This is a genomic window from Sphingobacterium micropteri (assembly GCF_014692515.1).
GTDB lineage: Bacteria > Bacteroidota > Bacteroidia > Sphingobacteriales > Sphingobacteriaceae > Sphingobacterium > Sphingobacterium micropteri.
Map to the genome: position 1 here is coordinate 1 of NZ_JACOIK010000001.1, position 57,671 is coordinate 57,671.

Below are 57,671 nucleotides of genomic sequence, written 5' to 3' on the forward strand. Positions count from 1 at the left end.
AACCAGTTATGCCGCCAGGTGTACTGCTGGGTAGCTACGTGCGGTCAGGATAAGCGCTGAAAGCATCTAAGTGCGAAACCTGCCACGAGATAAGGCTTCCTTACAGGGCCGTGGGAGACTACCACGTCGATAGGCCGCAGGTGTATAGATGGAGACATCACAGCTGAGCGGTACTAATAGCCCGAAGCTTTCCGCGCCGGAAAGTTCGTCTGTCCTCCCGTGTTTTTCTTTTCTTTTCCGATGTATGTCATAAATGTTAACAAAGATATTCAGGTGCCTATATCGGCGGTGTCTACCTCTTCCCATTCCGAACAGAGCAGTCAAGCCCGCCAGAGCCGATGGTACTGCCGTAAAAGGTGGGAGAGTAGGTCGGTGCCGGTTTTTATACAGGGCCCCTGCAGTATAACTGCAGGGGCTTTTTTATTGTTTTTCTTTTCGACCAGCAATTATTCTCTCTTATGAAGATCGTATTACGACAATCGGTGGCCTAACGGGTTCTAAAAAACAATTGATTGGGCGGGGGAGTTCTATCCGTTTGGGCGGATAACACAGTTAATTATGATAATAAATAGAAGAGAAAAGCCCGGAGGTGAGTCCGGGCTTTTCTAATTTCTTGATAAGAAAAGGTATGAGTTATTTTGCCAATTCTTCAGCAATAGCGACGCCAATTTCAGCAGGAGATTCTACTACACGTATACCGCATTCACGCATAATTTTCATTTTGGCAGCAGCCGTATCATCCGCTCCACCTACGATCGCACCGGCATGGCCCATACGACGTCCTGGAGGCGCTGTCTGTCCTGCAATAAAGCCAACTACAGGCTTCGTACCGTGTTCTTTAATCCACCGAGCAGCTTCTGCTTCCATACCGCCGCCGATTTCACCGATCATGATAATACCTGCCGTTTCTGGGTCATTCATCAATAATTCTACAGCTTCTTTGGTGGTTGTTCCGATAATAGGGTCTCCACCAATACCTATAGCCGTTGTAATACCTAAACCTGCTTTTACCGTTTGGTCTACTGCTTCGTATGTCAGTGTTCCCGATTTAGAAACAACACCTACGTTTCCTTTTTTGAAAATAAAGCCCGGCATGATGCCTATTTTAGCTTCTTCAGCCGTGATAATACCCGGACAGTTTGGTCCGATTAATCTAGAATTCTTGTCGCTCAAGTATGATTTTACTTGAATCATATCTTTAGTAGGGATACCCTCTGTGATACAAACAATAACTTCGATACCTGCTTGAGCAGCTTCCATAATGGCGTCAGCAGCAAATGCAGGAGGAACAAAAATGATCGAAACGTTAGCGCCAGTCGCTTCTACTGCATCTTGTACTGTATTGAACACCGGACGATCTAAATGAGATTGTCCTCCTTTACCTGGAGTAACGCCCCCTACTACATTTGTACCGTACTCAATCATTTGAGATGCGTGATAAGTACCTTCATTTCCGGTAAAGCCTTGTACAATTACCTTTGAATCTTTATTTACTAATACACTCATTTTTTCTGTTTTTTTGCAAAGCAAATCTACCATTTTGCGACGACTTCTGAAAATTTAATATACGATTGTCAACCGTACGAAAATTTTTTACAACGGCAATGCATACAATTGTTTACATGGTTACTGAGCTTTATTTATAAGCACTCCCATTTTTGCCTAAACTGCCATAGTACAATGCCAATAGTAACCGAGACATTTAACGAATGTTTAGTGCCGAATTGTGGGATTTCGATGCAGCCGTCGACGATTTGCATGACTTCATCAGATACACCGTGTACCTCATTGCCGAATATTAACGCATATTTCTTTTTAGGTTGTATCTCAAACTGTTGTAAAGATATACTCTCCACAGCTTGTTCTATAGCAAGAATTATATAATCTTCTCTTTTTAGCTGTTCGACGATCGTAAATGTATCACGATGATATGCCCAGTCAATGGATTGTGTAGCACCTAACGCTGTTTTTTCTATTTCGCGGTGTGGGGGGGTACCCGTAATACCACATAAAATAACTTTTTCAATAGCAAATCCGTCCGCAGTACGGAAAGTTGATCCTACATTATGCATGCTTCGTACATTGTCCAATACAACGACAACCGGGATTTTTTCTTGGTTTTTAAAAGAATCGATATCAACCCGATTCAACTCTTCCATGGATAATTTTCGCATAGGCGAAATTAAAGAAATTAAAAAGTAAAAGGCGAAAAAAGAACGTTCGCATAACATTTTTAAAATACATTTTGAATATTGGAAATAGTATGCTATTTTTGCATTCCGAAATTAGTATAAAAAGAAATATAAATATAGCTAGAGAAATGGCAAATCATAAATCAGCGCTTAAAAGAATCAGAGCAAATGCGGCAAAACGCTTAAGAAATCGTTACCAAGCAAAAACTACTCGTAATGCGATTAAAAAATTACGTAATACAACCGATGCTGAAGAGGCTAAAGTGTTGTTGCCGAGAGTTGTTTCTATGCTTGATCGTTTGGCTAAGAAAAATGTTATCCACAAGAACAAAGCTGCTAACAACAAATCTAAATTAACGAAGTTAGTTAGTAAATTAGGTTAATTTTAAGCCTGTTCTTTAATAAGAATAAAAAAGGGATGTATTATTTACATCCCTTTTCTTGTTGACCTTTTGATACAGATTATGCTAAAGGAACTTAGGATCAGGCAAAATACTTAAAATAATCTCGTCCAGTTTAGCCTTGTTGTCTTTGTAGGGAGCTAGATCGTATAATTCCACTTTTCGAAAATCGATCGGATGACTTTCACTTTGCAGGTAAATAAATCCTTTATTTAAAAGCTTTCCGTCCGCTTTTTGAGCAGGATCATAAGGTTCGACGTTCCCTCCTCCAATTTGGGGCTTGTGATATTCCAATACCACCTCGCCTTCTAGTATGTGTTGAATAAGAGAGTCTCCTAATACGAGGAAATCAGCCGTTACCCATTCGTCTCCATGATAGGTTTTTGATGTGGAGCTTGTACAATGAGGGGTAAATAATGTTCCGTCAATAACGACGTTTGTTCCAGGCGTGCACAAGTTCGATGTCGTACGTTCATCCTTGCCATTTCCACCTAGAAATTGCCCTTCAATAGAAATCGGGAAATCTTGGTCTTTTAGCATAGTATTTGGATCCTGTCCGTGAAGCATTGCCCCGCTATTGCGCCAAGCCCAGCCTTCACCACCTTTTACCTGCTCATCAACAAAACGGTATTCTACACGGAGAAGATAATAGCTATAAGGCGTATTGTAGGCAAGGTGACCATATTGTTGATTGAATTCGTCATAACCATCGTAGCGTACTTTAAGCAGACCGTCTTCGACCCGAAAAGTATTGGCGTAGTTCTCGCCTACTTCGTGCAATCGGATTTTTGGCGTCCAGTCATTTATATCATTGCCATTAAAAAGCTGAATTGGTTTAGGAGTTTCCGCTGACACGGTAGTTTTACTTCCCGTAGAGGAGCAAGCCAATATAATGGCACTCGTTGCTAATACCGATAGAAAACTTAATTTGATTTTCATGCGTCTAGTTTAAGGTTATAATAATAAATTTTTGTTTTTGATATATTCGCTGGGTCTCACTCCAATAACCTTATTAAAGGTATTGCTGAAAGTTGGTAAGCTGCTGTAACCCACACGCATCGCTACTTCGTTTACACTCATCTTCTCGTCCAGAAGCAATTTTAGTGCAGTGAGCATACGTAGAATAGTGTAATATTGGATAAAGCTCATGTTTAGTTCCCGTTGAAAAAGACGAGCTAGTGTGCGTTCACTGACCTCAAATTCGTTCGCCAGATTTTTAAAGCTGATATTTTTATCTATCCGTTGTTCCAAATAATTGACAATCATTTTTAGCTTTTCATGTTTCGGATAGGGGAGCGCTAAAGGCAATTCCGTTTGAGATATTTCCGGCAGGATTAATTTAAAAGCCTTAGCAATTGAGTATTTAGGTTCTTCTGTAGGTAATATATTACCTGTCCACCGATTGGTAAACATAATAAACTCAATTAAAAAATCATTGACAGGATAGATGTTTACTTTATCAAAAAAATCGGTGTCCGTATCAAATGGAGGGAAATATAAATTCCGCATCACGACTTCGGGACTACTTGGGTAAATACTGTGTCTTATTCCGCCTGGAATCCATATATAATGACGTGCGGGTAGAAAGTACGATTTTTCATCCGTTTTTAAAAAAACAATTCCTCCTTCTGTATAGAGAAACTGCCCTTTTGTATGGCTGTGTTCGGAAATGAAGCTTTCTCCCATAAGTGCATGGTGGCAATAAATACTATCTTCGAAAGTGTCTACTTCCGTCATGTAATATTTGTCAACATAAAGCGTTCTGTCCATTGTTTTCTGAAGTAAAAGGCATAAATTTCCTATTTTTTGACGACATAACCAAAAAAGTAGGAGACATACGGAAAATTGATTATTATTGTTTATCTTACAGATTGTAGCAGATAACAGCGTATTTTATATGACAGTGGAAAGAATTAAATTAGAAAGGCTAAAAGATAAAGTGATGACCGTACAAGAAGCGGTCGATTTTTTTGAGAACGATATGGTGGTGGGGGCGAGTGGCTTCACAAAAGCGGGAGATAGTAAGGTTGTGTTGGAAGCGTTGGCAGAACGTGCTAAAAAGGAGGATATAAAAATTACGTTGATGACCGGGGCTTCATTAGGACATGATACAGATGGCAAGTTGGCCGCTGCGGGGGCACTAAAAAAGCGAATGCCCTTTCAGGTAGATCGGACGTTGCGAAACAAAATCAATGCAGGTGAAGTATTGTTTATAGATCAACATCTTAGTGAGAGTGCGGAGTTGCTGCACAATAAGAATCTTCCTGCTGTTGATATTGCGGTTATTGAAGTAGCATACATTGATCGGGACGGGAGTCTGGTACTTACTACATCTGTAGGAAATTCTGCCACCTTTGCTGAGTTGGCGGAAAAAATCATTATTGAGATTAATACGGCTATCCCGATGGAGGTTTATGGTCTCCATGATATATATAAGCCTGAGAACTATCCTCATAGAAATGTGATTCCTATTGTTGCGCCTTGGAATAAGATTGGACGTAAGACCATTTCTGTTAATCCAGATAAAATTGTTGGAATCGTTTTTACAGATAAGAAAGACAGTCCGGCAGATATCGCCGAGCCGGATGCAAAAACAACGGCAATAGCTGCCCATATTTTGAATTTCTTTGAGAACGAGGTGCAATTAGGGCATTTAACCGATCGACTGCAGCCATTGCAGGCGGGAATCGGAAAGGTGGCGAACGCGGTATTGATGGGATTTAAAAACAGTAATTTTTATGATTTAACGATGTTTTCCGAAGTACTGCAAGATAGTACATTTGATTTGATAGATGCCGGAAAACTATCTTTTGCTTCTGCCTCGTCTATTACGGTGTCCGAAGAATGTTATGAACGGGTATTCAATAATTTACAACGGTATCGGGATAAAATTGTACTACGACCTCAAAATATTTCTAATACACCGGGTTTGATTCGTCGGTTAGGCGTTATTGCCATCAACACGGCGATTGAATTTGATATTTACGGAAACGTTAACTCCACGCATATCGCGGGTTCCAAAATCATGAATGGTATCGGTGGTTCAGGTGATTTTGCGAGAAATGCGTACCTCAGTATTTTCGTAACGCAAGCAGCTTCCAAGAATAATACAATTTCGCATGTGCTGCCCATGGTATCCCATGTGGATCATACCGAACATGACGTGGATGTTTTGGTAACAGATATCGGACTAGCTGATTTACGTGGGCTTGCGCCGAGAGAACGTGCTCAAAAAATCATTGAAAACTGTGTGCACCCTGATTTTAGAACAGAACTTCAATCCTATTTTGATAGAGCCTGCGACAGAGGGGGGCATACACCCCATTTATTAGAAGAAGCTTTTAGCTGGCATTTAAGGCTTGCGGAGACTGGTACAATGAAGAAACTTACTTAAAAAAACAAAAAGCACATCCCATTCACGCAGGATGTGCTTTTTATTATACCAAACTACTACTGTTTTCTTATCTGTTGCCCGGAAGATAGATTTGGAAACCAACGCTCACACCAAGTCCGCTTTGCCCACCGCCAGAATTGACGTTAGCTTTACTGTAGTTATAACCTGCTGCTACTTCCAATGCAACCGTCTGTGTAATGAAGTGTGCATACCCTACATTTGCTCCTAATGCCAACGAGACATCACTTCCCGGACTACTTCCAGCAATACCGATATCACCTTGTCCAAAGAACCGTCCGCTTGCACTAGCTCCTCCAGGGAAGTAGTAACGTACAAAAGGAGAAATCCCATAGTTATACACATTGTCTTGGTCTTTAATAGCAGTTAAGCCTAAACTGGCCTGAGCACCTATTGCTAAACCGTCAGCTACAAAATAACCCGCACGAGGATTAAGATTGATATTGAATTGGTCACCTTCGAAGCTATAACCAATATTTCCGATGGATCCACCAACCATCCAATTGCCCTGTCTAATCGGTTCTAATCCTACGTTAGCAGATGTTTGTGGTGTCGTCTCTACACGTTGTGCCTGTGCGCTGATTGCGAAGCCTCCTAATACGAGGCATAAAAATGTAAACTTCTTCATATTACGATCTATTACGTTAAAATTATTTTATCTAAGTTAATAACGTTTTGTGACCATAATTGTTTGACGTAATTTAATAAATTATAGAAGCGATGTGAAAATGTAGTAAAAGATCTACTTTTTCTATTAGAAAATTAATTGATAAAGGGAGAGGAAAGTCCTCTTTGTTTGTTATAATAATCTAGTGTTTTCGCGGCTTGAAATGGCCGGTCAGTACTCAATATATCAGCTCCGTTTTCAATATATTCGGCGTAAACCTGTTCGCCTCTTTGCTGCGCTTGGCGGTCCAGGTTTCCGATGGTGCCCAAAATACATAAAATACCATGCTGATGAAGTAGATCGATTAGTTTTTTGTCTGCTTGCGATGTGCCGATAAAAGCCACAAGTCGCGTGTCCGGAATATCCAGATCATTTAAACGTATCAAGTCTTCTACTTTTTTTATAGAAGCTGAAATCATTAAATCTGGTGCCAAGTTATGTACTGTTGCCGCTTGGTTGGCACTGTAAGTAATGATGATCACATATGCTTCGGCTTTTGTTTTTCTAATGGCATCTACCACGAGCTGATAAGGGACATTTCTTTTCACATCCAATGTGAAAAGAACTTGGCCGACACCCCACCGTAACGTTTCCTCCAATGTCGGAATACGATAGTTGGTTATAGTTCCTGCAGGATCTTTGAGGTTTAACTCCTTCAACTCCGCTAATGTATGTCGACTAACTTTTCCCTTTCCTGTTGTAGTACGGTCTACTGTTTCGTCATGCATTAAAACGAGAACAGAATCTTTCGTAAGTGCAATGTCACACTCGATAATGGCCGGCATTTTCGAGGCCACGCGTTGAAAAGTTTCTATGGAATTTTCGGGATAATCTGTATCCGGCCCGCCCCGATGTGCGCTAACCAATGGAACCCTTTTTTCCGAATAGGTAAGGAAACGATATAAGTCCTCCACCCCTTTAAAATTAAATACCTGCGAAGCATTACCGAATCGGATGGTATCCGCTGTGGTGTTATTCCTGAAGCAGCTGCAGAAAAACAATAGAAGCACGAGCGTTAAATAAAAATTATTTATTTTCTGCATAGGTTTCAATGGATTGACATATAGTATCTAAAGAACTGTTTAACTGATCAATTTGGATATGTGCTTGCTTATAAAAAAATTCTCTTTCACCCAATTTTTCTTCAATAAATTGTAGGAGAGCTTCATCTCGTAAACCTTGGAGAGCAGGGCGGGAAGCAATATTGGATTGTTGCAATCTATTATATAAGGCTTTGGGTGTAAGATATAGATAAACGGCAATGCCGTTTTCTAAAATCCATTGCATGTTATCGAAAAAACAAGGACTCCCCCCACCGGTAGAGACTACTGCTCGTTTTCCCTGTTGTTCTTTGAGCATTTGGCTTTCCAATTCGCGAAAGTTTTGTTCGCCATATGCTGTAAAGTATTCCGGTATTGACATGCCGATACGTTCAACAATCAGGTGATCTAAATCAATAAACTGCATGCTCAGATGGTTGGCTAGCTTTTTGCCTAGGGTAGTCTTCCCACTGCCCATAAAACCGATTAAAAATATAGGCTTATCCATTATTTCCCTAAATAATCTTCTTCTAATTCTTCTTTTGATGGGAATGTGATTTTTGACCACTTTTTGATTACCGTGCCATTTTGCAATAACAATACACCCGGGTTAGAGCGAACCATACTTTTAAGTGGAACGGCATCAACATAAAATGTTTCCAATACCAGATCCATTTCATCATGAAGGCCTCTTGCCACTTGTGATGGGCTGGCGGTCAATAATATTGCCCGGAGGTTGTAATCGGTTGCTAGATCACGGATGGTGGTATTGATACGATCCAGTGCGATAATGTCTGCTAAAGACAACTGGTCTGCATATGTACTTACGACCACAAAGTTGTAATAAGGATTGGTGATGATTTCTTCTGTCACATCGTTCCCTTCCATGTCGGATATCACCAAATCTGGAATGGGAATCTGATATCCTTTTTTGATAAGTTTCGACGTAGGTTCGCCAATGATTTCCCAATTGTCATCTTCCCAGATGCCGTTCATATATTCCTTATCGGTCACTTTTTTGACTTCTGCCGTTTGCTTATGTTTTATTTCATAAATATATTCGTATAGATCACCTTTTTCTCCTTCAGGAAGCACCCTTAATGCTGGGATATTGTTCCCTTCTTTATAAGGAAGAAAATCTATAAAAGGAAGGAAGTAGATGGTATAAATGCCAATTCCAAAAGCTAGAAGTACAATCAATGTACTGACAAGACCTATCGTAGTTGAGTTAGAAAAGATAGGTGTAATCCGTGTCCGGTACTTGAAAATGATAAACACGAAGATCAATAAAATAATATCTTTAATAAAAGATTGCCACGGTGTTAAGGGGATGGCATCACCAAAACATCCGCAAGAACTCACCACCTCAAAAAAAGCAGAATAGAATGTTAGGAATAGAAAAAATACGGTTAACAGCAATAATCCCCAAGCTACCTTGTTTTTATAGATTCCCAATAATAAAAATACCCCTAAAACGATTTCTAAGCCACAGATAAGGACAGCTAACCAGGTACTATAGTCATGGAGAAAATCCATGTGGAAAACAAGAAAGTATTCTTGCAGTTTATAGCCGAAGCCAGTCGGATCATTGGCTTTGATTAAGCCTGAAAAAATAAACAGTACACCAACAAAAAGCCTGCTAAATCCTAATGCAATATCAATGGTATTGGTTTTCTTTTTTCGTGTAGGGGTGAAATTCGTTTCCATGAGTCTATTTTTGTTCAGCAAGTCCTAATTTTATAAGTGCAAAAACAGCATAGTTTAGCATATCTTGATAGTTTGCCTGTAGTCCTTCCGATACAAGGGTTTGCCCATTGTTGTCTTCAATTTGTTTGACCCGGTGAATTTTCATAAGGATAAGGTCTGTCAAGGAAGAAATACGCATTTCTCGCCAAGCCTCCCCATAATCATGATTTTTGGCAAACATCAAGTCACGTGTTTCGTTTACCTTTTCGGTGTATTGCTTGTCTACAATGTCATATGGCAAGTTCTCCCCCGCATCTTCTGGTAGCTCCAATTGCATCATCGCAATCACACAATAGTTGACGATACCGATATATTCGCCTAAAATGTCTTCTCCCACTTTTGAAACTTTTTTGACCTCCAATGTCCGTATGCGTTGTGCTTTAATATAAATTTGATCCGTTATAGATGGCGGACGCATAATCCGCCAGGCAGTACCATAATCTTTTGTTTTCTTCAGAAATAAATCCTTGCAATGTCTTATAACGTTATTATACTCGGTATTCGTGTCCGTCATTGTTATCACCTTTTCTACAAATATAATTAGAATATGTTTAAGGGGGAGGTCATAAATAAGTACAATTTGCCATAAACGAAACCATCATGATTTATCCAAGGCACATTTGAGTGATGAATAAATCGAGCTTACGAACTCTGGAATACTTGTTTAACAGACCTTGGCGATAAATCTGATAGCTTCATCGCCTTTAAAAATAACCGAGTGTAACGAGCTCATTTATTCCATGGAAATCTTACAGTCATAAATAATTACATACGGATGAAAAATAATTCCGTTCTTTGAGATAGAAATTAAATAGAGGGACGAAGTTTATACGGATGAAACCGAAATGTAAATAAGCGTGTATGAAGATATTTAAACCAGAAATACGTGACGTTCGTATTATACGTTATGTTCAGCCTTTTCGGGAAGGAGGATCATTGCCAGCATTGGTAGATGCGAATGATGGATTTAGCTATGTCATTAAGTTTCGTGGAGCGGGACAAGGAAGAAAAGCCCTAGTAGCCGAGCTCATCGGAGGGGAACTCTGTCGTTTCTTAGGCCTTCGTATGCCTGAATTGGTATTTGCCGATCTCGACGAATCCTTTGCACGTATGGAACCAGACGAAGAGATACAGGATTTGTTGCGTTTCTCGGTGGGAAAAAACCTGGGTGTACATTTTTTGAACGGAGCGGTCACGTTTGATCCGAATGTGGATGAGATTGCCGAAGACGAGGCATCTAAGATTGTCTGGCTAGACGCGTTACTCATGAATGTAGATCGTACCGTTCGAAACACCAATATGTTGATATGGCATAAAGAACTCTGGCTGATAGACCATGGGGCATCTCTTTATTTCCACCATGCATGGGATAATTGGGAAGAACAATTGGCAAAACCGTTTCTACAAATAAAGGATCATGTGCTACTCCATTTGGCGTCCAAAGTAGAAGAGGTGGACGCACGATATCGGTCTCATTTTACAGAAGAGAATTTGTGGAATATATTACGAGTGGTTCCCGATGAATGGTTGGTAGACGAGCATAGGCAATTGCGTGCCGATGACGCAAGAGAGGTATATGTGTCTTTTTTATTGGGAAGGCTGGCTCATTCGGGAAACTTTATAAAACAGATACAGCATGAGCGAGAGAACACTATATGAGTATGCTGTGGTACGCGTGGTGCCTCGCGTGGAGCGTGACGAATTTATCAATGTTGGCGTAGCGCTCTATTGTCGGAAGCAACGTTATGCCGAGGTCAAGATTTATGTAGACGAGGCTAAATGTAAAATGTTGGACTCGGAGATCGATCTGGCTCTTATTGCAAAGCACCTAGATTCTTTTCAGCGTATTTGTGTTGGGGATAAAGGAGGGGGGAAACTCGCGACTTTAGAACAAGCAGAACGTTTTCGCTGGCTGACGGCAAAACGGAGTACCATGATCCAATGTTCGGTTGTGCATCCGGGCTTATGTGTTTCGGCAGAGCAGACCCATCAAGAACTATTTGAAAAATTAGTGCTATAGAAAGCCTCATTTTTTTATAGGAATCGTAAATTTGAATGAATACTAAATACCGTATATAGAATGGAAGAATTTTATCGACATATATATCAAAAACAAATGGAAGTGCAGGATATGCCGAGCAATGCCCGTATAGCCGATTGGGCGATGCATGTGCTCCATCTGCTATTTCCGGAACGGCAATCTTCCCATTTTCAGGATGTGCAAGATGTGCGCAAAGCTTTTGAAGAGGCGGAAGAAGAATTGTTGGAATTGTTAATGAAAACAAAAGCATGTTCACATTGTGATAACAAACGGATTGCACGCCGATTTTTAGAAGAGCTACCTGCTATTTATGAAGTCATGCTTACGGATGCGCAAGCTATTATGGATGGAGATCCTGCCGCGCGGAGTTTACGGGAAGTAATACGAACATATCCCGGTTTTACAGCCATATGCGTATACCGTCTAGCACATCAATTGTGGAGATCAGATGTGCCGCTTATTCCCCGTATATTGACCGAACATGCACATTCCAAGACAGGGATAGACATCCATCCGGGCGCCCGGATAGGTCGATATTTATATATAGATCATGGAACAGGCCTGGTGATAGGAGAGACTTGCGTCATTGGCGACCACGTCAAATTATACCAAGGCGTTACATTGGGGGCACTGAGTGTAGAAAAAAATATGATTGATACCCAACGGCATCCTATTATCGAAGATCATGTCATTATCTATGCCGGGGCAACGATTTTAGGAGGACAAACCGTCATCGGTCATCACTCCGTTATTGGTGGAAATGTATGGTTGACATCCAGTGTAGCACCATACACCACGGTTTATCATCAGCCTAATTCAAAATTTATTGACTCAAAACCTATCGTATAATGGGAAAACTGATAGATGCCATTGGCAATACACCGCTCGTAGAACTCACATCGTTTCACGATAACTCTAAGGTTAAGATTTTTGTGAAAATGGAAGGGAATAATCCAGCAGGCTCCGTAAAAGATAGAGCTGCCCTAAACATGATCCGGTCTGCGTTGGAAAGAGGAGAAATTACGAAGAACACAAAATTAATAGAAGCCACTTCTGGTAATACCGGTATCGCTTTGGCTATGATAGCAGGTATATATGGTTTGGAATTAGAACTCGTCATGCCTTCTTCATCTACCCGAGAACGGACGTTGACTATGGAAGCTTATGGCGCGAAGGTGACCTTGCTGGAAAATATGGAAGTTTGCCGTGACTATGCAGAAGAAAAAGCAGCTTCGGGAGACTATTTTATTTTAAACCAGTTTGCCAATCCAGACAATTACAAAGCACATATCAAGTCAACAGGTCCGGAAATCTGGCGAGATACAGACGGAAAAATTACCCATTTTGTAAGCGCCATGGGAACAACAGGTACAATTATGGGGTGTTCTATGTTTTTAAAAGAGAAAAATCCCGCGATTCAGATTGTTGGTTGCCAACCCACGGAAGGATCTTCTATACCGGGAATTCGTAGGTGGCCGAAAGCCTATCTTCCAAAGATCTTTGATGCCTCGCGAGTGGATCGAGTTATCGATATTGCCGAATCGGACGCCGTACAGCGTACACGTGAACTGGCCCAAAAAGAAGGTGTTTTTGTCGGAATGAGTACCGGTGGAGCTTTTCACGCAGCCTTAAAAGTTGCTAGCGAAATGGAGGAAGGTATTGTTGTTTTTATCGCTTGTGACCGCGGGGATCGTTATTTAAGTTCCGACTTATTTGGATAAAAAGCGATGTGGACCAGATTAAACTTGGTCCACATCATTTTATTTATTATCCCTACTCCAAATTTCATAGATCGGATCGCCTTTAGAGCTTAAGCCACTATGATGCCAAGCGCCATCTTTCAACGCCCCTTCAAAGCTCAAGTTAGCGCCGACACGCGAATCGTCCCGAGAGAAAAATAGGATATGTTCACTGTATTTACCGTCGGTAAATGTATAATGCCCTCCTCCTGTCCCGGAGAAAGTCTTCGCTCCTGGATCTATAGCCATCCATTGGAAATAGCCATCCACTAAGAGCTTAATGGTTTTGCGGGTGCCGCTTTGGTGTATTTGAGCGAGGTCGTTCCCTTGCTTTCGTCCAGTTATTCGCCATAAACCATCTAAATCTTGTGTTTTCGCAGTTTCTTTTTTCCACGCCTGTCCCGATTGTTCTAGCAATCCGTCTGCATTTGCAGTTAGTGCAAAGCTTTTTGTTTGACCGACAGTCTGCGCATCGGCATCGTTATATTCAATTTGAACGTTTAACGCTCCATCCTGATACGTATAGGGGCCACCAAAGGTCGATATATACGTGTTATCTTTATAGGTGGTTTGAGAAGAATACCCATCAATAAACATCCAAACAATATTGGTGTCGCCTTTTTTTGTCATATATACGCCTCTAAGATTCGGTGTAGTTTGTGCTATTATAAGTGTAGCGATACACATTAAAATAATCGATAAAATTGATTTTCTCATGATTGTCTGTGTTAGTCCAACATAAAAATAACAAATTATAGGAGAACATGTTCACACAAATTATACCTTTGTGGGTTAAGATGATAATGAGGTTACTACACTATAGTTTCTTGCTGACGGTTTTATTCTTTTGGAGTGTTAACGCAGGGGCACAACATTTTGGCGTTCTACATGGTATCGATACCACAATACAACTGCTGGATACGAGCCGACAAGCACGGTGGGGAGCGTATAAGCGTACTACCCAAGAGCCGAAAAGGGAAAAGAAATTTTGGCGTGCAGGTTCGGAATGGCTTATTGCGAATATAGTTCCAGCTACTTTTAATCGGTTTATAACAAAAGACCCTTATTCCTATATCAGCTTTAAAAATTTCATCAATCATCAGCGATTTTCTGCATGGGATTGGGATGATAATCAGTTTACGACGAATCATTTAGACCATCCCTACCACGGACAACTTTATTTTAATGCATTCCGGAGTAATGGTTATAACTTTTATCAGTCCAGTGTCGCGACGTTGGCAGGGAGTTACCTTTGGGAAACCGGAGGAGAAACACAGGCCCCCTCTATTAATGATTTGGTAAATACGACGTACGGTGGAATTATCTTGGGCGAAATGACACATCGGATTGCCCGTAATATTTTGGGAAGAGGAAGTCGGCACCCCCATTCGCACGTCTCGAATGAAATAGGCGCCTTTTTTGTGAACCCGGTGAATGGTTTAAATCGTTTGCTCGATGGTAAATGGGGTAAGGTAGACGAATACAACGCGGTCGATTCTTCCACAATATGGACAGAAGTAAATATCGGTGTGCGCCGGTTCGATGCGCAAGAAGGAGATATTTTGGAAAAAGGAAAAAATGGGTCATACGGTCGGCTTAGGCTATGGTATAGTAACGGTTCGGAAAATATAACGCGTCCGTTTGATCAATTTTATGTAAACCTCGAATTTGGGAAAGGGGATAGTACCTTTATTAATGCGGTGAATGTACATGCGCTCCTCTATGGCCATAAATTCTTTGGAACGAAGCGTGGTGACCACTACGGCGTACTAAGTGCAAATTATGATTTTTATAACAATGATGCCTTTTTTTATGGGGCACAGAGTTTAGGCTATAATTGGAACTCGGAGTTTCGTTATAAAAAGCGAAATCGTCTAAATATGAGTGTAGGAGTGGGGGCAATTTTATTGGCCGGTGTGCCTGATCCTTATTTGTTATATGGTGCGAGCCGGAATTACAATTACGGCTCGGGAGCGGGATATCGTTACCATGCCGAGTTGAGTGTTTTGAACCGCTTGCTTATTACAGGAGATTACAATGGTGGTATCTTTTTTACTATCAGCGGCAACGATTCGTATTATATTCTACATGCCGGAACATTAGAAGCTAATTTGCGTCTCTTCAAAAATTTTTCGTTAAATGTTAGCTCCGGCTATTTCGCATTGGAAGGACATTTTGATGAAGAACAATATCCGGATTTCAATCGAAGTTTTCCTTTTGGACGATTGTCTATTGGGTACAATGTTAGGTTTTAGTATATGCTCAGGAATATTGTAAATGTATTAATTCTTTGCCAAACAAATGTACTTCACCTACCGGATCGAACCCTATGTTTAAATAAAGCTTCTTTGCTTTCGGATTTTCTTTGTCTACTAATAACCCTAACACCTCACCATATCGATGCACGAAAAAATCAATGACATAAAGTAATAAGATTTTGCCAATGCCTTTTCCTTGGGCAGCTGCTGATACCGCGAGCGTGTCAATATAAATTTCTCCCGCCTGTGTTTCATGACCTATGTTTGGTTCCCTTTTAAAATGCGTATGTAAATAGGATAGGATGGGTGCGCGCAATTGTTCTAGCGCATCGCCCGGATATAGACAGATTTGTCCGATGATGTTTTCATCCTCTTCAGCGACGATGATATGTTCATAGCTATATTGATTTTTCGGTTGGGCTATATGATGCGCTAGAAAAGTGATGGCTTTTTGCTGATCACGTTCGCCGATAAAATAATAAATAATTTCTTCCATTGCGGTCAACATAATAGGTGCAATGGCTTTTGCATCCGTAGGACGAGCTTTTCTTATCTGTATCATTTTTCTAAAATAGCAAAGGCTACCCCAAGAAGGCAGCCTTTGTTTGTCGTATTTATTTTTTAAAAACGCTTATTTGCTGTCTTTATCCAATTTTTCGAAATCCACGTAAGAGATCTCTTCTGGTTTTAACGTCACATTTTCTTTGAGGTAATCAAACACCTTAAGTGCTTTTGCCTCTTCAAAAAGACGATTTGCTTGCTCTCTATCTTGTAATAACTGAAGTGCATATTGACCGAGTTGTTCATCGGTAGGTTCATCATTGATGTTATACATCTTGATTTGCGCATAAATGCGTTCTTTTGCCAGGTTAATCACTTCATCATATTTGACTTCAAGATTATTGGCTGTAACGATGCGGTTTTCAATGATTGTCCATTTCAAGTTGCTTACGAAGTCAGCAAATCCTTCTTCAAGCTCTTCGTCCGAAATATTAGGGTTCGTTGCTTTCAACCATTTTTTCAAGAAAGCTTCCGGAAATTTGACATCCACTTTCTCCATGCCATAGGTGTATATGTCGTTACGTAATTTCTGATCAGCATTCTGTTTGAAAAGACCTTCCACTTCTTCTTTTACTTTAGCCTCAAACTCTTCCGCCTTTGTTACATCGCCTGCAGGGAATAATTTATCGAAGAACTCCTGATTTAAATCAGCCTCTTCCAAGCGGTTGATGTTGTTAACCGTCAGCTCAAATTTTGTTACATCCAGATTTTCAGCCTCGTCTTCGGTGATTCCTAAGATACGTGCAATATCAGCAATTTTAAACGCTTTTTTGATGTCGATTTTCGCTGTATCATCTTTTTTCAAACCAACTAATGCTTTCTTCGTTTTCGCATCTTCGATAATATCGGTACGTACAGAAGTTGTTTTTTCAATACCCTCTTCTTTGGTTTGTTTCAAAGTAGCATAGAGTACATCCCCCTCTTCAGAAACCTCTGGATTGGTCATTTTTCCGTAGCTGCGACGAAGATTTTTGACACGCTCTGCTAAAGTAGCATCGTCCGCTTTAATTTCATAAGCCGTGAATGCTGTTTCTTTAGAGAATGGTGTCTCGAATGCTGGCGCGATGCCGATTTCGTATGTAAAGGAGAACGTATCGTTAAAATCCCAGTTGTATTGCGCATCCGCATCACTTTCGACAGGAAGAGGCTGGCCTAATACTTCTAATTTATTTTCACCGATGTATTCGGAAATTTTATCATTGACCAATTTATTGATCTCATCAAATAAAATGGATTTTCCGTAGGTACGTCTAATGTGCCCCGGAGGAACCATACCTGGGCGGAAGCCTGGTAATTTAGCCTTTTTAGCCTGTTCTTTGATAGCTTTATCTACCGAAGGATTGTAGTCTTCGGGCGCTAGTTCAACCTTGATGTTTGCATTGACATCGTCAATTGTTTCGTGTGAAATATTCATACTCTCGTTTCGCTTTTACGCATTTTACAAAAAAAATCCTCCCGAGTTTATTAAGTTCGGGAGGACATCAAGTGCGGAAGAAGGGACTCGAACCCCCACGCCTTGCGGCGCCAGATCCTAAGTCTGGTGCGGCTACCAATTACGCCACTTCCGCAGTTATTAGGACTTTTATTGTGGCACAAAGATAGTAAGCCTGCTTCTATCTTGCAAGATTTTTTTGCATTATTTTATAAAAAATAAAAAAACGTATTTTGCGCTTGCATAAGTTATTTGTATTCATTTACTTTGTTTCTCAAAGTTCTTTGTGTTTGTTGTGTTGGGGCGAGTATAAAGAGTTCATGAAATATATTTACATATGAATCAACAGGATTTAATCAAAGAAATTGGGCATATCCGCTCCATGATGGAAAAATCATCCAAAGTGCTGTCAATTTCCGGGCTTTCGGGCGTATTGATCGGTATTTATGCGTTGCTCGGTGCTGCGGTAGGTTATGTTGTGGTATATGGTTTTGACAGTGGCTTTGATTATCGAGATCATTATGTGACGGAGGCAGCTGTTATCAAAAATCTAATTTTTATTGCACTGGTTGTTTTAATTGCTTCTTTAGCTACAGGCTTGTGGATGGCGCGAAAAAAAGCGAAGATAGCTCGTCAGCTTATTTGGAACCCGTCCAGTAAAGCGATGTTGCTGGCTATGGCTATTCCGTTGATGACAGGTGGTCTTTTTTCTTTGCTATTGTTATTAAAAGGATATTTTAGTCTAATATGCGCTACGCTTCTTATTTTTTATGGTTTGTCTCTAACCTCGGGAAGTGTCTATACCTTTAAAGAAGTACGCTGGTTGGGTTTATTGGAGATTTTGTTAGGATTATTAGCGCTATTGTTTCCAGGATATGGATTATGGTTTTGGGCATTTGGATTTGGTGTATTGCACATCATTTATGGTTTTATTGTACATAAAAGATACGAGTGACAGTGGCTTTGGATTTTTCGCTATATGATAAGGTGTTTGAGAATCGTATACGTCTGCAAATCATGAGTGTACTGATGGCAAATGATTCTTATGATTTCAGTTCGCTCAAGGAAACACTGGAGGTTACCGATGGAAACTTGGCGTCCAATTTAAAAACATTGGAAAAAGAAGGTTATATAAGCGTGGAGAAAAGCTTTGTTGATAGAAAACCCAATACCCGATATAAACGAACGGAAAAAGGGAGGGAAGCTTTCGAGAATCATTTAACAGCGTTAGAAAATTTAATAAAACAGCAGTATAAATAATTTTTTTACCTATAAACTTTGGAAATCAAAGTACTTTAAAAATTAAGAAAATGGAAAATGGAAATTTTTTTGAACGGTTGGCAAATTCTGTCATCTTGAAATTAGGGATTATTCTCTTTTTAGTCCTTTTGTTGCTCATTCCGATGGAGAGCGTAAAAGATTTAATCCGGGAACGCAAAAACAGAGATCAGGCAGTTAGCCAGGAAATAACTAGCAAATGGGGTAATAAACAGGTGGTTTCTGGGCCTATTATTGGAATACCTTATACTTATTCGTATAACGTGAATACAACCGATGAAAAAGGCAATATTAAGGTGGAAAGCCATGTTGAAAAAGATTATGTGTTTCTCGCTTCCAAAACACTGGATGTGCAATCGAAGGTCGAACCTACATATTTGAAACGTGGGATCTATCAAACGGTGGTTTATAATGCAACGGTTGCACTACATGGTGAATTCGATGAAATAGACTTGGCAAAATTGGATTTAAATCCGGAGGATCTAGCCTGGGACAAAGCGAAGGTGTTTATTGGATTAAGTGATTTAAAAGGCGTAAAAGCTGTTCCAAAATTGAACATAGGACAAAAGCAGGTGGAATTTGAAGTAGGTAATACCGATATTACGCTCTTTGAACAGACCATGGTAGCCAATGTAAATTTATTAGATAGATCAACCAAAAGCGAGTTTGAAATAAATTTAGATATCCGAGGTTCGCGAAATCTGACTGTTTTTCCGACAAGCAACGAGACGAGCATAATCGTCTCCGGCACGTGGGATAACCCAAGTTTTAATGGAGGTTTTTTGCCTGAAAACCGCACGATATCAGAAATTGATTTCGAAGCACATTGGCGCATTCCGAGTTTTAGTCGTAAATTTCCACAACAGTGGAAAGGGTCGCGCGGTAGTATGTATTACGTAACGAACTATGAAATCACAGATGCAGATTACCCTGCTGTGTCCATACCAGAACCTGCGGTTTCTTCGAGATCAAACGTACAGATGTCTACAGAGCAAGATATGGTACAAGTTAATTTTTTAGAATCTGTAAATAACTATCAAAAGACAACACGCGTTGCCAAATATGGCATTTTGGTCGTGATTTTAACGTTTACATCGCTGTTTTTTACTGAAGTCATAAAAAAGCAGCGGGTTCATATTGTCCAATATGTATTAATTGGTTGTGCTATGGTGTTGTTTTATTCGCTTCTGTTGGCATTAAGTGAGCATATGGGGTTTAATTGGGGTTACCTGATTGCAGCTGTAGCTACGATTATGCTCATTTCTTCGTTTATCCTTGGCATCACGAAAGAAAAAAAGATTGCATTTGTTTTCAGTGGGATCCTTTCCGCTTTTTACATCTTTATTTTTTCACTGATGCAGTTGCAAGATTATTCCTTGATTGTCGGTACCATAGGTGTGTTTGTAATACTCGCTTTACTGATGAGGTTGTCTACCCGCGTGAATTGGTATCAATTTGAAAAGAAATAACTTCTTTCTCTTCTTTTTCCCCGTGAAAAAGAAGCAAAAACCTCCCCACTTTAAAATTTTGAATGGAGAGATAGTGCGATAATAATATTTCTACAAATTCAAAATTTTACATGTGGGATTAACAGGTTAAGGATGGGACAATACAATTGCATGAACCCCTCCTTAACTTTATTTGTCGCATCCAGATATTTGAGGTATGTAGAAATTCATCCTTAGTACTAACCACGATCTCAAATGTCTGAAGCGACGATTTTTTTGTTTACTTTTTTGAGGAAAAAAAGTAAAAGCCAGTCGCGGCTTGAGCGACACAAAAAATTTTATAAAGAAAACTCGATTTTTAAATCGAAGTTACATTTCCTATCTTGCGATGAAAAAAGAGCAAATCTTATGGATAAAATTTCAATTTTAGCCTGTGCTATGCTGGTGGGGACCTTGTCTTTTGGACAGGAAAATCCAAATATGAGAGTAAAGAGACCGGTAACAACAAATAAAGTATATCATTTGAAGAAAGAAGTGATGACCCCGGAAAAACTATGGGAACTGGGGCGTGTATCAGCAGAAGGGCTATCGGCCGACGGTAAATGGCTGGTGTACGGTGTATCCAATTATACGTTGGGGGAGAATAAATCAGAAAAAAACCTCTATGTCATTCCGATAAAAGGAGGTGAGCCAGTTCAATTTACGCAGGAAGAAGGTGGTGAGTCCGTCGTTCAGATAAAAGAAAACGGCGAAGTCATCTATCTGTTCGAAAGCCAGCTATGGTCAAAACCATTGACCGGAGGCGAAGCGAAACAGCTTACAGACCTAGAGGGCGGTTTGGAAAATGTAAGACTATCACCTGATGGAAAGCATATCCTTTTTAGTCGGGCAGTGCTCGTTCATCCTTATCATAGTAAAGATAAATACAGCGACTTGACTAAATCAGACGTCTATATTTATGATGATTTAGACTACCGGCATTGGGATACTTTTAATGATGGTCGTTTTAATCACCCATTCATAGCCACTTATGATAACGGTAAGATAGGAGAGCCTCTGGACATATTGGGAGGCGAGCCGTTTTACAGTCCACAGGCACCTTTTGGCGGAGCAGACGATTTTACCTGGACGCCAGATGGCAAAGCCGTGCTATATGTATGCAAGAAGAGATTTGGGAAAGAATATGCCTCTAGCACCAATACGGATATATACCGATACGATATAGCCAGCAAAGTAACCACCAATATTACGGAGGGTATGAACGGTTATGATACAAATCCGGTATATAGCCCGAATGGGCAACGGTTAGCTTGGCTGAGTATGAAAACCGACGGCTATGAAGCCGATAAGAATGATATTGTCGTTTTTGATAAAACGACAACGCAACGTGCGAATTTGACAGCCGGTTGGGACGGAACAGTAAATTCCTATATATGGAGCAAAGATGGCAGAAAGATATATTTTACAGCTCCGGTTCGCGGTACGATACAATTGTTTGAAGTAGAGCTGCCGAAAAGCTTTGCTCGGAATACATCGTTCAAAATAACGCAGATCAGTGAAGGTGAGTTTGATATAGAGGGTATAGTAGGAGAGGTTGATGGCGGTCTGATTGTAACCTCAACTACGATGACACGTGCCGCAGAAGTATATCGGTATGACTTTAAAAAGAAAGCATTAGCAGCTATCACGAAGGTGAATGATGGCATTTATAGTCATTTGGCAGAGACAAAAGTGGAAAGGCGTTTTACGAAGGCGACCGATGGAACAGATTTGTTTTCCTGGGTTATCTATCCGCCTGATTTCGATCCTTCGAAGAAATATCCGACATTGCTCTATTGCCAAGGAGGACCACAGTCGGCTTTAACACAAACCTACTCGTATCGGTGGAATTTTCAGCTGATGGCGTCGCAAGGTTATATTGTTATCATGCCCAATAGAAGAGGGATGCCCGGCTGGGGAGTAAAATGGAATGAAGATATATCTAAAGATTGGGGCGGCCAACCCATACGCGATTATCTTTCGGCAATTGACGACTTGGCAAAAGAGCCTTATGTAGATAATGAACGTCTAGGTGTAGTGGGAGCGAGTTATGGTGGATATTCTGTTTTTATGCTGGCAGGCGTTCATGAAGGACGGTTTAAGTCTTTTATTTCACATTGTGGATTGTTTGATATGACTTCTTGGTATGGCACAACAGAAGAATTGTTTTTCGCGAACCACGATTTAGGTGGTCCATATTGGGATAAGAATAATTCGAAGACTTATACCGACTTTAATCCCATAACACATATCGATAAATGGAATACACCTATCTTGATTTTCCAAGGCGGGAAAGATTACCGAGTTCCGATAGGGCAGGGATTAGCTGCTTTCCAAGCCGCCCAATTAAAAAATATCAAAAGCCGACTGGTTTATCTTCCAGAAGAAAACCACTGGGTGCTGTCCGGACATAATGCGTTGGTATGGCAACGGGAATTTTTTGGATGGTTGAAAGAGACATTGTAACTTTAATTATTTCGTATCTCTTTTTCCGAAGATACTTACACGGATATATTTACCAGGCCTTTCCTCTACATCTTTAATTAAATTGTCGAGACTTTCGGAAGCATTATTCAGATTATTATAGAGGTTGTCGTCGTTTAATAATAATCCAATAGAACCTTCACCATTATTAATTTTAGTGGTAATAACTTCGACATTTTTCATTACTTGTGTAGCATTATCGATGGTTGCTTTGATGTCTGTTTTAGAAAGATCATCGGATAAGCTATCCAGATTGGTCAGGATATTGTTGATTTTGGCGTTGTTTTTTTTGAAGTTTCCGGTGATAGATTCGAGGTTTTGCATAATTCTTGCGAATCGGATCTTTTCTGATCCCATCAAGCCTTCCACCTCATTGGTAATTGTCTCCATGTTTCGTAATGAAACGGAAATACTACGTAAACTGCTTTTAAAATCACGCTGAAACTCTTTGTCTAGCGCAGTGTTAACCGCCGAAAGGACCGAATCTAATTTGACGACAAGGTTTTCTACTTTTAATTGGAGGGGCTCTACCTTTTCCAATAAATTGGCCTGCACATCCGATAGAAGTGGATCGCCGCTTTTTGCCAAGGTTGTACTATTACCCAGTTCGAATACGATAGCCTTGCTACCTAACAGGTCGGCGCTTACGATACGGGCAACGGTGTTAGAAGGTATGTCATATTCATTTTTTATTTTAAAATGCGTACGAATTTTGCCATTTTCCAATAATCGCATCCCGGACACTCGTCCAATTTGATAGCCACTAACAACAACGGGTTTCGATATGGTTAAGCCATCCACATTATCATAATCCGTGTAAAACTCGTTTTCTTTGGAAAAAACATCGTTTCCCTTTAAGAAGTTGTAGCCTATAAACAATAAGGCGAGTGCAACCACGGTAATGATACCGACTTTTGTTTCGTTTGAAATCTTCAAAATATGTCTAGCTTGGGTAAATTAAATCCATTATTAGTTTAACAACAAACGAATGTAACAAATGTTTATCGTTCCACCGCCGTTTTGTACGTTTTTATTGCGTCAAATAAGTGTTGCACGATCTCTTTTTGACCCGCGGCTGACAACATGTAATCTTCTTCAGTAGGACTGCTCATAAAACCCAGTTCCGTCAATACAGCAGGCATACCTGCTGTAGCAAGGACCGCTAAAGATTGTTCCTTAACCCCTCTGTCGGGTCTTGCGGATTTTTTAAACTCATCTTGCATATGGGAAGCCAATTTAATGCTTTCCCTTCTATATTGGTTTTTCATCAATTGAAAGACGATCATACTAGAGGGATCTTTAGGATCAAACCCACCGTAGTTTTCCTCGTAGTTGTCTTCCAGTAAGATAGAAGCATTCTCACGGATAGCAACATCCTGTTCCCCCATCCGATTGAATCCCGAAACAAAAGTTTCGGTACCTGTCACATTAGGTCTGCGGACGGTGCTGTTTACCCATCTCCCCCTACTGTTTTTAACGCGCCTGGTGCCGTTAGCAGAATTGCAGTGGATCGAAATAAAAAGATCAGCTTTGTGTTTATTAGCTAGTGCCGGCCGCTCATATAGCGGTAGGAAAATATCTGTCTTTCTGGTGTAGAGAACTTTTACACCGGGCATTTCGCTTTCAATTTTCTTTCCTAGTTTTAAAGCTACTTCCAACGCAATATCTTTTTCGTTAGATTTCCTACCCACCGCACCATTATCTTTTCCACCATGGCCAGCATCAAGTACGATAGTACGTACAGGATGTCCAACACTTTTGGGCTCTTGTTCGGAAGGGAGAGGAGTAATGGATGAGGTAGTAAGCGTCAACGTAAAAATCGTAGTTACAAATAACGTCAGCTTTTTTACATTTAAATTTCTGGTCATGTGTATTATATCCTTATATATCCTCGTTTAAAATATTGTACAAAGGTACTGTAAAATTATTTTTTATTAACGTTTGTCTGTCGTGCTTTCTAAATCTTTTTTGCCTATTTTTGCCGACAGGTAGTTTTAGTACACACAAAAATAACATTCATAATTCACATTGAAGACGTTAACTTGTTTTTTCTGTAGCCTTTTGTTCTTGTTTGTGGCCATTTCGGCTTCTGATGCACAGGTTGCTTCGTCTTCGGAAACTACTTCTTTTAACGTCCAAGATACCACATTAATTGTTGTAGACAGTGTAAAAAATAACCAAGATACGGCAGTTGTGACTGATTCGACTGGTTTGACAGACACCACGAGAAATCATTTAAAAGAAACACAGGGACAAGATACCGTGATGATGGAAGACGACAGCGGTTTGGAAACCATGGTTACAATTGTTGCTAATGATTCCTCCTGGAATGAGGTTAGTAAAAATATTCTTCATCTATATAATGGTGCTAAAGTCAAATATCAGGACTTTGAGTTGGCTGCCGACTATATCCGGTTAGACAGGAATACCAATCAATTGTTTGCGAGTGGCGTAACAAATCATAATGGCAAATATGTCGGTCGCCCCGTGGTTATCTTTCCGGGGGAAAGTCCCAAGTCAGTCGATTCCTTAGTATATGATTATAAAAGTCGGGAGGGAAATACGTATGGTATCATGACGGAGGAAGACGGCGCGTATATCCAGGCAAGGGTCGTCCGCAAGAATCTATACGATGAGCTTTCTTTGCAGACCGGGATGTATAGTACTTGTAACTTGCCCTATCCGCATACCCACTTTGGTATCCAATTTACGAAAGGTCTATTGGCGAAAAACCATATTATCGTGGGGCCTGCATTTCTCGTGGTTGAAAATATCCCCATCAAGTTTGTCGCTATTCCTTTCGGTTTTTTCCCAAAGAATAATAAAAGATCTTCCGGACTTCTATTCCCTTCTTTTGGGGAGGACGCAACACGAGGTTTTTCTATTCGTGATATGGGTTGGTACCTGGCGTTTAATGATTTTTGGGATTCCGAAATTAGAGGGAGTCTATACTCGAAGGGAGCGTGGGAGGCCAGTGTACGTACAAATTATTTGGTGAACTATAAATTTAGCGGTGGCTTTAATATTCGCTACGCCTCTACACCATCTGGGGTGGAGGGGACGGAGAATTACGGCGTCAACCGTGATTTTAACGTCACCTGGAATCACACACAACGACAAGAGGCCAATCCCGGAACTTCATTTTCGGCTTCTGTTAATTTTGGTACCAGTTCTTACTTCCGAAATACAGGGTTTAACCAACAGAATTCAATAGAAGATCTGACGCGAAACAATATGTCATCTTCGATAGCCTATGGTAAAGTGTTTGCGGATGGAAAAGTAAATTTTACCGCTAATTTAAGTCACCGGCAGGATATGGCATCCGGACAGGTAGACTTGGAATTGCCGTCTTTTAGTTTGAACGTGTCCACGTTTAATCCTTTTGATTCTAAAGATCGAGTGGGTGATCAAAAATGGTATCAACGAATTACGGTAGGATATAGTTTGCAGGGACGGAATACCATTTCTACGGCAGATTCCCTGCTTTTTAAGAAAGAGGCATTAAATGACTTTACCAATGGTTTTCAGCATAATATTCCTATCAGTTTGAGCCTAAATGCCTTTAAATATTTTCAATTCAACACATCTGTAAACTATACGGAACGCTGGTATTTGCAGAGTGTCCGTAAGCGACTAATAAATGAGGTCAACGGCTTTTCTGCTACGCGTGATACGGTGGGTGGTTTTGAGCGTGCTTACGACTATTCAATGTCAGCGGGCCTTTCTACGAAGGTTTATGGTATGTATCCTAAAATGGGGAAAGTAGAGGCTATTCGACACGTCATAACACCGTCGGTTAACCTCAACTACCGTCCTGATTTTTCGGATGCTCGCTATGGTTTTTACCGAGATTTCGTAAACGATAATGGCGTGGTGGAACGCTACTCTATCTTTGAAGGCGGCATCTTCGGTGGTCCCGGCTCAGGTAAATCCATGGGTATTGGTTTTTCAGTCGATAACAATATCGAAGCCAAAGTTCGAAATAACAACGATACAACAGGTAATGAAGCATTTCGAAAAGTGAAAATTTTACAAGGCCTGACCTTTAGCGGGAACTATAATTTCATGGCCGATTCCCTAAAACTTTCTAACATTAGTTTCTCGGGGCGTACTTCTCTGTTCAAGGAAAAGATCAATTTAAACTTTAATGGTACTTTTGATCCTTATGCCTTTAACCCAGAGACAGGGCAAAAGATCGATAGGTTTGCTATTCAAGATGGAAGTTTGGCTCGACTTACCAATTTTGGGTTGTCGTTTGACTATAGCCTTAATCCCAATGCAAACAAAAGCCGGAATGATAATCTCGATTCGCTCCGTAATCAAATGCCGAATATGACGGCAGAGCAGGCGGATGCATTGGCACGTATAAGTACCAATCCGAATGCGTTTGTTGACTTTAATATTCCCTGGAATTTAAATGGTTCTTTTAGCATGAACTATAATAAGTCTTGGAATCGCGAAGAAAGACGGATGATGAATAACGTTACAGCTACGGTCAATATAAATGGTGACTTTAATGTTACGCCTAAATGGAAGGTACAGTTTAATACCGGCTATGATCTTCGGCAAAAAGCCCTTTCACTGACACGGTTTAGTATTTATCGTGATTTGCATTGTTGGGATATGTCCGTGGGATGGACCCCTTTTGGACAATATAAGAGTTACAATATAACGATTCGTGCTAAAGCTTCGATATTGCAAGATTTGAAATTGACGAAGCGGGAGAGTCATTATAGTTATCGATAATGGTCTAATGAAAGCAGAAATTATCACCATAGGCGACGAGTTATTAAATGGGCAGGTCGTGGATACCAATTCCGCATGGATTGCCCAACGCTTAGGCGCATTACATATCCCCGTTGTCCATATTACTTCGATATCCGATAAAGCGAACGCGATAAAAGTCGCATTGCAACAGGCAGAAGCACGAGCAGATGTTATCATCATGACAGGTGGATTAGGGCCTACCAGGGATGATATTACGAAAGCGACCGTAGCGGATTATTTTGGCACAACCCTCGTGCGTAATGAGGTTGTCTTGGCACATGTAGAATCGATTTTTCGTCGTAAAGCTAGAAAAATGATGCCTGCAATGAATATCGGGCAGGCTGATGTATTAGCAAATGCATCTGTGCTGTTTAATGATGTTGGCACAGCCCCGGGAATGGCCGTCGAACGTGACGGTAAATATTTCGCTTTTCTGCCGGGTGTACCATTTGAAATGAAATTCTTGATGGAAAACCGTGTATTGCCTATGTTGCGCGATACATATAAAAGCGACGTCTTTGTTTATAACACCTACCTATTGACGGTTGGCATCGGCGAATCCCATTTGGCCGAGCATATTGCCGATATCGAGGATGCCTTGCCTTCCTTTATAACCCTAGCTTATCTTCCCAGAATTGGTATGGTACGCCTGCGTTTTACAGGAGAGGGATCGGATATCGAAACCTTGGCCAGTATAACCGATAGCTTTAAACAACAGGTGGTGGAACGTGTAAAAGATTACGTTGTTTCGATAGACAATTGTTCTTTCGAGGAAGTATTGGTACAAACATGTATCTCCGCTGGTGCGACACTATCGACAGCAGAAAGCTGTACAGGAGGTACTATTTCGGCTCAGATTACAGCAGTTCCAGGTGCTAGTCAAATGTTTCAAGGTGCGGCAGTCGTTTATTCTAATCAAGCGAAGATGGATGTTTTGGGTGTTTCGCCGGATACACTTGTACAATATGGTGCTGTCAGTGAGCCCACTGTCAAGCAAATGGCGGAAGGGGCAAAGCAGGTGTTTGGTACGGATTACGCTATCGCCACAAGTGGCATTGCCGGTCCGGGTGGGGGAACAGAAACAAAACCGGTTGGTACCGTGTGTATAGCCGTTGCAGGGAAATCTGAAACCCGCGCACAAACGTTTCATTTCAAAAACGATCGCGCTATCAATATCGAGCGGACGGTAATCGCAGGATTAACGATGTTTTGGGATATGCTTCGGAAAGAAGGGTAATTCGCCCCGAAGGATCTCTTAGTCATTAAATTATATACAGTTCGAAATGCGAACTCACTTTTGGAAATGGCACTTTCAGTGTCAGTGACCCTATACTCACGTCGTCTTTTACATTGACATCTATCGTAACGCGTATTGGAGGCAGTACTGGTCCGGGAGGAGGGCAGCGATAAGGATTTTCTGTGAATAATGAAATAATATTTTATTTTTGCCCTGTTGTAAAATATTATGTTTTGTTTAATTGAATTTGTTAGATTAAATGTTAATTTAGTAAATCATTCAATGAACTTAGATCGATATGGGTATATATAAAGTGGTTCTTCCAAGAATGGGAGAAAGTGTTTCCGAAGCCACCATTACAAAATGGGTGAAGGCAATCGGAGATTCGGTTGAGGAGGATGATCCAATTGTGGAAATAGCGACAGACAAAGTGGATTCTGACGTTCCCGCTCCGGTGACAGGAAAGTTATCCAAGATTTTTTTTGAAGAAAGCCAAGTAGCTCAAGTAGGCGATGTCATCGCATGGATAGAGGTAGAGGGGGAAGCATCTCCAAATATCGCCGTGCAACATACCGCAGAAGAGCCTCTGGAGGCTACTTCGGCTATAGAGGAAGAAGAAGTTCCGACATCGGATATCCCGGGTACCGAACTACTGACGCAAGAAACGAGTGAAAAGACTGTATTACATTCCGGTTCTCGTTTTTATTCCCCTTTGGTCAAGAATATTGCACAGGAAGAAGGTCTAAGCCAGGCAGAGTTGGATAGCATCCGTGGTACAGGAGCAGAAGGCCGGGTAACCAAGCAGGATATTTTAGATTATCTCGGACACCGTTCCGCGCAAGATCCACGAGTTGAATCAGAAGAAATAGCCGTAAAAACAGCGTCATCGGATCAACATGTAATCACGCCTCCTTCGAAAGAAAAGGAGAATACCCAGAAAATAACAGCACCTGGTGATGAAATTGTAGAAATGGATCGTATGCGTAGGCTCATAGCAGATCACATGGTGCATAGTGTTAAAACATCGCCACATGTTGCTTCCTTTGTGGAAGCCGACGTAACAAATTTGGTCAATTGGAGAAATAAGATAAAGGATAGTTATAAAAAGCGAGAAGGCGAAAATATTACCTTTACGCCTATTTTTATTGAGGCTGTTAGTAAAGCGTTACGCGATTTTCCGATGGTTAATGTATCCGTTGATGGGCACCATATTATCAAGCGGAAGAATATTAATATCGGCATGGCGGCGGCATTACCTTCCGGTAATTTGATTGTTCCCGTTATCAAAAATGCTGACCAGTTGAGTTTAGTGGGATTGAGTAAGGCAGTCAATGATTTAGCACAGCGAAGTAGACAGAATCAATTAAAACCCGATGATACCCAAGGTGGAACTTTTACCTTTACCAATATCGGTGCTTTCGGAAATATCATGGGCGTACCCATTATCAACCAACCGCAAGCAGCTATTTTGGCGGTAGGTACCATTAAGAAAAAGCCGGCTGTTTTAGAAACAGAACATGGCGATGTGATTGCCATTCGTCACATGATGTACTTGTCAATGTCCTACGATCACCGCGTCATTGACGGCGCATTAGGCGGCACTTTTCTGAAACGCGTTGCGGATTATCTGGAAAATTGGGATATAAATCGGGAGATTTAAATAACAAAAAGCGGCGTGTGTCTCACACGCCGCTTTTTGTTATTTAATATTGTTAATAGCCTCTTGTTCGCGTAACTTATCGATGTTATTCTTATCACTGTATTCTTCCGTTTTTTCCTGAAAAGACTCCAATATTTCCCTTATAGAATCAGCATTATCCGCTGTTCGCTGATAGATATCCGGCATTTTGGATTCAATTAGTTTATCCCCCAACTCGATGTTGTCTACTTCAATTTTGCCTATCTTTTCTAAAACAGCCTGCTGACTATTTCGTACGTCTTCCAATTCTCTGACGATCTTCTCCATCAGATCGAATTTTTTCAATTTGTCCATATCACACTTTGTTTTAGTTCCTTATAATAAAACGTATTTGTAGACGATTTGTTTTAATTGTGGATCGTAGCTGTATTTAAGGTCGACAGGCAGCGTTCGTGTGCAAATGAAAAGTTTTGGTAATCCATCATTTTCTTGTCTCTCGAATATGTTCGTCTTTATGTATTACGCTCTTGTTTCTGGAACAGAATCCTAATCGTAGGGCATAATGTTTATCTTTTTGAGGAAAAATAAATTTTTGTTGTACGAAATGAAGTTTTGTTAATGAGTTTTATTTGTACTTCTGGAATGCAGTGCAGTTTGCAGTGAATTACGTTTGTTTGTTGGTGAAAAAAGAAGATTTTGTGGTGAAAAAAGTATTTTATTAAATAAGGTTTGGATATAAAAATCTATTATTTTAGTAGGGTAAATTAAATCACTAAAATGACAGAATCCTTTCAAAGACCGAAGTTTGTTTCCAAACTTCCCAAAACAGAGGTCAGTATATTCTCCCGCATGTCGGCTTTGGCCCAAGAACATGAAGCTATTAACTTATCACAGGGGTTTCCCAATTATCCGACATCCGACAAGTTAATCGCTCTAGTAGACCACTACATGCGTAAAGGGTGTAATCAATATGCCCCCATGCCGGGTATATTGCCGCTTAGGGAAGTTTTGGCGGAAAAAATGAATATACTTTATCAAGTGGATGTGGACGTGGAAAAAGAGATAACCATTACCTCGGGAGGCACGCAGGCAATCTTTACGGCAATCGCTACACTTATCCGTCCGGGCGATGAAGTCATTGTCTTCGAACCGGCTTACGATTCCTATAGACCCAGCGTGGAGCTTTTTGGCGGGAAAGTTGTTCCGGTAACACTAAAATCACCTCAGTTTGCGATTGACTGGAAGGAGGTAGGGAAGTTGATTTCGCCCTGTACAAAGCTTATCATTGTTAATAACCCTACAAATCCCTCAACTAAGATTTGGAAGAAAGCAGATTTTGAAGCGCTGGAAAAATTGGTGTGGGACACTCCGATTACCATATTGAGCGACGAGGTATATGAACATATTGTCTATGACAATCAACCCCACTGGTCTTTATTACAGTTTCCGGCGTTATGGGCGCGCAGTTTTGTGGTGGCTTCGTTCGGGAAATTAGTACACACTACCGGTTGGAAATTAGGTTATGTGGCCGCACCAGCCTATCTAACAGCAGAATTTCGCAAAGTCCATCAATTTAACGTGTTCAGTGCTAACACACCTATGCAGTTTGCGATCGCGGACTATATCCAGGACAAAGATAGTTATCTAGGTTTACGTGCTTTTTTTCAAGAGAAGCGCGACCTGTTGGTAGAAGGGTTGAAAGCAAGCCGATTCCAGAGTCTACCTTGCGAAGGCACATATTTTTTATTGATGGATTATACACCGATTAGCGACTTACCTGAATTGGCTTATGCCACCCAATTGACTACCCAATTTAAAGTCGCTACTGTTCCGGTTTCCGCATTTTACGCTTCCCCCTGTGATCAAAGCCTGCTTCGTATCTGCTTCGCTAAGGATAAGGATACGCTCAATAGAGCATTGGACTTATTAATAAAAATATAAAAGTTTGACTATTGGCTACCCAAACCTATCCATCCGCTGCCGGATAATACGGCGGTAGCGGATATACAGCAATATCGAAGAGGTTAGCAACCCAAGTGAAAGTCCATACCATACACCTTGCACACCAATGTTGAAATAGACACCTAAAAGATATGCCGCAGGGATGCCAACAATCCAGTAAGCAATGAAAGTGATCAACGTAGGAACATTGACATCACCCATTCCGCGGAGAATGCCCAACCCAACGACTTGGGTACCATCAAATAGCTGAAACAATCCGGCGATGATCAAGAGCTGTGCGGAGATGCTGATAACAGCTTGGTCGTCGCTGATTATGCGCGGTAAATATTGGTTGAAGAGCGCAAAAATTACCGCACAGATCAACATGAAAACAATAACAAGGTGATAAGAAACCGTAGCAAACTTCTTGACCCGGGTCATGTTTCTTTTTCCATAACTATGGCCTGTTTTGATCGTTGCAGCCGAGGCGATACCACTGGCCATCATATAGGTCATGGAGGCCAATGTGATGGCAACTTGATGACTAGCCTGTTCTACGGCACCAATCTTTCCGGCGATAAGAGATGCTGCGGCAAAGGAACCGACCTCAAAGACATATTGCAGTGCCATCGGCGCACCAATTTTAAAAATGCTTTTTATCCGGGAAAATTCCGCATGAAAAAATGAAAATGTTTTTGTGTATAAACTGAACCGTTTGGAGCGTAAGACGTAAAACGACATGGCTAACATCATTAAAATGCGGTCAATTAACGTTGCATACCCAACACCCACAATACCCATCGGCTTGATACCAAACATACCTTTTACAAAAATAATCGCTAAAATTATGTTAAGCACATTACCCCAGATCGTGATATTCATGGCTTGCCGGGTAAAACCGAGACCCTCGGCAAACTGTTTAAATGTATTGAATGCCATTAATGGTATAACGGAGAACATCAACACCAATAAATAAGGCTTTGCCGTGTTTACAACCTGGGGATCCTGATCAAGATGTTCCATTGCATACATCGACCCAAAACCAATGAGGCCAAATAGCACAATAGCAGTGGCAATATTTAACCAAAGACTGCTGGAGAGTAATTTTCCACATGCGTCCTTGTCACCTTTGCCGTTGGCTTGCGCGATAAGTGGCGTCAGACCATAGGAAACACCAAGCCCGATCACCATAACCACAATAAACACCGAGTGTACAAGGGAAACCGCCGCCAGTGGAATAGTTCCTGCAAATTTACCTACCACGACGGTGTCTGCCGTTTGCACGAGCGTATGCCCTAATTGCGAAATGATAACAGGCCCCGCAAGTGCAAAAGCACTCCAATAAAAATGTTTGTTTTGTTTATAGTAATGATGTAACATAGTGTTTCGCGTGTGCAAAGATAATCGTTTTTGTTACTAAATAATTACATCAAAATTTGGAAGAAACATAAATTTACGCTTACCTTTATCTTTCGATAAAAAGTTAAGGAGAAGGATATAATGACTTTAGGATTCTTGAATATCGGTACACAGGAGATGGTGCTTATTGTTATCGTCATTTTGCTGTTATTCGGCGGGAAGAAATTACCGGAATTGGCGAGAGGATTAGGACGCGGAATACGCGAATTTAAAGACGCATCTGATGGTATAAAGCGAGAAATTTCGGACCAGATAAATAATTTTGAAAAGGATTTGGATGTTACTGTAGAGGATAAACCTACTACCAAAACTCGATCACAAACAATCTCAGAGGAGATTAATCAACAGGAAGAAGAAGGCGAGGAAAGCATTGGAGTGGAAGAGGAAACAAAAAAAGAGTTTCCGAAGTTTAGTACACCGGAGAATACAGTACAGCACCATCCTGGTGAACAACCATCTTCTGGGGACGAACATTACACCTATGGATATAATGATCACTTTGCCAATGAAGAAAACGGTGCGGACACATCAGAAGGAGCGGGTGCACAGACCAATACGACAGCTTCTGATGAGGAGCAACCTAGAAATGTTTAGATTTATTACCGTATAATACCATTATAAAAGCTGTTGGTAAATTCCTACAGCTTTCTTTTTTACTATACTTAAAATATGGCATACGAAATTATTATTTCGCAAGAACTGGGGATAAATAGCCGTCAGGTATCTACCACTATCAGCTTATTGGACGACGGCGCAACTGTTCCGTTTATTGCTCGTTACCGTAAGGAGATGACTGGCAGTTTGGATGAAGTGCAAATTACCACCATACGTGATCGCGTACAGCAATTGCGCGATTTGGACAAACGTAAGGAAGCGGTCTTAAAATCTATTACAGAGCAAGGAAAATTAACACCCGAGCTGAAACAGCAAATCCAGGAAGCAGAGACAATGGCCATTTTGGAAGATATTTACCTGCCGTTCAAACCGAAGCGTAAAACCCGTGCATCAATCGCGAGAGAAAAAGGCCTACAACCGTTGGCTGATCGATTGCTATTACAAGAGAAAGACGATATATCGATGTTAGCAGCTGATTTTATCGATTCGGAGAAAGGCGTAACATCAGAAGAAGAGGCTTTAGCAGGTGCGCGCGATATTATAGCAGAACAGATTGCGGAAGATGCCGAAGTTCGGTCAAGATCCCGAAAAATATTTTTGGATAAAGGTTTATTTGTCTCGCGTGTTGTTCCTGGAAAAGAGGACGATGCGTTGAAATATAAAGATTATTTTGATTGGTCGGAATCACTTCGAGATGCGCCGTCTCATCGTGTGTTGGCGATGCGCCGTGGCGAGAAGGAAGAAATGCTTTATCTTGATATTGCTGTAGAGCAGGAAACGGTGCTTTCGGTTATCGAAAATAGTTATATAAAAGCCTCCAATGAAGCTTCTGCACAGGTAAAAGCGGCTTTACAGGACAGTTATAAAAGGTTGTTGAAACCGTCGATGGAAACGGAGGTACGTGTGTTGACTCGTCAAAAAGCCGATGAAGAAGCCATCCGTGTGTTTGCAGACAATGTCCGTCAACTGTTGTTGGCGGCACCTTTGGGACAGAAACGGTTATTAGCAATTGATCCGGGATTCCGTACAGGGTGTAAAACGGTCGTTTTGGATGCTCAAGGCGCATTATTGGAGAATACCACCATCTTTCCGCATAATGGTGCGGGAGGCTTAGCGGAAGCCGCAAAAACGGTAGAACTGATGGTAAAACGCTATGATGTGGAAGCGATAGCTGTTGGTAATGGTACAGCTGGACGGGAAACAGAAGATTTTGTCCGCAAGCTAGGATTAAAAGATGTTACCGTCGTCATGGTGAATGAATCGGGTGCTTCCATTTATTCTGCTTCGGAAGTAGCTCGAGAAGAATTTCCGGACTACGATGTGACGGTTCGTGGAGCGATATCTATCGGAAGAAGATTAATGGATCCCTTAGCCGAATTAGTGAAAATTGACCCTAAATCCATAGGAGTAGGGCAATATCAACATGATGTCGATCAAAACAAATTACAGAACTCATTGGACGATACCGTCATTTCCTGTGTAAATGCAGTAGGTGTGGAGTTGAATACAGCATCTAAACAAATTTTGGCGTATGTCTCTGGGCTTGGACCGTCCCTTGCACAACAAATTGTGAACTATCGTGGGACAAACGGACCGTTCAAATCGCGTAAGGAATTGAAAAAGGTGCCTCGTTTGGGCGACAAGGCCTTTGAGCAGGCTGCCGGTTTCCTCCGTATCCGTCATGGCGAACACCCGTTGGATGCTTCTGCAGTGCACCCGGAACGTTATGCGCTTGTGGAGCAGATGGCAAAAGACCTGCAAGCCAGTGTACAGGATTTGCTGACCAATGAAGTATTGCGCAAACAAATTGACTTAAAAAAATATGTTTCCGAGGAAGTCGGGCTTCCGACCCTAAACGACATTATCGCAGAGTTGTCCAAACCGGGACGTGATCCACGTGAACAATTCGAAGAGTTTAAGTTTACGGATGGCGTGAACAGTATAGGTGATCTGCGTATTGGGATGAAACTACCTGGTATTGTCACAAATATCACCAACTTCGGGGCATTTGTGGATATTGGCGTCCATCAAGATGGTTTAGTACATTTAAGCCAACTTGCCAATCGCTTTGTGTCCGATCCGAATGAGGTTGTCAAGGTGCAGCAGCATGTCATGGTAACCGTAACCGAAGTCGATGAAAGACGAAATCGAATTGGCCTGTCGATGAAATCTGACGAAAAACCTGCGCAACCACGTAAACGTCATGATAACCAGCGGAAAGTAAAGACACCAGAAACCGATATGGCAAGTAAATTAGCGGCATTGGCAAGTAAATTTAAAGCATAGAAGAAAGGGCAGACCGCAAGGTCTGCCCTTTCTTTTAATAGCCCGGATTCTGTTCTAGTTCCGGATTGAGATTCCGCTGAGCGGTCGGGATGGGGTAAACAAACTGATCTTCACTATCTACCGTGTCATATTTTTCCAAAGCCAAACCTGTCCGGCAGAAATCAAACCAAGTTTCACCCTCAAAGAGTAGTTCCCGTTCTTTTTCTTCCTGTATAAACTTGACGAAATTATCCACCGAAGTAAAATCACCTTTATTCTTTGCCACACCAGCGCGTGTCAATACTTTTTGAAGGGAAGAGAATGCCGCATCACTTACACTATTGCTGACTCTTGCTTGGGCTTCTGCATGAATGAGTAGAATTTCAGCTAATCGGACAATAGGTAGATTTTGGCTCGGCGGTGTAGCATTCGGAAATTTTCCGATGAAAAAATAAACTTGCTCCATTTCGCCCACTTCTCGTATACCTCTTGCCACTGAAAAATCACGACGTTTGTCTTTGGGTTCAAAGAGCATCGCGATGCTGCTGTCTTTGGCGTGAAAAAGGAGACTGGGGTTATTGTTTGTTACCGATGCTAGCGTATTCGCCGTCTGGTCATCAAATTGTAGTTCGAAAATGGATTCAGCCGTATTTTCCGAAGTCCAGATGCTACCGTAATTGTCCACCAGTTGAAAAGCTTCCGAGTTGATAACTTCTGCGGCCGTTGTGGCAGCCTTGGTATAGTCTCCCGTTAGGGAAGCTTGATAAAGATATACTTTTGCCAATAAGGCTTGTGCAGCGGCTTTAGTTGCTCTGCCTTTGGTGGCTTCGGTTGTTTCATATACCTCAGGAAGTGCTGCTATACTTTCTGTCAGATCTTGTACAAGCTGCTCATAAATAGCGGTAGGCTCAGACTGTGGAATAGCGACATTTTCGTCCTCTGTGGTTGCTGTCAGTTTTAAGGGCACGCGGCCAAAAGCGCGTACTAGGAACAAATAGTTTAATGCGCGGACGAATTTTGCCTCCCCGATAAACTGTGCCCGCTTTTCAGCAGTGATAACGTTTTCAGGCATTTCAGCCACGCGGGTAATAATATTATTGGCGGCATTGATCGTGGAATAGGTGCCTTGCCAGACATTAGCTATCCAAGGGTTATTTGCAGTCACACTGTGGGTCTTGAAGTTTTCATATTCGGGAAAAACCGCCGTATGCGTTACGTGCTCCGCGGAAAATTCCGGCACAATGACCATCGTCTGCCCATACGTATAGGAACTGGTCATGGTGCGGTACATGCCAATTGCGGCGGAATTTGCATTGGTTTCCGAATTAAAATAGGTGTCGTTGGTCACTTGCGCGAGAGGTTCCCTGTCGAGGAAATTATCACAAGATGTAAATCCTGCGAGTAGCGTGATAGCGACAGATAGTTTATATAGCGTGTTCATAAGTATATGCATTTAATAGATTAGAAAGATAAATTGACTCCCGCGGTAAATATGCGTGGCTGCGGATAACTTCCATAGTCATATCCGTAGATAAGCCCCGTATTGGCGCCGCCATGACTGGAACTTACTTCAGGATCAAAGCCACGGTATTTAGTGAACACATACGCGTTTTGTACAGTGACGTAGGCGCGCAGTTTGCTGACTTTTAATCGCTCTACAACAGATTGCGGTAGGGAATAGCCCAGCGTGATATTACGCAGGCGGAAGAAAGAACCGTCCTGGACAAAACGATCAGAAATGGCACCATTATCGAAACTTCCCGGACTTGGACGCGGTACATCGGTTACGTCTCCTGGTTGGCGCCAGCGATCCAGCCAATCGATAAAGGCATTGGAACTGGCATTATATCCTTCTAAGCCCGATGCCAAGGTGTAATTGAACATGTCGTTGCCGTACGTAAATTGGCCCATGACGCTGAAATCGAAGTTTTTATATTGGAAGGTATTGGTAATACCTCCAAAGAAGTCCGGGTGTGGGTTGCCAATAATTTGTCTGTCTTCGTCCTCTGTTGGTGTCGTAGGCAAACCGTCTTGACCCTCATAGTCAATCATACCTGTTTGTGGATTGACTTCAATCATTTTCCAACCGTAGAAAGAGCCGAGCGGCAAGCCGGCCATGGCGATATTGAGGTTGCCCACACCGCCTAAAATACTTTCTACTCCATCAGGCAGGGCCAATACTTTATTTCGGTTGAAGGTCATGTTCAACGAAGTTGTCCATTTAAAATCGCCAATAAGGTTGTGTGTGGTCAATTCGAATTCGAATCCCTTGTTTTCAATATCACCAGAGTTGGTAAACCGGTTGACGTAGCCCGAGTTGGTCAGGATAGGTACACCGATAAGCAGATCGGACGTTTTCTTATGGTAATAATCGGCCAAAAGGGAAATTCTATTGTCGAATAGCCCAACATCCACACCGATGTCGGCCTGTCTCGTAGTTTCCCATTTGAGGTTTTGGTCGCCTAAAACGGAGGGAATAAAACCGGGCATACCTAAATAGTTGTTTCCCCCAGCATAGAGCGAGTAGCTGGCATAATTTCCGATGTTTTGATTACCGGTAATGCCCCAACTGGCGCGAAGTTTCAGATCGCTGATAACTGAAAGATCTTGAATAAAATTTTCTTCTGATAGACGCCATGCCGCAGCAAAAGAAGGAAATGTTGCCCAACGATTATCACGACCGAAACGAGACGATCCATCCGTACGCAAGTTGGCGGTTAGAATGTACTTTCTTTTATAATTGTAGTTGACACGCATAAAACCGGAAGCAATAGCCCATTCTTCTGGATAGCCATCTGCCCCTGTGATGACACCCCCTGCGTTAATATGCTCGATGTCATTAGAAGGGAAATTCGAACGCTGTGCGTGAACGAACTCCAGTCGGGACTCCTGTACGGAGAATCCACCTAAGGCGTTGAATTCATGATCGCCGAATTGCTTGTCGAAGGTCAAGGTTGTCTCGTTGATCCAAAGCTGGTCACGCGTATTGCGACGTGCGCCGATCCCGCCTTGGCTGGCGAAGGAGCGTATGCCATTTGGCGGCATGAAGAAAGTCTCGTCGATAAAGCTAATGTCCGTCCCGAAGCTTGTCTTTAACGTTAATGATGGGATAAATTGATATTCGGCACTTACATTCCCTAACACACGCCAAGTCTGTGCATTGTTGACCGGCAATTGGAGCATAGCGACAGGGTTTTCCCGCGTTAAACTGACTTCGTCATAGGCATAGTTTCCATTGGCGTCGTATACCGGAATGTTAGGCGGCGAAAAGATCCCTGTTTTCGTTGGTCCTTCTTTTGAGTTTTCTTCCTGTATACGGTCATTCTCTGCACGTGTTACGTTGATCGCCGTGGCAAACCGTAGTTTTTCATTATGTTGATGATTGAGGTTTATCCGGCCACTGATCCGATTAAAATCAGAGTTAAGCATGATCCCGCCTTGCCGCATATAGCCCAACGAAGTGTAGTATTGTGTTTTTTCGCCACCCCCACTTGCCGATAGTTCGTAGCTTCTGGTACCTGCTTTCCGGAACATAGCGTCTTGCCAGTCGGTATTGATGTTGGGGTTCGCTAATATTTGATCCGGCATGGTGGATTCGGGATCGTCCTGTTGTCTAAAGTAGTAATAATCCCGCATGTAATCTTGGTATTGTGCGGTATTCATCATGTCGTACTTGCGCTCCGCCGGCATTTCTGAATATCCTTCATACATGTTGAAGTGGAACTGGCTGGTGCCGGCGTCGCCTTTTTTTGTCGTAATCAGCACCACACCATTCGCCGCTCTTGCACCGTAAATGGACGAGGAGGCTGCATCTTTCAATACTTCGATAGACTGGACATCAGAAGGGTTCAATGACGACAGAATATTGATTCCTTGCGTGCCACCTCCAAAATTAAAATTGGAGCCGCCGGTGAAGTTCGTTGTACTATTCACGGGGATACCGTCCACGACATATAGCGGATCGGAACTGGCGTTTATCGAAGTAGTACCACGTACCCTGATATTCAGTCCGCCACCCGGTGACCCGGATTTCTGTGTTACCTGCACGCCGCCCGCTTTTCCTTGGATAGCTTGCGGGATACTGGGCAATACTTCGTTCTCGATTTCATCCGCTCCTATACTGGATACCGAACTGGCCAATGTCGCTCGTTCCATCGTACCATACCCGACGGCGACTACCTGTACGGATTGGATAGTTTTTGATTCCTCGCTTAACAAAACCGATATCTCTTTTCTATTGTTGAGCGGCTCCTCGTATTCCTTATAACCAACAGCACTAAACACCAGAATATCGTCCGCAGTTGCTGGGATGTTGAACCGACCTTGTTCATCCGTAGCGGCTGAAGTTGGTTGTCCTTTGACCGTAACGGTAACACCTGTTATGGAGCCATTTTTGTCACTAACTGTACCTTGGACGGCATTTTGTGAAGCGGCCGTAGAGTCAGTTGAGGTAGTGGGAGGTGTCGGTGAAATCGCGGGAGTTCGTGTTGTGGTAGCGGTATCGGTACCGGTTGTGTCTGTTGCGGTACTAACCATTGTATCAACTGGGGTATCCCTTGCTGCAGATGAATCCGCTTCTGCAGGTTTCAGTATCACATGTATCTCGCTCCGATTATTGATACGCTCTTCGTGTCGGGCGAAATCTGTTTTGTTAAAAATCAGGGATCCATCTGGTTTCATCTCTAGGGTAAATAGACCTTGATCGTCTGTTACGGTGTTGATAGTTTCCCCTTTTACGGAGACGATAACGCCTGCTATGGGTTGGCTATCAGTGTCTTTGACGGATCCCTGTATCGTAATTAGGGAATCTTGGGTACTGGGTAATGTCGTCCGAAATAAGCTGGAATGGTCGATTTTACTTGAATAGGAAAGATGTGTATCGTGTTTGGCAAGAGCCCAGTAGGGGGCAAAGAATAGGAAGGGAATGGCATAAAGGATGTGTTTCATATACGGTATAGAATTACGTTAAAATCATTTTCTTGCTTTTATTTGCTATAGTGTAACAAACAACTAGTTTTAATAGTTTTGCTATTTATAATATTTTTGTTACAATGTGTTACGATAACGTATTGTCGGTAAGAAATAGTATTTGTTTTAGAAAAAAAATGTAATTTGTTGACCATAATTAATTGTGTAAGTATGACAACTTTGACCTACAATGAGTTTATCAATTCGATTGAAAAGGATAACACTATTCCTGATAAATTGAATGTCCATTTACAGTCACTTTGGTACGATGCTAAAGGAGATTGGCAAACAGCACATGACTTGATCGATCATTTGGAGGACCGTACCTCGGCGCATGTACACGCATATCTTCACCGTGTGGAGGGAGATTTGTGGAATGCACGCTATTGGTACAATCGCGCAAAACAACCGGAATACAAAGGTACACTGCAAGAAGAGTGGGAGAGTTTGGTAAGGATGTTCGTTAGAGGTTAATCCTCCTCCCGCTTTTTACGTTCATTCCAAATCCATAGCTTTCGCCAGAATTCGGATAAAGAATTGAACTCTTGCCGATATACTAACCCAACGGCACTGATGTAATCGCTATAGGGCGTGAACAAGAAATTTCGGGTATTAAGTCTATTGTAGGCTCTTAATACAAGATTTCCATCTTGACGTAAGCGGAACGTGACTTCTGCATCGGTGGCTATCTGATCCGAGAAGAGCGTGAGATCGTTGAGTTGATTTTGGCTACGGTCGCTAACACCTCCCGTAAAGACCAATCGGTCGTCGAAAAACCGTAAGGAAGCGGAAGCATCGTTGAAGGACCGGATATTAAGATCCAGAAAATTCATGTTGAGAGACTGGGAGATGATGCTGTTTAGTTGATTGAAAGCGATTTCTGTACCTGCCGATAGGAGCGTGTTGTTGACTTCTCTACCAAATTCCTGTGTCGATGCAGGCGTGAAGCTCCGTCGGACGATGAGACTAATAGCTTGTTGGTTAACATTGTTGATATCGCTCAAATAGCCTTGAAGCTCATCTTTAATATACGGTGTTTGTGGGAAATTAAGATCGAAAGAAACATCTGGCTGTGATAACGTACCTTTTAATATCATATCCGCCTGGGCCAGGATGCGATCGTTGTTTTCTGCTCGCCCCGCAGCATTGTATAAAGGAGCAATTGATGTTCGTTGTTGATAGGTTGCACTCAGATTAACGGTTGCTTCGGCAGGATTACCCGCCCATCGGATAGTTCCGCCTTCTTTGAGATCAAAGAACTTGTTAAAGAAATCTTGTGCGGTAAAATGGAATTTTCCGGAGATAACATGATAATCACCAAACATCTCAAAATCACCCAAACTTGATATACGCAACGAAATATCACCTGTACCAACACCGGTTAAAGAGCCGATGTTGTTTTCTAGATTGATTTCCGCATCAGGTGTCACGGTAATATCCATATTCATGGTTAAACCTTGAAAAAGCCGTTTAGAGATAGGTATCTCCTGTTGAGCAGAATCCGGGTTTACAAAATAGATGAAATCGTTGTCAGTCACTTTCAACGAAGTATTAAAAGGCAGGGTAATTACCGTATTAGGGTTGGGGCGTACATCAATATCCATAACCATAGCACTAGTCGGGCCGTTAAAACGGAAAGCACCTGACGCGTAGGCTGTACCAAAGAACAGTTCATTGTCTTTCCGGGCGGTGTTTAGGATTTGGAAGTTATCTGCTGTCACGTGAATAGCCAAATTCGGGTCGCTAAGTGTATTGAGATTGATTTCTCCGTTTGCTCGCGCTGTCGCATTTCGAGCATCGTTTAACAATAAATTATTTAAAAGAATGGTATTCTCTTGGATGACGGAATGTTGATTAGAGATGCTGTATTTCGTCTGCAGATAATTAACCAAAAAAGACGCTTCCTTGATATGGGCAGTTCCATTGATTTTTGGCTGTCGGATGGTACCACTTATTGTCACATCACCGCTCATGGTACCGTATAAATTGGAAACAAGTGTGCGGAGGAACGGTTGCACCACACCGAGATCTATATCGTTGACTATTCCTTTTAAATGTAATGCATCCTTTTCAGCATTGACGTCATACGAGCCATTGAGCGTAACCCCGTCGCCATCTACATCCAATAACTTAGATTGGAGTTGTATTAGTCCGGTCTGCGGATCAAAATCCGCGTTCACATCTAGACTCCCGATCGGCAGGTTATTGTAAATGATCGGTGTCGTGGAGATATTGGCAGAAAGTGTTGGTGAACCAAAAACCGAATGTATTTGCATTTCTCCGCTAAGATGTCCGAGTAAATCAATGCCCAATGGTCGTGTAATTCCCGAGAGTGAAGCTAGGCTGAAGTCTTTAAAAGCAATATCGAGCTTGTCGTCTTCATTGGAAAGGATCCCGTTTAAGCTGATCTCTTGGCGATCTCGGGAAATGTGAAGGTTATTTAAGTAAAATTTGCCTTTGGAGACCCGCAGATCCGCATCCTGATTGATTTCCCATGACTCCTTATTCAATACAATTTCAGATTGGTCAAACCGAATATTTGCTGGCTGATTATGAGCAAAGTGTATATTTCCGTTTAATTTAAGATAGTTAGGACGATCTGTTTCCGAAAGGGAAATATGGAAATTCAGACTGTCGTTAGCTAATACATTATTGATGGCAATATGGTCGACATATGTGGAGTCCGAAAAACTAAAGCGATCAGCCGTTACATCTAACGAAAAAGCTTGATTATCCGCTTTTTCGGTAAGCACAAGATTCTTGATGTTCATGCCTTTATAGGAAACTACTGGACTAAAAGCCTTAAAATTTGCTGTATAGTTATCCGACGAGAATTTGGCCGTTAAACGTGCTCCATCTTCTAATGCTAAACTGGGATCAAATAATGCTGATATAGGAGCAAAGGATTTGACATTGATATGCAGGTCAAAATTTTGTGGATTGTAGGGTTGGATTTCGAGATTGATGGCAGGCGCATAACGCATAGCCAGCGAGCGAAAATAAGCACCTATACTGGATAAATCTATTTGTCCCGACATCACGCCGTCAACGACATCGGAATTTAGCGTCAACTGTTTAGAATATTCATCTCCTTCCGATTTAAAGTCTAAATAGTTCATCACAAAATCGCCCCTTGTTGTACTGAACTGCAGATGATCGGAAGCAATTTGACCGTTTAAGGAATTCAGGGAGTTTCCATGTAGCTTTGCTTGAATATTGGACTGACTGACGACAATGCTGTCTTTGAGATAGAGATGTAATCCTTTTAAGTCGAGATGTTGGATGGTAGAATTAAATTCGTATCTCGGCATAGTGTCTTGCCAGTTAACCTCTCCTTCAAAGACTAGAGCAGCGTGTTGATCATCAATTTTGCCATTAGCAAATAAAATCTTATCCAGCATCTCGCCTTCAAAATCTATTTGCTGATAGCAATAATTCTTGAAAAAGAGATTCGACAAATGACCATGCGTGCTTAAATGTAGTGATTTTGCATCATTTCCCCTGCCGTCGTATTGAAGGCTAAAACCCGTTGTGCCAATTTCATTGGAGCGCACGAATTTCCCCAAGTCAAAGGAAGCGGTTTCTACTTTCCCCCTATATTGTAACGAAGGTTTTATCGTGATACTACTTTTGGTGGAGAGGGAACCCAGCGCTGTGGTAGCCCTCCCGTCTACATCAAAAAGGTAGTAATATCCGTTAAGTGTGCCTTGATAGGCTAAAGTTTCCAAAAGATGAAGTTGATCTGGCAGGGAAAAGGAAGATTGATTGGATAATGCCGGTACAAGCTCTTCGACATCTTTTGCGGAGGTTTGTAGATTCGCTAATGCAAAATGGAATCGCGTTTGCTCGATTGCCGGTAGCCCGTCAATCGTAAAGTCCCCTTGTAGACTGGTTTGTGTCCCCGTCTTGAGATAAACATCATGAGCCGTTAGATGTTCGACCGTGCCAGAAACGGAAGCTTGGATAACATCCGTTGTGAATCGAACATTTACCATGGTTGGTGCAAAAAACTCTATATCACGCGAATCTACAAAAGCATCGTGAAGTTTGCCTTCCATATTCACTTTTTGGATAAAATCCGAAAAGTCTGTAAAACTATCGTAATAAAAAGCGAGATAATTGCCTATCCTAGAGCGATTGGTATGTAGCACCAAGTCAATAAATTCCATCTTCTTGTTGGATACATAAGATTTCGCACTAAACTCTTGCAGGTACAGTCCGCTTTTTTCTTTGAAGGTGAGCTGTTGTACATCTGCTTGTATGTTCGTGTCATCATAGCGGATCGCTTTAATATCACCCGAAATGTTTGTCAAATCTAGATCACTAAAATCTACACCGCGGTTATGATGATTAAAGCGATGGTCGGTCAGTTTGAAATGATTGTCGTGCAGTGTGACACGTTGCAAATCCAATTGCATTTTAGTTGTTTTCGGTGTTTGTTCTTCTTTCTTTGGTGAAAAATAATCAATTAAGAAACTAACATTGGTGCTGTCCTTATATACTTCGTAGTTAATAAAAGCACTATCTAACGTGACTTGTTGAATTCCGATTTGCTTATTCCATATTTTTACCAGGGAAATGCGGGCGGTTGCACTTTTGGCGGATAGTAAGATGTTCCCATTTCGGTCGTTGATCGAAAAGTGCTGTAACTCTAACGAACTAAAGGGCTTGAAATATACTTTTTCCAAAGAGATATCCGTCTGTAACTCTTTGCTCAGGTAGTTTGCCACCTTTTTCGTGACATAGGTCTGTACAGCAGGATAACGTAATAAGAAAACAGCCAATATCGTTAGCAAGAGGATGCTAAGCAGCGTAATCAGCGTTATTTTAAGTATTTTTTTGATATTTTTGTATTCTATTTAAATATTGTACAATGGCTGTTATCCTCGGTATCGAGTCTTCCTGTGATGAAACTTCTGCCTCTATATGTATAGACGGTGAAATTAAATCAAATATTATTGCTAGTCAAGCAATTCATGCAAAATATGGAGGTGTGGTACCCGAATTAGCATCGCGAGCCCATCAGCTACATATCATTCCGACCGTGGATGAAGCTATTCAACAGGCAAAAATACATAAAAATGATGTGGATGCGGTGGCTTTTACACGAGGACCTGGACTTTTAGGCTCACTTTTGGTCGGTACGTCTTTCGCTAAATCGTTTGCATTGGCTCGTCAAATCCCGCTGATTGAAATTAACCACATGCAAGCACATATCCTAGCACATTTTATAGAGCAACCGAAACCCAGCTTTCCTTTTCTTTGCCTAACCGTATCGGGCGGACATACACAGATTGTATTGGTGAAAGACTATTTTGAAATGGAGTTGCTCGGACAAACGCTTGATGATGCAGCCGGAGAAGCGTTTGACAAAACAGCGAAAATACTGAACCTACCTTATCCGGGAGGGCCATTAATCGATAAATATGCACAGGAAGGAAATCCGGACGCCTATAAATTGCCCGAACCGCAAATTCCGGAATTGAATTTTAGTTTTTCGGGTCTTAAAACGGCTATTTTATATATGGTACAGGCGGAAGAAAAGAAGGATCCCAATTTTTTAATGGAAAATATAGCTGATGTATGTGCTTCGGTGCAAAAGCGTATTGTTTCTATTTTATTGAATAAGCTAAAGAAAGCGGCGAAACAAACTGGCGTGCGGAATATGGCAATCGCAGGAGGGGTTTCTGCTAATTCGGGTCTACGACAGGGGTTGTTGGAAATGGGTAAGCAATACCAGTGGAACGTATTCATTCCCAAATTTGAATACTGTACCGACAACGCGGCGATGATTGCTATTGCGGGGTACCATAAATATCTGCGCAAAGATTTTGTCGGTCAAGATATTACACCTTTAGCGCGGATGCACGTGTAGCGGTACGCAAAATAAATTATGGAATTTTCACTTCGTTGTCATCATGAAAGAAAAGATGTAAACCTTAACACTTTTCGTTATGTGGAACAACAAATTAGATATTTATGAGAAAGAATGGCTAGATGTCGTTTTTTCTTCCCGCAACCAAACTTATGGTGCGTATGATTTACGACGTCAATCTGCTGCGGCCACGAATAAGGCCTTGCTTATGGTTATGTTCGCTGTTGCCTTATTGGTAGGTGGAAAATATGCTTATGACCGGATGCCGGGTACGACCTCAGTGCCAATAATTGAAAACCATACACCCGTTACAATTGAACAATTGGCAATTCCCGAACCGCTAAAAGAAGAGGAAGTCATCCTCCCGGCAGAACAACCTGTCCAAAAGATTGCACAAGACCCACCTGCACAGGATCTGATCCGTTTTGTAGAGCCCGTTATAACTGATCGTAATAGAGCAGTCGAGGATGTTGCTTCGCAAGATGATCTAAAAGATAAGATGACTGCCCGGCTTACGCTTAAAAAAGTGGATGGCGGTTCTTTTGTTGCAAAAGGGGAATTTGGCCCTACGAAAGAACTAGGAAACATCACCGGAACAGCCACAGGTGATCCCGATGGTGGTGCGTTAAATAATGGTGAACCGTTTGTATCGGTAGAGGTTATGCCAGAGCCAATAGGCGGTATGGCTGCATTTGTCAATTGGGTAGGAAAGAACTATGCGTATCCCGATAGGGCGTTGGATCAGGGGATTAAAGGGAGTGTGATCGCGACGTTTGTAGTGGAAACAGATGGCTCTTTAACCGATATTACGATATTGCGGGATATCGGTTTCGGTACAGGTGATGAGGCTATCCGCGTGTTGAAAAAAGCCGTAAAATGGAAACCGGGTGTTCAAAATGGAGTACCTGTTAGAGTCAAATATACACTGCCTATCAAATTGAGTACGTTTTAAAAACTAAAATACCGTTTTGTCTGTCATGCTGAACGGCGTGAAGAATCTTAAAATCCCACCACTTGTAATTTATGGTATTTTTATTGCTAGTACTTTGAGATCGTTTTAATATATCATGAGCGAGGCATCATAGTGCTACTAAAAATGAATAAATATGAGTGTAAAGAAAAAAGACAATTCAAGATGGTTACACATTGCTATCTCTTGGGGAGCTAGTATCGTTATTATTGGTGTTCTGTTTAAAATACTTTATATAGGAGGCTCATTTGCCAACTATATGATTGGTATTGGTTTAGCGGTGGAAGCCTTTCTATTTTTCCTAATGGGGTTCAATCCGCCGCCAAAAGAACCTGCATGGGAGAGAGTTTATCCTGAATTGGACGAGAATTACGCCGGAGAGTTGCCGCAGCGATCGGCTGCACTTAGCCATCAACCGGCAGGGCCGTCGGCGACAGCGGCGTTGGACAAGATGTTTGCGGACGCAAAGATAGAACCTGTGCTGATTGAAAATCTGGGAAGAGGCTTGCGCGATTTTAGTGATAAAGTGTCGGCTATCAACCAAATATCAGATGTCTCGTTTGCAGCAAATGAATTTACCGAGAAATTAAAATATGCAAGCTCGAAATTTGATAATCTCAGTATGGCTTTTGAAAAAGCATCCGCCAATCTCGTAGCGATGTCCAATACGAACATGGATACTGCAGGTTACCACCAACAGGTGCAAAATCTAACAAGCAACTTGAAATCGTTGAATGAGATGTACGAACGGGAATTACGGGATTCGGCATCTCATCTACAATCCATGAACCAATTCTATGAAAGCTTAAGTTATACGATGAAAAACTTCAACGAATCCCTAGATGACTCGAAGGTGTTTAAAGAAGAAGTAAACAAGTTGGCTAAGAATCTAGCAGCCTTGAATACCGTGTACGGCGGTATGTTGACGGCCATGAATCAGCCACGTGTGTAGGAAACCATCATTTTATAACTAAAACGGAAAAGAATGGCTTACGGAAGAGAGACGCCAAGGCAACGCATGATCAATATTTTATATTTGGTATTGCTAGCCTTACTCGCATTAAATGTACCAAACTCCATATTAGATGCTTTTAAGAATATTAATGACAGTCTTGAAGCTTCTAAAACCAATGTCGACAATTCTGTCGAACAGTTGTTTGCCGCATTTGAGAGTACAAAATTAAAAGAAGAACCAGAACGGGCGAAGCCTATCTATGAACAGGCTAAACAAGCTCGCGCTGTTGTAGATGAACTGGATCAATACATTAATGAATTGAAGCAGGAATTTGAGAAGCAAGGTGGTGGGTATGATGAAGATACCGGTGATTTGGTACGACGCGAAAATGCAGATATCGCACCTCACCTTATGATTAACGGCAAAAGAGGGGTGGAATTAAAAGAGAAGATAAACAGTACCCGTGAAAAACTATTGTCGTTATTGAATGAAGATGACCGGAAATCTGTTTCGTTTTCATTGGAAGCACAAGATCCGGAGAAATCCGTAAACGGCAAAAGGAAATGGGAAGATGTTAACTTTGGAAGCGGAACGCCTTTGACAGCTGCAATGACTACGCTGACTAAAATACAAGTCGATGCGCAGAATGCGGAATCCGATGTCGTGAAGCTAATTTTAGGCAAAATGGATCAAGCTGTGGTGAATTTGGATAAATTTGCAGCAGTAGCGGTAGCACCTACATCCTATCTTGTTCAGGGGCAGCCATACACGGCGGAAGTTTTCTTGACCGCTTCAGATTCCAAATCAGAACCATCGATCAGTGTCAATGGAAGTGCGTTAAACGTCGTGGATGGAAAAGGTGTCTATACGGTGCCCACCAACCAAGAAGGTATTTTCACCTGGACGGGAACCATTCAAGTAAAACAAACGGACGGTACGGTTAAGGAATATCGTACACCAGAACAGACTTATCAGGTAGCTAGACCCTCGGCTGTTGTTTCACCGGATAAGATGAATGTATTGTATATCGGCGTAACGAACCCTATTTCTGTATCTGCGCCGGGCACGCCCACAAATAAAATCAATGTAAGCATGAACGGCGGCGGCGGTCGTATTTCGGGCTCCGGTGGGAAATATAACGTCACGGTGAGCTCGCCGGGAACTGCTCGCATATCGGTATCCGCCGAAGTGGCGCCAGGTAAAACGCAGACATTGAGCACAACAGAGTTTCGCGTAAAGAGAATTCCGGATCCAATTGCAAAATTCGGGGGGAAAACAGGGGGTAATATGGCAACTGTGGCGATCAAAGCTCAAAATGCCGTATTCGCAACATTAGATAACTTTGATTTTGATGCCAAATTTAAAGTTACCAAATTCAGTTTGATCATCGCTAAGCCAAGGGCGGATGCCATCGTCCTTTCTACCAATGGAGGAACGTTAAACTCCAGTATGAAAACTGCGTTGAACGGAATCGTTCCGGGTACTAGAGTGATATTCGATAATATTATCGCGGTAGGTCCGGATGGATCTCCAAGGCAATTGAACGCTGTCGCATTAACGGCAAACTAATAGGAATTGCAAATAGCAAAAAATGCCACTCGTTTTTGAGTGGCATTTTTTGTTACACGAAATCTCAACACTTATTCCAACTCCTCTGTTTCCGCTATGGGTTGCTGTTCTTGTGTTGGAGGTTGTTGACTTTCTGTTTCTAGCGTTGTTGTTTCTTCTTCAGCTGTTGTTGTGGTTGTATTTGATGAATTGCCAGTAGATGGCGTATTGTTGTTTTGTCGTTGAACCGGTGGCTGGTAATTTTCAAGTTCTTCGGGATTTACACCTTTTGGTGCAGACCAAAGTTTTTCTTTATAGGCTTCCAATTTATCCTCGATTTGTTGGGCTTCTTGCAGCTGTTGTAAAGCATTTTCCGCATATTGCGCTTCTTGGCGCATGGCGCTAGGTGAGGATTCCCGGATAATCGTACTGGCAAATTTCCGTTGAACGAAGAGGTCATCCATGCTCATGTCATACAGACCTCTATCGGGATCCGAGACGTCCACTTTCACCAATGTGTAACGTAGCTGTGGGAAATATAACCAAAATGCTGGCGTCGAACCTACAGCTTCTGCTAGCTCCGCAGAAGAAGAGATATCCATCAAAGGAGCCACACCAATAATACGTGTTTCCAGACGACCGCGTTGTTTGTCAAAGAAAATGTCTTCCTTGATCCTAAATTTGGTAACACGTTCGGGATTAAATTCATTCAAGGTCATCTGTGCATCAATCTGATTCCCTTCCTCATCAAAAATTGGAACCAATACGCTATCGGCGAACTGTGCGACACCCTGACTGGCCGTCATTTTTGATTTGAAAGAATCGTCTTCCGGACTGTAAGGTGTTAGTTTTCCGTCGTTTATTCCTTTCATGATGGCTTCAATTAACGATGCTCCCGGAATAGCATAAATATAATTCTCCTCGTTCGACAAATCGATATCTCTCCATACCCGTTTGTAAAAGCGGATATTTTTCATGTTCACCTTCGGATAAGCAAATGGAACCGCATCTTCCAGATTATTCACTTGATAGAAACCGTCCGTTAACGGGATCGTATCCAACAATATATCCTGGTTGCTCGTGTCATATAGAGGAGTCTGTTGCTCACTTCCCAAGAAGACGTCCCGTTGGAAGGTATCTAGTATGGTGGTATCTTGTTGCGGAGGAATATCCACCTGCTGTTGTGCTACAGCATGATTAAACCCAAATAATATCGCTATAATGATTAATTTTTTCATCTTCTTTTTTTTAATATTTAGTATATCACTCATCACTTATTACTTGTCATTCATTACTAATTAATATCTCCTTGTTTTACTTTGATCGGTTGGCATTTCAAAAGCGGACATGACGCAGCGAAACCCGATATAAGAATGAGGCTCATATTCGACTACATAATTACGCGTTTCACTATTTAACTGTTCACCATTATCTTTCCATGAACCACCTCTTACGACTTTTCTTTTGAGGGCGTCACTGTCACGTTCATCCGCGTCGTATAGTAGAACGGGATTCAAATCATTAACGAAAGCAATAGCGGAAGGACTGTATGCATCGAGTGTCCATTCAGATACGTTTCCTGCCATATTGTAAATGCCAAAAGCATTTGGCGTGTATGATTTCACCGGAACGGTAAAGGTTGCCCCATCTTGTGAATAGGTACCTTCCCCCTGTTTGTAATTGACCGCTAATTTCTTTTTACCTTCTTTGCCATCAATCGTTAGGCGTGTTCCGGATACGGTATCACGAGGATCTAGTTTACCTTCGGCGGCATACTGCCATTGTGCTTCTGTTGGTAAACTGAATGTTAGATGATAGCCACTCAGATAAGAGTTTTTCATAATATTCGCCATCAATTCCTTTCCTCGCCAGTCTGTATAGGCTCGTGCCTGTTTCCATGTTACACCTACGATAGGGTAATAATCAAACGACTCATGGGTAAAGTAATTGACATCCATAGATGCTAACTGGGCATTTGGAAAATCTTTAGACCAGATATCTTCTATAGGCATTACCGGAACAGTATCTGTAACATACTCGGTTTCCTCACGACCATTTGATCTCAAATACGAAAAGCGATATTTGACAGCTTCTTCGTTTAGTGCGCGGCGAGAACCTTTCATAACGACCATAGGCGCAAGTCGCTCTTGAATAGCGGGATCGTTACTTCGCCATAAGGGAGAAATACGTTTCACGCGCTTCCAATCGATTCGGCGTTGACCATCTTCACCGACAATATCCAAAAAGTATTGGTCATCGTTTAGATAATCGGTTACGGCAACCGAATCGGCTACCCAATTTACAAACTCCCGATATTGTTTGTTAGTGACTTCGGTTTCATCAATAAAGAATGCACTCAGACTAATGTTTTTACCGACATTACCGCTATCTAAAGAACTCTTGTAGAGAATGGTTCCGGATGGAACATATACCATACCCGGAGGAGCGGGAAGTTTACCACTTCTAAAAGCGGATACTTTGGGCGCACTATAAAAATTGTTTGATTTACAAGCCGCAACGACTATCAATGACGTTATCAGTGCAACAACAATAGTTCGAGGCTGGGATAACCTTTGTCTCAAATTCTTCTTATTCATTATATTATAATTTATAAGCTGTGGATGTTCGATGTTAATTACGATTAAATAATGCTAGTTTTACGCCTAAGGAAAGATAGGAATACTGGTCCATCTTACTATTAATAACACCATCAACATTATCTTTTGGAAGCAAGGATTGTTGATAATTGATGTTGATTGCCCAACGTGGACCGTAAAGCGTTCGTCCTATCGGTATATCTAAACCAATGTTGAACGGAATAGCCAATTGATAGGCGTTTAAATCTTCGGAAATTTCTCCCCCGTTATTTTCGATAGATGTCTGATAGCTACCGTCTATACGGTGATTGATATTGTTTTTCATTGCCCCTACACCAGCACCTACATAAATGTTAGCCAGAATCTTACTAAATGTGCTTGCACCTAGTGTATAGTAGCTGTAGTTGGCTGGAAGAGATAGAAATTGACCGAGCCTGACTTTGGCATTGGCATTGATGGCGAGGTAACGGTTCTCGAAATCGCTATTCCATCCATAAGCGCTTAACATCCCTTTTTCGCCTTTCACACCGACCGAGATAAAAGGGGTTATTAGTCCCTCTGCTTCTATGTATCCCGCAAATCGCGTGTCGGTATTTCCTAAATCGGCCCAGACCATCGTACCACCTGCACCGGCACCCACACTTATAGGGCGAGAAAATTGAGCAAAAACAGCTTGTGTCGAGAAAAAAACGAACAAAACAAAAGCGGAAAATATACCTTTTTTCATTGTAATAAATTGTTTTTTTAAAATCGATACAATGAAAGCAATTATCTTGCCTTAATTTGATAATCCTGTTTTTTTTAAAATAAAATTGTTAGGAAGTGAAGGAGTTAAATTCACTTACATGTGATCTATCTACGTTGATTATCTAAAGATGAATCGGAAAAACTATTTTTTCTGAATCAACTTAATTTTCCGAGAGGTATTATCGATACGATAGCTACCTTGTTTATCTTTTTGAACTCCATCTACACTATACGTGTTTTCGCCTTCGATGTTTAATAATACGTAGGGAACGATATCAGAGGCGCCGCTACTTAAGGTCAGTTCGATCTCTTTTGTGTGAGGGTAATATTGTAATGCTAAAATTTGTCCGGCATCGGTAGTTAACCAAAGTTTCTCTTCTGCGAGAAAAACACGTGCTTTGGATGCGGTGGTGACATCTACTTGGATGGCATTGCTTGTCTTCGTGAGATTACCACTGAACGACAACCACCCAAATTCCGAATGGTTGATGATATACGTGCCTGAATTAACGGCATATCCATAAAAGCCCGAACCGTAATCTCCACTTATACCGTCGTTTGTTAATGTGGAAGGATAAGAGTGAAACGCTGCCGGGCCGAATCCATCTTCGGTAACGTTGGCTAATGCACCCAACATTCCTGCATGTCCGACACGCAGTAAATAGAAATCTTCCGGACTACGTCTGTATTCCGTTAAGACCGGGATAGCGTTTAAGGCGGAACCATAGTGGTGGAGCTGTCGTTCGATGCGGGAAAGTTTTCCTCCATATACAAAATCCCAATAGCGTCGGGCACTGCCATTGTAGCCCCAATGCGGAATGGCAGGCATGTAGGCAAGTATTGCATTTAACGTGGTCTGTGCTTTATCGTCGAATCCGAAATAACGTGACCACAGGTATACTTCTTCCTGACCCGTAGAGTCCCAAGGCATTTCACTTCCAAACGGATAGTTTAAGGAGCTCCAATGTAGAGCTCGCTCTTTCATGACAGCCTCAAGCTTCTCGGCAGATTCTTTGAGGCCTTCTTTCTTTAAATCTGTTAGGATAATCAAAAAGATACTTCCTTCCATTTGTCCGAATTGAGCGTAATGAGGCGCTTTTTCGACCATGGCTAGCGCGGTATGATAGGCTCGATCAAGATAGGTTTCCCAGCTTTCTTCCGATACAAGATTGTTATAGTTTCTTGCTAAACGATATAACACCCAGTGGGCAGCAGCGACGTGTGGGTAGTTATAGGACCGACCGATGTTATCCGCCTCCTTTTTCGGCCAAGCCGACCAGACATTCCAGTTGATGGTGTCGCTATATGTTCCTTGAGGCATCGCATCGGGCTCATAGTAAAACAAGCTCTTTACCACACCATATTTGTCTTTACCTTCCTTATGTTGTATGTTGTTGAATAGTGTTTCGTTTGTAAACCGTTTGATCTTTTCGATTTCCGTTGGATTGGGTAATAATAGTTGCTTCATAATGGCAGCGAGCCAGCTAGCTGCACCTGCTTCGTCACTTAGTCCGGCATACCAGGCACGTCGTTCCTGTGTGACCTGCGATTGTGTTTCGTAATCGTATGTAATGATAGAAGGTGATCGTTTGAACGGGTCTTTGGGATCTTCGTACCATTGCTTGGTGGTCAGGAAATGACCAAGATCGCGTACTACGTCTTGCTCAGGTTTAATGACCTTATAAGGTATGGTTTGAATTAACCCATCAGCATAGGTCACCGTGAGGCGTGCCCTGCCCCATGTTTTACCAACAATTTGATAGCTGGCCCAGTTGTTTGGCGTATTGCCGATCGGCCGGATAGATAATGCTTCAGCTGGGTAAACTTTTATGCTTTTTACCGCTTCTGGGTATTTTAAAAATAGTTTGGCTAGGTTATCTTGCGGAATAACATAGCCCGGTGCCCCGATGGCTACTGGTCGCTGTTGGCGGATGAGTTCTTCCTCGATTTGTTTGATACTTGATGCTAAAACGAAGCGAAGGGCATATGTTTTGGATTCGCCGGGTTTTAATACAGTAGAGGTGGGCTCATTCCATTGTTCTATACCTCTCCATTCCGTTTCTGCGTGTGCTTTGCTATGGATCATCCACTCGTGGAAACCTTCGAAGGTAATGCTACGAGGGGTAGGATCGCTATTAAGGGGGTTATACGCTTCGAAAGCTGCGTTTTCTTGCGGTAAAACTAAGAGACTAGGGCCTTTTCCATGTAGTCTGTTAACTTGTAGATAGCCCGCTTCCATACCAATATAAGGATCGAAAAAGACGTTGTCTGTGTGTGCAGTGTCCAGATTTTTACCGTCCATATTATTGTTAAAGATCATTGGGATGCCGAGACTACCAATTTCTATCGATTGTTTGCCATTGTTTTCGATAACGAAACGTAAGCTTAAATCGCCATTAATATTATCCCAATAGCGAGATACTTTTAGTGGTATGCTGCCCAACGTGGGCGTGATGTCTGCGGCCGCCAGCGTATTTTGTGTGGCGGTGATGGATACGACCGGTTGGCGTTTTTGTGCTGAAGAATAGTTTTGCCAAATAAGTTCATCAACCGGACGTATCGACAGATTGATATCGCCCATGTGAAAAAATTCATCACGATCCCGTTTGGTCAACAACTCATCGGGCGTATAATCAAAAAATCGGTCATCTTTCAGTTTTAAGGAAGCTAAGGTTTGCGAAGTTTTCAATATACCCACCTGAAGTTGCGTCAAAGTGAAATTATTGCTGCCTTGGTCGATGCCCAGTGTTGCAGGTCGTTTCTTTACTTCTTCCCAAATCGGATTTTGTGCATATAGTAACTGTTTTGGCCACGTGAATAGCAGTAAACATAGCGTGCTTAATGCTAAGACTTTTTTCATGTTAATCATCACGAGCTAAAGATAGGGTAGTTAAGCATAGGAAAGCTATTGGATTTTAACCAAAATGACTAATATTTTCACCTTGTGCCAATGGTGTCTTGATAATATTAACTTAATATTGTAACTTTCATTCACATTTTATCGGTATAAATAGCAGTTGTAGAGTGTTGAACGATAAACTAATTTGTCATGAGAATGATTCAATTTAATGTACCTTTTCCCAAGGGTAAATCTGTGCATGTACAGGAGGATAAGCTCACGGATTTTTATCCTTATTTCCATCAACATGAAGAATATCAGTTTATGTGGATTTTGCGAGGTCGTGGAACGCTGTTTGTAGCGGATAGTTTTCATACATTCGAACAAGATGATATTTTCTTATTGGGATCGAACCAACCCCATGTTTTCAAAAGAGACGTCAACGATACCGAAGCTGTAGAGTGTGTGTCTGTCTTTTTTAATGTTAATGCGGTGTTCTCCAACCTCTCTTACATGCCGGAACTGAGCGAATTATCGACATTTTTAGCCTG

At 41.7% G+C, this 57,671-nt stretch carries 46 protein-coding genes, 1 tRNA gene and 2 rRNA genes (1 of these 49 running past the window's edge); 25 read left to right on the plus strand and 24 right to left on the minus strand.

The window, feature by feature from the left end; translation table 11 throughout:
- Both H8B06_RS00005 and rrf read left to right on the plus strand, forming a co-directional pair.
- Positions 1 to 197 (plus strand): 23S ribosomal RNA (locus tag H8B06_RS00005); the annotation flags it as partial.
- A 72-nt stretch (positions 198 to 269) separates the two neighbouring features.
- Positions 270 to 381, plus strand: a 5S ribosomal RNA gene (rrf, locus tag H8B06_RS00010).
- A gap of 252 nt (positions 382 to 633) precedes the next feature.
- Here rrf and sucD read toward each other — a convergent pair.
- Entirely contained in the window at positions 634 to 1,506 is an 873-nt protein-coding gene (gene sucD, locus H8B06_RS00015) for a succinate--CoA ligase subunit alpha (RefSeq protein WP_130143517.1), read from the minus strand.
- A gap of 134 nt (positions 1,507 to 1,640) precedes the next feature.
- On the minus strand, positions 1,641 to 2,174 hold the full coding sequence (locus H8B06_RS00020) for an RNA methyltransferase (protein ID WP_190992243.1): 534 nt from the start codon (positions 2,172 to 2,174) through the stop codon (positions 1,641 to 1,643).
- A gap of 146 nt (positions 2,175 to 2,320) precedes the next feature.
- Between H8B06_RS00020 and rpsT the strand changes: the two genes are divergently transcribed.
- Entirely contained in the window at positions 2,321 to 2,575 is a 255-nt protein-coding gene (gene rpsT / locus H8B06_RS00025) for a 30S ribosomal protein S20 (RefSeq protein WP_190992696.1), read from the plus strand.
- Between the two features lie 84 nt (positions 2,576 to 2,659).
- Here rpsT and H8B06_RS00030 read toward each other — a convergent pair whose 3' ends face one another.
- Together H8B06_RS00030 and H8B06_RS00035 are read right to left on the minus strand one after the other, a co-directional pair.
- On the minus strand, positions 2,660 to 3,532 hold the full coding sequence (locus H8B06_RS00030; protein WP_190992244.1) for a 3-keto-disaccharide hydrolase: 873 nt from the start codon (positions 3,530 to 3,532) through the stop codon (positions 2,660 to 2,662).
- Between the two features lie 15 nt (positions 3,533 to 3,547).
- Positions 3,548 to 4,363: a helix-turn-helix transcriptional regulator gene (locus H8B06_RS00035; protein WP_190992245.1), complete on the minus strand. Its 816-nt coding sequence runs from the start codon at positions 4,361 to 4,363 to the stop codon at positions 3,548 to 3,550.
- Positions 4,364 to 4,490: 127 nt separating this feature from the next.
- On the opposite strand from H8B06_RS00035, the gene H8B06_RS00040 reads away from it, so the two are divergent.
- A complete protein-coding gene (locus H8B06_RS00040; protein WP_190992246.1) occupies positions 4,491 to 5,987 on the plus strand; it encodes a succinate CoA transferase in 1,497 nt (498 codons plus the stop codon).
- Positions 5,988 to 6,054: 67 nt separating this feature from the next.
- Here the strand turns inward: H8B06_RS00040 and H8B06_RS00045 are convergent, their stop codons facing one another.
- The 5 genes from H8B06_RS00045 to H8B06_RS00065 all read right to left on the minus strand — a co-directional run bounded on the left by H8B06_RS00045 (position 6,055) and on the right by H8B06_RS00065 (position 9,972).
- A complete protein-coding gene (locus H8B06_RS00045) occupies positions 6,055 to 6,633 on the minus strand; it encodes a hypothetical protein (protein WP_190992247.1) in 579 nt (192 codons plus the stop codon).
- Positions 6,634 to 6,767: 134 nt separating this feature from the next.
- Positions 6,768 to 7,715 (minus strand): glycerophosphodiester phosphodiesterase family protein, encoded by a 948-nt coding sequence (locus H8B06_RS00050; protein ID WP_190992248.1) that lies wholly within the window; start codon positions 7,713 to 7,715, stop codon positions 6,768 to 6,770.
- Positions 7,699 to 8,220 (minus strand): shikimate kinase, encoded by a 522-nt coding sequence (locus tag H8B06_RS00055; protein WP_190992249.1) that lies wholly within the window; start codon positions 8,218 to 8,220, stop codon positions 7,699 to 7,701. Before H8B06_RS00055 ends, H8B06_RS00050 begins: the two co-directional genes overlap by 17 nt.
- Complete coding sequence (locus tag H8B06_RS00060; protein ID WP_190992250.1) at positions 8,220 to 9,419, minus strand: BT_3928 family protein; 1,200 nt, start codon at positions 9,417 to 9,419, stop codon at positions 8,220 to 8,222. The genes H8B06_RS00055 and H8B06_RS00060 overlap by 1 nt, the downstream gene beginning before the upstream one ends.
- Before the next feature lie 4 nt (positions 9,420 to 9,423).
- The gene (locus H8B06_RS00065) at positions 9,424 to 9,972 is read right to left on the minus strand and encodes a DUF1599 domain-containing protein (RefSeq protein WP_190992251.1); all 549 of its coding nucleotides are present in this window, start codon (positions 9,970 to 9,972) and stop codon (positions 9,424 to 9,426) included.
- 347 nt (positions 9,973 to 10,319) lie between these two features.
- Between H8B06_RS00065 and H8B06_RS00070 the strand changes: the two genes are divergently transcribed.
- Genes H8B06_RS00070 through cysM form a run of 4 tightly spaced genes read left to right on the plus strand, consistent with a single transcriptional unit; the run spans position 10,320 to position 13,220 of the window.
- Positions 10,320 to 11,117 (plus strand): HipA family kinase, encoded by a 798-nt coding sequence (locus H8B06_RS00070; RefSeq protein WP_190992252.1) that lies wholly within the window; start codon positions 10,320 to 10,322, stop codon positions 11,115 to 11,117.
- Entirely contained in the window at positions 11,095 to 11,478 is a 384-nt protein-coding gene (locus tag H8B06_RS00075) for a DUF3037 domain-containing protein (protein ID WP_190992253.1), read from the plus strand. The genes H8B06_RS00070 and H8B06_RS00075 overlap by 23 nt, the downstream gene beginning before the upstream one ends.
- Positions 11,479 to 11,538: 60 nt before the next feature.
- Positions 11,539 to 12,348, plus strand: coding sequence for a serine O-acetyltransferase EpsC (gene epsC, locus H8B06_RS00080; protein ID WP_190992254.1), 810 nt, complete (start codon positions 11,539 to 11,541; stop codon positions 12,346 to 12,348).
- On the plus strand, positions 12,348 to 13,220 hold the full coding sequence (gene cysM, locus H8B06_RS00085; RefSeq protein ID WP_190992255.1) for a cysteine synthase CysM: 873 nt from the start codon (positions 12,348 to 12,350) through the stop codon (positions 13,218 to 13,220). The genes epsC and cysM overlap by 1 nt, the downstream gene beginning before the upstream one ends.
- A gap of 39 nt (positions 13,221 to 13,259) precedes the next feature.
- Here the strand turns inward: cysM and H8B06_RS00090 are convergent, their stop codons facing one another.
- The gene (locus H8B06_RS00090) at positions 13,260 to 13,955 is read right to left on the minus strand and encodes a hypothetical protein (RefSeq protein ID WP_190992256.1); all 696 of its coding nucleotides are present in this window, start codon (positions 13,953 to 13,955) and stop codon (positions 13,260 to 13,262) included.
- Positions 13,956 to 14,041: 86 nt separating this feature from the next.
- On the opposite strand from H8B06_RS00090, the gene H8B06_RS00095 reads away from it, so the two are divergent.
- The gene (locus H8B06_RS00095; RefSeq protein WP_190992257.1) at positions 14,042 to 15,493 is read left to right on the plus strand and encodes a DUF3943 domain-containing protein; all 1,452 of its coding nucleotides are present in this window, start codon (positions 14,042 to 14,044) and stop codon (positions 15,491 to 15,493) included.
- Positions 15,494 to 15,500: 7 nt separating this feature from the next.
- Here the strand turns inward: H8B06_RS00095 and H8B06_RS00100 are convergent, their stop codons facing one another.
- The 3 genes from H8B06_RS00100 to H8B06_RS00110 form a co-directional block, all read right to left on the minus strand.
- Positions 15,501 to 16,058: a GNAT family N-acetyltransferase gene (locus H8B06_RS00100; protein ID WP_223857383.1), complete on the minus strand. Its 558-nt coding sequence runs from the start codon at positions 16,056 to 16,058 to the stop codon at positions 15,501 to 15,503.
- Positions 16,059 to 16,127: 69 nt separating this feature from the next.
- Complete coding sequence (locus H8B06_RS00105) at positions 16,128 to 17,471, minus strand: trigger factor (protein ID WP_190992258.1); 1,344 nt, start codon at positions 17,469 to 17,471, stop codon at positions 16,128 to 16,130.
- A gap of 72 nt (positions 17,472 to 17,543) precedes the next feature.
- Positions 17,544 to 17,625: transfer RNA gene (locus H8B06_RS00110), tRNA-Leu, on the minus strand.
- Positions 17,626 to 17,826: 201 nt separating this feature from the next.
- Here H8B06_RS00110 and H8B06_RS00115 point away from each other — a divergent pair.
- From H8B06_RS00115 to H8B06_RS00130, 4 genes are all read left to right on the plus strand, one after another.
- The gene (locus tag H8B06_RS00115) at positions 17,827 to 18,444 is read left to right on the plus strand and encodes an ABC transporter permease family protein (protein WP_190992259.1); all 618 of its coding nucleotides are present in this window, start codon (positions 17,827 to 17,829) and stop codon (positions 18,442 to 18,444) included.
- Positions 18,445 to 18,446: 2 nt separating this feature from the next.
- Positions 18,447 to 18,749 carry a winged helix-turn-helix domain-containing protein gene (locus tag H8B06_RS00120; RefSeq protein WP_190992260.1) on the plus strand — a complete coding sequence of 101 codons (303 nt, stop codon included), beginning with the start codon at positions 18,447 to 18,449 and terminating at the stop codon, positions 18,747 to 18,749.
- Between the two features lie 50 nt (positions 18,750 to 18,799).
- On the plus strand, positions 18,800 to 20,236 hold the full coding sequence (creD, locus tag H8B06_RS00125) for a cell envelope integrity protein CreD (protein WP_190992261.1): 1,437 nt from the start codon (positions 18,800 to 18,802) through the stop codon (positions 20,234 to 20,236).
- Positions 20,237 to 20,623: 387 nt separating this feature from the next.
- Complete coding sequence (locus H8B06_RS00130) at positions 20,624 to 22,720, plus strand: S9 family peptidase (protein WP_223857384.1); 2,097 nt, start codon at positions 20,624 to 20,626, stop codon at positions 22,718 to 22,720.
- Positions 22,721 to 22,726: 6 nt separating this feature from the next.
- Here H8B06_RS00130 and H8B06_RS00135 read toward each other — a convergent pair whose 3' ends face one another.
- Together H8B06_RS00135 and H8B06_RS00140 are read right to left on the minus strand one after the other, a co-directional pair.
- Positions 22,727 to 23,674, minus strand: a complete 948-nt coding sequence (locus H8B06_RS00135) for an MlaD family protein (protein WP_190992262.1) — start codon at positions 23,672 to 23,674, stop codon at positions 22,727 to 22,729.
- Between the two features lie 65 nt (positions 23,675 to 23,739).
- On the minus strand, positions 23,740 to 24,606 hold the full coding sequence (locus tag H8B06_RS00140) for an N-acetylmuramoyl-L-alanine amidase family protein (protein WP_190992263.1): 867 nt from the start codon (positions 24,604 to 24,606) through the stop codon (positions 23,740 to 23,742).
- Positions 24,607 to 24,766: 160 nt separating this feature from the next.
- Between H8B06_RS00140 and H8B06_RS00145 the strand changes: the two genes are divergently transcribed.
- From H8B06_RS00145 to H8B06_RS00155, 3 genes are all read left to right on the plus strand, one after another.
- Positions 24,767 to 27,484, plus strand: coding sequence for a putative LPS assembly protein LptD (locus H8B06_RS00145; protein ID WP_223857385.1), 2,718 nt, complete (start codon positions 24,767 to 24,769; stop codon positions 27,482 to 27,484).
- Between the two features lie 7 nt (positions 27,485 to 27,491).
- Positions 27,492 to 28,742, plus strand: coding sequence for a competence/damage-inducible protein A (locus tag H8B06_RS00150; RefSeq protein ID WP_190992264.1), 1,251 nt, complete (start codon positions 27,492 to 27,494; stop codon positions 28,740 to 28,742).
- Positions 28,743 to 29,040: 298 nt separating this feature from the next.
- Complete coding sequence (locus H8B06_RS00155; RefSeq protein ID WP_190992265.1) at positions 29,041 to 30,402, plus strand: dihydrolipoamide acetyltransferase family protein; 1,362 nt, start codon at positions 29,041 to 29,043, stop codon at positions 30,400 to 30,402.
- 39 nt (positions 30,403 to 30,441) lie between these two features.
- On the opposite strand, the gene H8B06_RS00160 is transcribed toward H8B06_RS00155, so the two are convergent.
- Entirely contained in the window at positions 30,442 to 30,735 is a 294-nt protein-coding gene (locus H8B06_RS00160; protein WP_190992266.1) for a hypothetical protein, read from the minus strand.
- Between the two features lie 423 nt (positions 30,736 to 31,158).
- Here H8B06_RS00160 and H8B06_RS00165 point away from each other — a divergent pair, with 423 nt between their 5' ends.
- On the plus strand, positions 31,159 to 32,322 hold the full coding sequence (locus H8B06_RS00165) for a methionine aminotransferase (RefSeq protein WP_190992267.1): 1,164 nt from the start codon (positions 31,159 to 31,161) through the stop codon (positions 32,320 to 32,322).
- A 15-nt stretch (positions 32,323 to 32,337) separates the two neighbouring features.
- Here the strand turns inward: H8B06_RS00165 and H8B06_RS00170 are convergent, their stop codons facing one another.
- Complete coding sequence (locus H8B06_RS00170) at positions 32,338 to 33,702, minus strand: MATE family efflux transporter (RefSeq protein ID WP_190992268.1); 1,365 nt, start codon at positions 33,700 to 33,702, stop codon at positions 32,338 to 32,340.
- Between the two features lie 120 nt (positions 33,703 to 33,822).
- Here H8B06_RS00170 and H8B06_RS20860 point away from each other — a divergent pair, with 120 nt between their 5' ends.
- Complete coding sequence (locus tag H8B06_RS20860) at positions 33,823 to 34,335, plus strand: Sec-independent protein translocase subunit TatA/TatB (RefSeq protein WP_190992269.1); 513 nt, start codon at positions 33,823 to 33,825, stop codon at positions 34,333 to 34,335.
- Between the two features lie 75 nt (positions 34,336 to 34,410).
- Complete coding sequence (locus H8B06_RS00180; protein ID WP_190992270.1) at positions 34,411 to 36,642, plus strand: Tex family protein; 2,232 nt, start codon at positions 34,411 to 34,413, stop codon at positions 36,640 to 36,642.
- Between the two features lie 34 nt (positions 36,643 to 36,676).
- Here H8B06_RS00180 and H8B06_RS00185 read toward each other — a convergent pair whose 3' ends face one another.
- Positions 36,677 to 38,062, minus strand: a complete 1,386-nt coding sequence (locus tag H8B06_RS00185; RefSeq protein ID WP_190992271.1) for a RagB/SusD family nutrient uptake outer membrane protein — start codon at positions 38,060 to 38,062, stop codon at positions 36,677 to 36,679.
- Positions 38,063 to 38,082: 20 nt separating this feature from the next.
- Positions 38,083 to 41,568, minus strand: a complete 3,486-nt coding sequence (locus tag H8B06_RS00190) for a SusC/RagA family TonB-linked outer membrane protein (RefSeq protein WP_190992272.1) — start codon at positions 41,566 to 41,568, stop codon at positions 38,083 to 38,085.
- Between the two features lie 192 nt (positions 41,569 to 41,760).
- Here H8B06_RS00190 and H8B06_RS00195 point away from each other — a divergent pair, with 192 nt between their 5' ends.
- Entirely contained in the window at positions 41,761 to 42,063 is a 303-nt protein-coding gene (locus tag H8B06_RS00195; protein WP_223857386.1) for a hypothetical protein, read from the plus strand.
- Here the strand turns inward: H8B06_RS00195 and H8B06_RS00200 are convergent.
- Positions 42,060 to 46,385, minus strand: a complete 4,326-nt coding sequence (locus H8B06_RS00200; RefSeq protein WP_190992273.1) for a translocation/assembly module TamB domain-containing protein — start codon at positions 46,383 to 46,385, stop codon at positions 42,060 to 42,062. The two genes, H8B06_RS00195 and H8B06_RS00200, sit on opposite strands and share 4 nt — an antisense overlap.
- Before the next feature lie 77 nt (positions 46,386 to 46,462).
- Between H8B06_RS00200 and tsaD the strand changes: the two genes are divergently transcribed.
- From tsaD to porM, 4 genes are all read left to right on the plus strand, one after another.
- Positions 46,463 to 47,464 (plus strand): tRNA (adenosine(37)-N6)-threonylcarbamoyltransferase complex transferase subunit TsaD, encoded by a 1,002-nt coding sequence (tsaD, locus tag H8B06_RS00205; RefSeq protein ID WP_190992274.1) that lies wholly within the window; start codon positions 46,463 to 46,465, stop codon positions 47,462 to 47,464.
- A gap of 79 nt (positions 47,465 to 47,543) precedes the next feature.
- Positions 47,544 to 48,416: an energy transducer TonB gene (locus H8B06_RS00210; RefSeq protein WP_190992275.1), complete on the plus strand. Its 873-nt coding sequence runs from the start codon at positions 47,544 to 47,546 to the stop codon at positions 48,414 to 48,416.
- A 154-nt stretch (positions 48,417 to 48,570) separates the two neighbouring features.
- Positions 48,571 to 49,386 (plus strand): type IX secretion system motor protein PorL/GldL, encoded by an 816-nt coding sequence (gene porL / locus H8B06_RS00215; RefSeq protein WP_190992276.1) that lies wholly within the window; start codon positions 48,571 to 48,573, stop codon positions 49,384 to 49,386.
- Between the two features lie 33 nt (positions 49,387 to 49,419).
- Complete coding sequence (gene porM / locus H8B06_RS00220) at positions 49,420 to 50,958, plus strand: type IX secretion system motor protein PorM/GldM (RefSeq protein WP_190992277.1); 1,539 nt, start codon at positions 49,420 to 49,422, stop codon at positions 50,956 to 50,958.
- A gap of 71 nt (positions 50,959 to 51,029) precedes the next feature.
- Here porM and porN read toward each other — a convergent pair whose 3' ends face one another.
- From porN to H8B06_RS00240, 4 genes are all read right to left on the minus strand, one after another.
- Entirely contained in the window at positions 51,030 to 52,175 is a 1,146-nt protein-coding gene (gene porN / locus H8B06_RS00225; protein ID WP_190992278.1) for a type IX secretion system ring subunit PorN/GldN, read from the minus strand.
- 60 nt (positions 52,176 to 52,235) lie between these two features.
- Positions 52,236 to 53,534, minus strand: a complete 1,299-nt coding sequence (porK, locus tag H8B06_RS00230) for a T9SS ring complex lipoprotein PorK/GldK (RefSeq protein ID WP_190992279.1) — start codon at positions 53,532 to 53,534, stop codon at positions 52,236 to 52,238.
- Between the two features lie 34 nt (positions 53,535 to 53,568).
- A complete protein-coding gene (locus tag H8B06_RS00235; protein WP_190992280.1) occupies positions 53,569 to 54,261 on the minus strand; it encodes a hypothetical protein in 693 nt (230 codons plus the stop codon).
- Between the two features lie 162 nt (positions 54,262 to 54,423).
- Positions 54,424 to 57,141 carry a DUF5695 domain-containing protein gene (locus tag H8B06_RS00240; protein WP_223857387.1) on the minus strand — a complete coding sequence of 906 codons (2,718 nt, stop codon included), beginning with the start codon at positions 57,139 to 57,141 and terminating at the stop codon, positions 54,424 to 54,426.
- 189 nt (positions 57,142 to 57,330) lie between these two features.
- Here H8B06_RS00240 and H8B06_RS00245 point away from each other — a divergent pair, with 189 nt between their 5' ends.
- Positions 57,331 to 57,671, plus strand: the start of a protein-coding gene (locus tag H8B06_RS00245) for an AraC family transcriptional regulator (RefSeq protein WP_190992281.1). The gene runs 520 nt beyond the window's last position; only the first 341 of its 861 coding nucleotides appear in the window; the start codon lies at positions 57,331 to 57,333; its stop codon lies beyond the right edge, outside the window.

What these genes read in the sequence shown, in the direction of transcription:
- H8B06_RS00060 (WP_190992250.1), bottom strand. Translation starts at nt 9,419, where the DNA reads ATGGAAACGAATTTCACCCCTACACGAAAAAAGAAAACCAATACCATT.
- porL (WP_190992276.1), top strand. Translation starts at nt 48,571, where the DNA reads ATGAGTGTAAAGAAAAAAGACAATTCAAGATGGTTACACATTGCTATC.
- H8B06_RS00190 (WP_190992272.1), bottom strand. Translation starts at nt 41,568, where the DNA reads ATGAAACACATCCTTTATGCCATTCCCTTCCTATTCTTTGCCCCCTAC.
- H8B06_RS00150 (WP_190992264.1), top strand. Translation starts at nt 27,492, where the DNA reads ATGAAAGCAGAAATTATCACCATAGGCGACGAGTTATTAAATGGGCAG.
- H8B06_RS00065 (WP_190992251.1), bottom strand. Translation starts at nt 9,972, where the DNA reads ATGACGGACACGAATACCGAGTATAATAACGTTATAAGACATTGCAAG.
- H8B06_RS00180 (WP_190992270.1), top strand. Translation starts at nt 34,411, where the DNA reads ATGGCATACGAAATTATTATTTCGCAAGAACTGGGGATAAATAGCCGT.
- H8B06_RS00020 (WP_190992243.1), bottom strand. Translation starts at nt 2,174, where the DNA reads ATGCGAAAATTATCCATGGAAGAGTTGAATCGGGTTGATATCGATTCT.
- porN (WP_190992278.1), bottom strand. Translation starts at nt 52,175, where the DNA reads ATGAAAAAATTAATCATTATAGCGATATTATTTGGGTTTAATCATGCT.
- sucD (WP_130143517.1), bottom strand. Translation starts at nt 1,506, where the DNA reads ATGAGTGTATTAGTAAATAAAGATTCAAAGGTAATTGTACAAGGCTTT.
- H8B06_RS00050 (WP_190992248.1), bottom strand. Translation starts at nt 7,715, where the DNA reads ATGCAGAAAATAAATAATTTTTATTTAACGCTCGTGCTTCTATTGTTT.
- H8B06_RS00035 (WP_190992245.1), bottom strand. Translation starts at nt 4,363, where the DNA reads ATGGACAGAACGCTTTATGTTGACAAATATTACATGACGGAAGTAGAC.
- H8B06_RS00105 (WP_190992258.1), bottom strand. Translation starts at nt 17,471, where the DNA reads ATGAATATTTCACACGAAACAATTGACGATGTCAATGCAAACATCAAG.
- creD (WP_190992261.1), top strand. Translation starts at nt 18,800, where the DNA reads ATGGAAAATGGAAATTTTTTTGAACGGTTGGCAAATTCTGTCATCTTG.
- porM (WP_190992277.1), top strand. Translation starts at nt 49,420, where the DNA reads ATGGCTTACGGAAGAGAGACGCCAAGGCAACGCATGATCAATATTTTA.
- H8B06_RS00185 (WP_190992271.1), bottom strand. Translation starts at nt 38,062, where the DNA reads ATGAACACGCTATATAAACTATCTGTCGCTATCACGCTACTCGCAGGA.
- H8B06_RS00090 (WP_190992256.1), bottom strand. Translation starts at nt 13,955, where the DNA reads ATGAGAAAATCAATTTTATCGATTATTTTAATGTGTATCGCTACACTT.
- H8B06_RS00045 (WP_190992247.1), bottom strand. Translation starts at nt 6,633, where the DNA reads ATGAAGAAGTTTACATTTTTATGCCTCGTATTAGGAGGCTTCGCAATC.
- H8B06_RS00055 (WP_190992249.1), bottom strand. Translation starts at nt 8,220, where the DNA reads ATGGATAAGCCTATATTTTTAATCGGTTTTATGGGCAGTGGGAAGACT.
- H8B06_RS00165 (WP_190992267.1), top strand. Translation starts at nt 31,159, where the DNA reads ATGACAGAATCCTTTCAAAGACCGAAGTTTGTTTCCAAACTTCCCAAA.
- H8B06_RS00155 (WP_190992265.1), top strand. Translation starts at nt 29,041, where the DNA reads ATGGGTATATATAAAGTGGTTCTTCCAAGAATGGGAGAAAGTGTTTCC.
- H8B06_RS00130 (WP_223857384.1), top strand. Translation starts at nt 20,624, where the DNA reads ATGGATAAAATTTCAATTTTAGCCTGTGCTATGCTGGTGGGGACCTTG.
- H8B06_RS00115 (WP_190992259.1), top strand. Translation starts at nt 17,827, where the DNA reads ATGAATCAACAGGATTTAATCAAAGAAATTGGGCATATCCGCTCCATG.
- H8B06_RS00030 (WP_190992244.1), bottom strand. Translation starts at nt 3,532, where the DNA reads ATGAAAATCAAATTAAGTTTTCTATCGGTATTAGCAACGAGTGCCATT.
- H8B06_RS00170 (WP_190992268.1), bottom strand. Translation starts at nt 33,702, where the DNA reads ATGTTACATCATTACTATAAACAAAACAAACATTTTTATTGGAGTGCT.
- tsaD (WP_190992274.1), top strand. Translation starts at nt 46,463, where the DNA reads ATGGCTGTTATCCTCGGTATCGAGTCTTCCTGTGATGAAACTTCTGCC.
- H8B06_RS00210 (WP_190992275.1), top strand. Translation starts at nt 47,544, where the DNA reads ATGTGGAACAACAAATTAGATATTTATGAGAAAGAATGGCTAGATGTC.
- H8B06_RS00235 (WP_190992280.1), bottom strand. Translation starts at nt 54,261, where the DNA reads ATGAAAAAAGGTATATTTTCCGCTTTTGTTTTGTTCGTTTTTTTCTCG.
- porK (WP_190992279.1), bottom strand. Translation starts at nt 53,534, where the DNA reads ATGAATAAGAAGAATTTGAGACAAAGGTTATCCCAGCCTCGAACTATT.
- H8B06_RS00240 (WP_223857387.1), bottom strand. Translation starts at nt 57,141, where the DNA reads ATGAAAAAAGTCTTAGCATTAAGCACGCTATGTTTACTGCTATTCACG.
- H8B06_RS00070 (WP_190992252.1), top strand. Translation starts at nt 10,320, where the DNA reads ATGAAGATATTTAAACCAGAAATACGTGACGTTCGTATTATACGTTAT.
- H8B06_RS00095 (WP_190992257.1), top strand. Translation starts at nt 14,042, where the DNA reads ATGAGGTTACTACACTATAGTTTCTTGCTGACGGTTTTATTCTTTTGG.
- cysM (WP_190992255.1), top strand. Translation starts at nt 12,348, where the DNA reads ATGGGAAAACTGATAGATGCCATTGGCAATACACCGCTCGTAGAACTC.
- H8B06_RS00100 (WP_223857383.1), bottom strand. Translation starts at nt 16,058, where the DNA reads ATGATACAGATAAGAAAAGCTCGTCCTACGGATGCAAAAGCCATTGCA.
- H8B06_RS00140 (WP_190992263.1), bottom strand. Translation starts at nt 24,606, where the DNA reads ATGACCAGAAATTTAAATGTAAAAAAGCTGACGTTATTTGTAACTACG.
- rpsT (WP_190992696.1), top strand. Translation starts at nt 2,321, where the DNA reads ATGGCAAATCATAAATCAGCGCTTAAAAGAATCAGAGCAAATGCGGCA.
- H8B06_RS00075 (WP_190992253.1), top strand. Translation starts at nt 11,095, where the DNA reads ATGAGCGAGAGAACACTATATGAGTATGCTGTGGTACGCGTGGTGCCT.
- H8B06_RS00160 (WP_190992266.1), bottom strand. Translation starts at nt 30,735, where the DNA reads ATGGACAAATTGAAAAAATTCGATCTGATGGAGAAGATCGTCAGAGAA.
- H8B06_RS00040 (WP_190992246.1), top strand. Translation starts at nt 4,491, where the DNA reads ATGACAGTGGAAAGAATTAAATTAGAAAGGCTAAAAGATAAAGTGATG.
- H8B06_RS20860 (WP_190992269.1), top strand. Translation starts at nt 33,823, where the DNA reads ATGACTTTAGGATTCTTGAATATCGGTACACAGGAGATGGTGCTTATT.
- H8B06_RS00195 (WP_223857386.1), top strand. Translation starts at nt 41,761, where the DNA reads ATGACAACTTTGACCTACAATGAGTTTATCAATTCGATTGAAAAGGAT.
- epsC (WP_190992254.1), top strand. Translation starts at nt 11,539, where the DNA reads ATGGAAGAATTTTATCGACATATATATCAAAAACAAATGGAAGTGCAG.